Source organism: Nocardia rhamnosiphila NBRC 108938 (genome assembly GCF_000720425.1).
In the GTDB taxonomy this organism is placed as follows: Bacteria; Actinomycetota; Actinomycetes; order Mycobacteriales; family Mycobacteriaceae; genus Nocardia; species Nocardia rhamnosiphila.
The window spans coordinates 284733-339976 of record NZ_JOAJ01000001.1 but is presented as its reverse complement, the minus strand read 5'-3'; the positions used below and the strand labels follow the sequence as shown (position 1 = coordinate 339976).

The 55244-nt window shown below is 66.4% G+C and carries 59 protein-coding genes and 4 pseudogenes (2 of these 63 cut by a window edge); 27 read left to right on the top strand and 36 right to left on the bottom strand.

What is annotated here, in order from left to right:
* The 10 genes and pseudogenes from IG75_RS0101685 to IG75_RS40050 form a co-directional block, all read right to left on the bottom strand.
* On the bottom strand, positions 1–475 hold the 5' portion of the coding sequence (locus tag IG75_RS0101685) for a bifunctional 4-hydroxy-2-oxoglutarate aldolase/2-dehydro-3-deoxy-phosphogluconate aldolase (RefSeq protein WP_030519328.1). Its footprint begins 152 nt before the window's first position; only the first 475 of its 627 coding nucleotides appear in the window; the start codon lies at positions 473–475; its stop codon lies beyond the left edge, outside the window.
* A gap of 52 nt (positions 476–527) precedes the next feature.
* Positions 528–1676, bottom strand: a complete 1149-nt coding sequence (gene dgoD / locus IG75_RS0101680; RefSeq protein WP_030519327.1) for a galactonate dehydratase — start codon at positions 1674–1676, stop codon at positions 528–530.
* Positions 1673–2392: a FadR/GntR family transcriptional regulator gene (locus IG75_RS0101675; RefSeq protein WP_030519326.1), complete on the bottom strand. Its 720-nt coding sequence runs from the start codon at positions 2390–2392 to the stop codon at positions 1673–1675. The genes dgoD and IG75_RS0101675 overlap by 4 nt, the downstream gene beginning before the upstream one ends.
* A 57-nt stretch (positions 2393–2449) precedes the next feature.
* Complete coding sequence (locus tag IG75_RS0101670; RefSeq protein ID WP_030519325.1) at positions 2450–3205, bottom strand: SDR family NAD(P)-dependent oxidoreductase; 756 nt, start codon at positions 3203–3205, stop codon at positions 2450–2452.
* Complete coding sequence (locus IG75_RS0101665; protein ID WP_063834078.1) at positions 3202–4425, bottom strand: DUF4380 domain-containing protein; 1224 nt, start codon at positions 4423–4425, stop codon at positions 3202–3204. The genes IG75_RS0101670 and IG75_RS0101665 overlap by 4 nt, the downstream gene beginning before the upstream one ends.
* The gene (locus tag IG75_RS0101660) at positions 4422–5516 is read right to left on the bottom strand and encodes a zinc-dependent alcohol dehydrogenase family protein (RefSeq protein WP_030519323.1); all 1095 of its coding nucleotides are present in this window, start codon (positions 5514–5516) and stop codon (positions 4422–4424) included. Before IG75_RS0101660 ends, IG75_RS0101665 begins: the two co-directional genes overlap by 4 nt.
* 76 nt (positions 5517–5592) lie before the next feature.
* A complete protein-coding gene (locus IG75_RS0101655) occupies positions 5593–6609 on the bottom strand; it encodes an ABC transporter permease (RefSeq protein WP_245713125.1) in 1017 nt (338 codons plus the stop codon).
* A 32-nt stretch (positions 6610–6641) separates the two neighbouring features.
* Positions 6642–8201, bottom strand: a complete 1560-nt coding sequence (locus tag IG75_RS0101650; protein WP_245713126.1) for a sugar ABC transporter ATP-binding protein — start codon at positions 8199–8201, stop codon at positions 6642–6644.
* Positions 8198–9181, bottom strand: coding sequence for a substrate-binding domain-containing protein (locus tag IG75_RS0101645; RefSeq protein WP_051714099.1), 984 nt, complete (start codon positions 9179–9181; stop codon positions 8198–8200). Before IG75_RS0101645 ends, IG75_RS0101650 begins: the two co-directional genes overlap by 4 nt.
* Before the next feature lie 86 nt (positions 9182–9267).
* A pseudogene (locus IG75_RS40050) lies at positions 9268–9565 on the bottom strand (hypothetical protein); the annotation flags it as partial.
* 69 nt (positions 9566–9634) lie between these two features.
* On the opposite strand from IG75_RS40050, the gene IG75_RS37145 reads away from it, so the two are divergent.
* Together IG75_RS37145 and IG75_RS0101635 are read left to right on the top strand one after the other, a co-directional pair.
* A complete protein-coding gene (locus IG75_RS37145) occupies positions 9635–11620 on the top strand; it encodes an adenylate/guanylate cyclase domain-containing protein (RefSeq protein ID WP_162183766.1) in 1986 nt (661 codons plus the stop codon).
* 26 nt (positions 11621–11646) lie between these two features.
* A complete protein-coding gene (locus tag IG75_RS0101635) occupies positions 11647–12276 on the top strand; it encodes a Crp/Fnr family transcriptional regulator (protein WP_245713127.1) in 630 nt (209 codons plus the stop codon).
* A 2-nt stretch (positions 12277–12278) separates the two neighbouring features.
* Here IG75_RS0101635 and IG75_RS0101630 read toward each other — a convergent pair whose 3' ends face one another.
* Both IG75_RS0101630 and IG75_RS0101625 read right to left on the bottom strand, forming a co-directional pair.
* A complete protein-coding gene (locus tag IG75_RS0101630) occupies positions 12279–12836 on the bottom strand; it encodes a hypothetical protein (protein ID WP_030519317.1) in 558 nt (185 codons plus the stop codon).
* A gap of 663 nt (positions 12837–13499) precedes the next feature.
* The gene (locus IG75_RS0101625; protein WP_051714096.1) at positions 13500–14141 is read right to left on the bottom strand and encodes a PAS and ANTAR domain-containing protein; all 642 of its coding nucleotides are present in this window, start codon (positions 14139–14141) and stop codon (positions 13500–13502) included.
* Between the two features lie 1587 nt (positions 14142–15728).
* Between IG75_RS0101625 and IG75_RS38870 the strand changes: the two genes are divergently transcribed.
* The 4 genes from IG75_RS38870 (at position 15729) to IG75_RS0101600 (ending at position 18557) form a co-directional block, all read left to right on the top strand.
* Entirely contained in the window at positions 15729–15866 is a 138-nt protein-coding gene (locus tag IG75_RS38870; RefSeq protein ID WP_156058578.1) for a hypothetical protein, read from the top strand.
* A gap of 137 nt (positions 15867–16003) precedes the next feature.
* Positions 16004–16609, top strand: a complete 606-nt coding sequence (locus IG75_RS0101610; RefSeq protein WP_162183765.1) for a TetR/AcrR family transcriptional regulator — start codon at positions 16004–16006, stop codon at positions 16607–16609.
* Between the two features lie 76 nt (positions 16610–16685).
* Positions 16686–17579: an alpha/beta hydrolase gene (locus IG75_RS0101605; RefSeq protein ID WP_030519314.1), complete on the top strand. Its 894-nt coding sequence runs from the start codon at positions 16686–16688 to the stop codon at positions 17577–17579.
* 441 nt (positions 17580–18020) lie between these two features.
* Positions 18021–18557 carry a hypothetical protein gene (locus IG75_RS0101600; protein WP_030519313.1) on the top strand — a complete coding sequence of 179 codons (537 nt, stop codon included), beginning with the start codon at positions 18021–18023 and terminating at the stop codon, positions 18555–18557.
* 450 nt (positions 18558–19007) lie between these two features.
* Here the strand turns inward: IG75_RS0101600 and IG75_RS0101590 are convergent, their stop codons facing one another.
* Positions 19008–19526 carry a glucose-6-phosphate dehydrogenase gene (locus IG75_RS0101590; protein WP_156058576.1) on the bottom strand — a complete coding sequence of 173 codons (519 nt, stop codon included), beginning with the start codon at positions 19524–19526 and terminating at the stop codon, positions 19008–19010.
* A gap of 571 nt (positions 19527–20097) precedes the next feature.
* On the opposite strand from IG75_RS0101590, the gene IG75_RS40835 reads away from it, so the two are divergent.
* From IG75_RS40835 to IG75_RS37140, 3 genes are all read left to right on the top strand, one after another.
* Positions 20098–20376: a hypothetical protein gene (locus IG75_RS40835; RefSeq protein WP_030519311.1), complete on the top strand. Its 279-nt coding sequence runs from the start codon at positions 20098–20100 to the stop codon at positions 20374–20376.
* Positions 20377–20779: 403 nt separating this feature from the next.
* Positions 20780–21358: a hypothetical protein gene (locus IG75_RS0101580; RefSeq protein ID WP_156058574.1), complete on the top strand. Its 579-nt coding sequence runs from the start codon at positions 20780–20782 to the stop codon at positions 21356–21358.
* A 27-nt stretch (positions 21359–21385) separates the two neighbouring features.
* Positions 21386–21769 carry a hypothetical protein gene (locus IG75_RS37140; protein WP_156058572.1) on the top strand — a complete coding sequence of 128 codons (384 nt, stop codon included), beginning with the start codon at positions 21386–21388 and terminating at the stop codon, positions 21767–21769.
* A gap of 582 nt (positions 21770–22351) precedes the next feature.
* Here the strand turns inward: IG75_RS37140 and IG75_RS38010 are convergent.
* The 3 genes and pseudogenes from IG75_RS38010 to IG75_RS40830 all read right to left on the bottom strand — a co-directional run.
* Positions 22352–22718 (bottom strand): annotated as a pseudogene (locus IG75_RS38010) (helix-turn-helix domain-containing protein); the annotation flags it as partial.
* Between the two features lie 115 nt (positions 22719–22833).
* A complete protein-coding gene (locus IG75_RS0101570; RefSeq protein WP_030519308.1) occupies positions 22834–23169 on the bottom strand; it encodes a hypothetical protein in 336 nt (111 codons plus the stop codon).
* Between the two features lie 44 nt (positions 23170–23213).
* The gene (locus tag IG75_RS40830) at positions 23214–23732 is read right to left on the bottom strand and encodes a Na+/H+ antiporter NhaA (RefSeq protein ID WP_425594442.1); all 519 of its coding nucleotides are present in this window, start codon (positions 23730–23732) and stop codon (positions 23214–23216) included.
* 283 nt (positions 23733–24015) lie between these two features.
* Here IG75_RS40830 and IG75_RS0101565 point away from each other — a divergent pair, with 283 nt between their 5' ends.
* Positions 24016–24942 carry an ABC transporter ATP-binding protein gene (locus IG75_RS0101565; RefSeq protein WP_030519307.1) on the top strand — a complete coding sequence of 309 codons (927 nt, stop codon included), beginning with the start codon at positions 24016–24018 and terminating at the stop codon, positions 24940–24942.
* A complete protein-coding gene (locus IG75_RS0101560) occupies positions 24939–26561 on the top strand; it encodes a polyketide antibiotic transporter (RefSeq protein WP_030519306.1) in 1623 nt (540 codons plus the stop codon). Before IG75_RS0101565 ends, IG75_RS0101560 begins: the two co-directional genes overlap by 4 nt.
* A 373-nt stretch (positions 26562–26934) precedes the next feature.
* Here the strand turns inward: IG75_RS0101560 and IG75_RS0101555 are convergent, their stop codons facing one another.
* The 3 genes from IG75_RS0101555 to IG75_RS39525 form a co-directional block, all read right to left on the bottom strand.
* Positions 26935–27165 carry a hypothetical protein gene (locus IG75_RS0101555; RefSeq protein ID WP_051714089.1) on the bottom strand — a complete coding sequence of 77 codons (231 nt, stop codon included), beginning with the start codon at positions 27163–27165 and terminating at the stop codon, positions 26935–26937.
* 41 nt (positions 27166–27206) lie between these two features.
* Positions 27207–27884: a DUF6461 domain-containing protein gene (locus IG75_RS0101550; RefSeq protein ID WP_030519304.1), complete on the bottom strand. Its 678-nt coding sequence runs from the start codon at positions 27882–27884 to the stop codon at positions 27207–27209.
* A 373-nt stretch (positions 27885–28257) separates the two neighbouring features.
* Positions 28258–28875, bottom strand: coding sequence for an SMI1/KNR4 family protein (locus IG75_RS39525; protein ID WP_162183764.1), 618 nt, complete (start codon positions 28873–28875; stop codon positions 28258–28260).
* A gap of 3 nt (positions 28876–28878) precedes the next feature.
* On the opposite strand from IG75_RS39525, the gene IG75_RS39520 reads away from it, so the two are divergent.
* The 4 genes from IG75_RS39520 (at position 28879) to IG75_RS0101530 (ending at position 30607) form a co-directional block, all read left to right on the top strand.
* Positions 28879–29067, top strand: coding sequence for a hypothetical protein (locus IG75_RS39520; RefSeq protein ID WP_162183763.1), 189 nt, complete (start codon positions 28879–28881; stop codon positions 29065–29067).
* Positions 29068–29139: 72 nt separating this feature from the next.
* A complete protein-coding gene (locus tag IG75_RS39515) occupies positions 29140–29520 on the top strand; it encodes a hypothetical protein (protein WP_162183762.1) in 381 nt (126 codons plus the stop codon).
* A 280-nt stretch (positions 29521–29800) separates the two neighbouring features.
* Positions 29801–30130 (top strand): ArsR/SmtB family transcription factor, encoded by a 330-nt coding sequence (locus tag IG75_RS0101535; RefSeq protein WP_030519301.1) that lies wholly within the window; start codon positions 29801–29803, stop codon positions 30128–30130.
* 75 nt (positions 30131–30205) lie between these two features.
* Positions 30206–30607 (top strand): hypothetical protein, encoded by a 402-nt coding sequence (locus IG75_RS0101530; protein WP_030519300.1) that lies wholly within the window; start codon positions 30206–30208, stop codon positions 30605–30607.
* A 16-nt stretch (positions 30608–30623) separates the two neighbouring features.
* Here IG75_RS0101530 and IG75_RS0101525 read toward each other — a convergent pair whose 3' ends face one another.
* Together IG75_RS0101525 and IG75_RS0101520 are read right to left on the bottom strand one after the other, a co-directional pair.
* Positions 30624–31061: a hypothetical protein gene (locus tag IG75_RS0101525; RefSeq protein WP_063045255.1), complete on the bottom strand. Its 438-nt coding sequence runs from the start codon at positions 31059–31061 to the stop codon at positions 30624–30626.
* A gap of 228 nt (positions 31062–31289) precedes the next feature.
* Positions 31290–32105, bottom strand: coding sequence for a nuclear transport factor 2 family protein (locus IG75_RS0101520; RefSeq protein ID WP_245713128.1), 816 nt, complete (start codon positions 32103–32105; stop codon positions 31290–31292).
* Positions 32106–32169: 64 nt separating this feature from the next.
* Here IG75_RS0101520 and IG75_RS0101515 point away from each other — a divergent pair, with 64 nt between their 5' ends.
* From IG75_RS0101515 to IG75_RS39510, 3 genes are all read left to right on the top strand, one after another.
* Positions 32170–33180: a helix-turn-helix transcriptional regulator gene (locus tag IG75_RS0101515; protein ID WP_030519297.1), complete on the top strand. Its 1011-nt coding sequence runs from the start codon at positions 32170–32172 to the stop codon at positions 33178–33180.
* 297 nt (positions 33181–33477) lie between these two features.
* Complete coding sequence (locus IG75_RS0101510; protein ID WP_373863728.1) at positions 33478–33744, top strand: substrate-binding domain-containing protein; 267 nt, start codon at positions 33478–33480, stop codon at positions 33742–33744.
* A 987-nt stretch (positions 33745–34731) separates the two neighbouring features.
* Positions 34732–35004, top strand: a complete 273-nt coding sequence (locus IG75_RS39510) for a P-loop NTPase family protein (protein WP_030519295.1) — start codon at positions 34732–34734, stop codon at positions 35002–35004.
* A gap of 193 nt (positions 35005–35197) precedes the next feature.
* Here IG75_RS39510 and IG75_RS37995 read toward each other — a convergent pair.
* The 5 genes and pseudogenes from IG75_RS37995 to IG75_RS0101480 form a co-directional block, all read right to left on the bottom strand.
* Positions 35198–35460: pseudogene (locus IG75_RS37995) on the bottom strand (hypothetical protein); the annotation flags it as partial.
* A gap of 80 nt (positions 35461–35540) precedes the next feature.
* Positions 35541–36275, bottom strand: a complete 735-nt coding sequence (locus IG75_RS0101495; RefSeq protein ID WP_030519294.1) for an SDR family NAD(P)-dependent oxidoreductase — start codon at positions 36273–36275, stop codon at positions 35541–35543.
* A 110-nt stretch (positions 36276–36385) separates the two neighbouring features.
* Positions 36386–36976 (bottom strand): TetR/AcrR family transcriptional regulator, encoded by a 591-nt coding sequence (locus IG75_RS0101490; RefSeq protein WP_030519293.1) that lies wholly within the window; start codon positions 36974–36976, stop codon positions 36386–36388.
* A 60-nt stretch (positions 36977–37036) separates the two neighbouring features.
* Positions 37037–37369 carry an integrase core domain-containing protein gene (locus tag IG75_RS37990; protein WP_051714086.1) on the bottom strand — a complete coding sequence of 111 codons (333 nt, stop codon included), beginning with the start codon at positions 37367–37369 and terminating at the stop codon, positions 37037–37039.
* 281 nt (positions 37370–37650) lie between these two features.
* Complete coding sequence (locus IG75_RS0101480) at positions 37651–38283, bottom strand: winged helix-turn-helix transcriptional regulator (RefSeq protein WP_247904479.1); 633 nt, start codon at positions 38281–38283, stop codon at positions 37651–37653.
* Here IG75_RS0101480 and IG75_RS0101475 point away from each other — a divergent pair.
* Both IG75_RS0101475 and IG75_RS0101470 read left to right on the top strand, forming a co-directional pair.
* A complete protein-coding gene (locus IG75_RS0101475; RefSeq protein WP_030519290.1) occupies positions 38258–39067 on the top strand; it encodes an oxidoreductase in 810 nt (269 codons plus the stop codon). The two genes, IG75_RS0101480 and IG75_RS0101475, sit on opposite strands and share 26 nt — an antisense overlap.
* A gap of 41 nt (positions 39068–39108) precedes the next feature.
* Positions 39109–39465, top strand: a complete 357-nt coding sequence (locus IG75_RS0101470) for a nuclear transport factor 2 family protein (protein WP_030519289.1) — start codon at positions 39109–39111, stop codon at positions 39463–39465.
* Between the two features lie 347 nt (positions 39466–39812).
* On the opposite strand, the gene IG75_RS38860 is transcribed toward IG75_RS0101470, so the two are convergent.
* Positions 39813–40127 (bottom strand): hypothetical protein, encoded by a 315-nt coding sequence (locus IG75_RS38860; RefSeq protein ID WP_156058570.1) that lies wholly within the window; start codon positions 40125–40127, stop codon positions 39813–39815.
* A gap of 100 nt (positions 40128–40227) precedes the next feature.
* Between IG75_RS38860 and IG75_RS37985 the strand changes: the two genes are divergently transcribed.
* On the top strand, positions 40228–40665 hold the full coding sequence (locus IG75_RS37985; protein WP_081876566.1) for a hypothetical protein: 438 nt from the start codon (positions 40228–40230) through the stop codon (positions 40663–40665).
* Between the two features lie 158 nt (positions 40666–40823).
* Entirely contained in the window at positions 40824–41054 is a 231-nt protein-coding gene (locus IG75_RS38855; protein ID WP_156058568.1) for a hypothetical protein, read from the top strand.
* A gap of 108 nt (positions 41055–41162) precedes the next feature.
* On the opposite strand, the gene IG75_RS0101450 is transcribed toward IG75_RS38855, so the two are convergent.
* Positions 41163–41606, bottom strand: a complete 444-nt coding sequence (locus tag IG75_RS0101450; RefSeq protein ID WP_030519288.1) for a hypothetical protein — start codon at positions 41604–41606, stop codon at positions 41163–41165.
* Positions 41607–41739: 133 nt separating this feature from the next.
* Here IG75_RS0101450 and IG75_RS40045 point away from each other — a divergent pair, with 133 nt between their 5' ends.
* The gene (locus IG75_RS40045; protein ID WP_247904478.1) at positions 41740–42264 is read left to right on the top strand and encodes a helix-turn-helix domain-containing protein; all 525 of its coding nucleotides are present in this window, start codon (positions 41740–41742) and stop codon (positions 42262–42264) included.
* Positions 42212–42598, top strand: a complete 387-nt coding sequence (locus tag IG75_RS40040) for an MmyB family transcriptional regulator (protein ID WP_247904477.1) — start codon at positions 42212–42214, stop codon at positions 42596–42598. Before IG75_RS40045 ends, IG75_RS40040 begins: the two co-directional genes overlap by 53 nt.
* Positions 42599–42841: 243 nt before the next feature.
* Here the strand turns inward: IG75_RS40040 and IG75_RS0101440 are convergent, their stop codons facing one another.
* The 3 genes from IG75_RS0101440 to IG75_RS0101430 are packed head-to-tail and all read right to left on the bottom strand — an operon-like array spanning position 42842 to position 46522.
* The gene (locus IG75_RS0101440) at positions 42842–44536 is read right to left on the bottom strand and encodes a nitric oxide reductase activation protein NorD (protein WP_030519287.1); all 1695 of its coding nucleotides are present in this window, start codon (positions 44534–44536) and stop codon (positions 42842–42844) included.
* Positions 44533–45351 (bottom strand): CbbQ/NirQ/NorQ/GpvN family protein, encoded by an 819-nt coding sequence (locus tag IG75_RS0101435; protein ID WP_030519286.1) that lies wholly within the window; start codon positions 45349–45351, stop codon positions 44533–44535. Before IG75_RS0101435 ends, IG75_RS0101440 begins: the two co-directional genes overlap by 4 nt.
* Before the next feature lies 1 nt (position 45352).
* Entirely contained in the window at positions 45353–46522 is a 1170-nt protein-coding gene (locus IG75_RS0101430) for a spirocyclase AveC family protein (protein WP_030519285.1), read from the bottom strand.
* Positions 46523–46736: 214 nt separating this feature from the next.
* Here IG75_RS0101430 and IG75_RS0101425 point away from each other — a divergent pair, with 214 nt between their 5' ends.
* Entirely contained in the window at positions 46737–47339 is a 603-nt protein-coding gene (locus IG75_RS0101425; RefSeq protein WP_030519284.1) for a TetR/AcrR family transcriptional regulator, read from the top strand.
* Positions 47340–47421: 82 nt separating this feature from the next.
* Positions 47422–48537 carry an NAD-dependent epimerase/dehydratase family protein gene (locus IG75_RS0101420; protein WP_036512424.1) on the top strand — a complete coding sequence of 372 codons (1116 nt, stop codon included), beginning with the start codon at positions 47422–47424 and terminating at the stop codon, positions 48535–48537.
* Positions 48538–48704: 167 nt separating this feature from the next.
* On the opposite strand, the gene IG75_RS0101415 is transcribed toward IG75_RS0101420, so the two are convergent.
* Positions 48705–50051 carry a cytochrome P450 gene (locus tag IG75_RS0101415; protein WP_030519282.1) on the bottom strand — a complete coding sequence of 449 codons (1347 nt, stop codon included), beginning with the start codon at positions 50049–50051 and terminating at the stop codon, positions 48705–48707.
* A gap of 198 nt (positions 50052–50249) precedes the next feature.
* On the opposite strand from IG75_RS0101415, the pseudogene IG75_RS0101410 reads away from it, so the two are divergent.
* A pseudogene (locus IG75_RS0101410) lies at positions 50250–50459 on the top strand (cytochrome P450); the annotation flags it as partial.
* A gap of 582 nt (positions 50460–51041) precedes the next feature.
* Here the strand turns inward: IG75_RS0101410 and IG75_RS0101405 are convergent.
* The 4 genes in view from IG75_RS0101405 to IG75_RS0101390 are tightly spaced (at most 56 nt apart) and all read right to left on the bottom strand, a layout consistent with a single transcriptional unit that may run on beyond the window.
* Positions 51042–52298 carry an aspartate aminotransferase family protein gene (locus IG75_RS0101405; protein ID WP_030519280.1) on the bottom strand — a complete coding sequence of 419 codons (1257 nt, stop codon included), beginning with the start codon at positions 52296–52298 and terminating at the stop codon, positions 51042–51044.
* A 56-nt stretch (positions 52299–52354) separates the two neighbouring features.
* Complete coding sequence (locus IG75_RS0101400) at positions 52355–53062, bottom strand: hypothetical protein (protein WP_030519279.1); 708 nt, start codon at positions 53060–53062, stop codon at positions 52355–52357.
* A complete protein-coding gene (locus IG75_RS0101395) occupies positions 53059–54135 on the bottom strand; it encodes an alpha/beta hydrolase (protein ID WP_156058566.1) in 1077 nt (358 codons plus the stop codon). The genes IG75_RS0101400 and IG75_RS0101395 overlap by 4 nt, the downstream gene beginning before the upstream one ends.
* Positions 54132–55244, bottom strand: partial view of a flavin-containing monooxygenase gene (locus IG75_RS0101390; protein ID WP_030519277.1) — the 3' portion only. Its footprint extends 420 nt past the window's final position; the window shows 1113 of its 1533 coding nt (coding positions 421–1533); its start codon lies beyond the right edge, outside the window; the stop codon is at positions 54132–54134. The genes IG75_RS0101395 and IG75_RS0101390 overlap by 4 nt, the downstream gene beginning before the upstream one ends.

The window sequence follows — 55244 nt, the reverse complement described above, 5'->3', positions numbered from 1 at the left end:
CGACCCCGCCGACCGGGACGAGCGGGACATCGGGAAACGGTGCGCGCAGATCCTTGAAGTATCCGGGGCCCATCGTGGAGGCCGGGAAGATCTTCACCGCGTCCACACCGAGACCGACCGCGGTGACGATCTCGGTGGGAGTGAGGGCACCGCAGAGCACCGGGATGCCGCCCTCGATCGCCGCGGGCACCGAAGGCGCCACGGCCGGGGTGACGACGTAGGTGGCGCCGGCGTCCCGGACCCGGATCACCTGGTCGGGCGTGAGGACGGTGCCTGCGCCGAGCTGGATCTGTCCGTCCAGTCTCGTCGCGACCTGCTCGATCACCCGGAGCGCGTCGGCCGAGGTGAGGGAGATCTCGAACAGCCGGACGCCCTCGTCGGCGAGTGCCAGTGCGGTGTCGATCGACGCGGCGGCGTCGGTGCCCCGGATGATACCGAGGAGCCGGTGTTCACGCAGGTCGTCGAGCAGTGTCATGAGATGCCTCGATTTCGTCGGTTCTCGTGTCCCCGGTGGTCGCCGAATGGGATCACCATTCGGCGAACGACCCGTCGGGGTGGTGCCAGATCGGCCCGTGCCAGCTGGTGGCGACCGCGTCGGCCGCGCGGACCGCGTCCTCGTCGATCTCGACCCCGAGCCCCGGTGCCTCCCATCGCTCGATGTGCCCGTCGACGAACTGCAGTGGGGAGCAGTCGAGAACGTAGTCGAGTAGCTCGGCACTGCCCTCGTTGTAGTGGATGCCGATAGACTGTTCCTGCAGCAGGAAGTTCGGGGTCGCGAGCGCGACCTGCAGGCTGGCCGCCAACGCCAGCGGGCCGAGCGGGCAGTGCGGGGCGAGCAGCGCACCGAAGGTTTCCGCCAGGGACGCGATGCGCCGGACTTCTGAGATGCCGCCGGCGTGCGAGAGGTCCGGTTGCACGATCGCGACGCCCGACTCGAGCACGGGCAGGAATTCGGTTCGGGAGAACAGGCGTTCGCCCGTCGCGATCGGCACGGTCGTCGACTCCACCACGTCCCGCAACCGGTGGCCCAGTTCCGGCAGGACCGGCTCCTCGACGAACAGCGGACGCATCGGCTCGAGCATCGACACGAGCCGGCGCGCGTCCGCGACCCCGATACGACCGTGGAAGTCGATCGCGATATCGAACCGGTCGCCGATCGCATCCCGGACCTTGCCGACGCGCTCGACGACGCCGTCCAGTTCTGCAGACGTCGCCATCCGGCCGAACCGTCCGCACGCATTCATCTTCAGCGCTGTGAGACCGGCCTCGATCTGGGCGCGGGCGGCGTCGGCGACCTCGTCCGGTTCGTCGCCGCCGACCCACCCGTACACGCGGACCCGGTCGCGTACCGCTCCGCCGAGTAGGTGGTGCACCGGGGCGCCCAGCGACTTACCGAGGATGTCCCACAGCGCCTGGTCGATTCCGGCGACGGCGCTGGAAAGCACCGGGCCGCCGCGGTAGAAGCCGCCCTTGGTCAGGACCTGCCAGTGCGCTTCGACGGTGCGCGGATCCTTCCCGATGAGCAGTTCGGCGAGTTCGTGGACCGCGGCGCGAACCGTATCGGACCGGCCCTCGACCACCGGCTCGCCCCAGCCCACAATTCCGGCATCGGTGTCGATACGGCAGAACAGCCATCGTGGCGCGACTGCGAATGTATCGATCGCGGTGATCTTCACCCTGATTCCTTACTGTCGAGGAGCTGGAGTACATGCGACAGGTCGGCTACGGACTTGTCGAGCAGTGCGCGGGTCGACGCCACCGCGGCCGTGGGATCGCCCGCCCGGATGGCGTCGACGACTGCACGGTGAATCGGCACCGGGTCGTCGGTGGTGTGGTTGTGCACGAGGGAATCCCGGACCATCAGCGCCGGTTTGATGAGCACGTTCATACTGGCCAGCATTTCGTTGTGCGCGGCCCGCAACAGCAGTCCGTGCCAAGCCAGGTCCGCGGCGGCGGCCTGCTCCGCGGTTCCCGTCGCGGCGGCGGCCATATCGGTAAGGCACTTCTCGAAGTCGGCGAGGTCCTCGTCGGTACGGCGCAGCGCGGCCAGTCCCGCGGCGGACGGTTCGATGATCGCCCGCACCTCGGCGAGTTCGTCCAGCATCGCGGATGCGTCACCGGCGGAGTGCCGCCAGCGGATCACGTCCGGGTCGAGCACGTTCCACTCGGCCCGTTGCCGGACGAACGTCCCGCGGCGCTGACGGGAATCGACCAGTCCCTTGGCCGCGAGCACCTTGATCGCCTCACGCAGCGCGGTCAGCGACAGATCCATCCGCGAGCCGATCTCCCGCAGATCGAGAACCTCGCCGGGCGCTATCGTGCCGTCCACGATTTGGGAACCGAGCAGTTCCACCGTCGAACCGTGTACCCCGCGTCCCGCATAGCCTGTCATCTTTTTTCGTCGACCCCACTCTCCGTGCATCAGCTGTCACACCCCTCGTGGATGCGGTCAGGACGAATTCTTGGTGATGCTCCATCCGCCGTCGACGGTGAGGGTGGCGCCGGTGACGAAGGACGCGGACGCACCGAGCAGGAACTCGATGGGACCCGCCACCTCATCGGGGTCACCGAGCCGTCCGATCACCGTCTCTGCAGCGCTCGCGGCGCGATCCTCCTCGTCGATCCCGTCCCACTGCGATGTCAGGATGGGCCCGGGCAGCACACAATTCACCCGGACCTCACCGCCGTATTCGGTGGCCAGCTGCCGGGTCAGACCGGTCAGCCCGGCCTTCGTCGCCGCGTAGGCGGGCACCCCGGGTAGCCCGAAGCCGGCATGGACGGACGAGACGATGACGATCGCGCCGTGCCGGTCGCGACGCAAGTCGGGCAGGCACGCCCGGACCCCGTGGAAGGTACCGGTGAGGTTGACGTCCAGCTGCCGCTGCCACGACGCGAGCGCCATCTCGTGCAGCGGGGTGTGATCGGTGGCCAGCGCGTTGCAGACGAGCGAGTCGATGGGACCGAACGTCGCGTGCGTGCGTTCGATCGCTGTCGCCCAGTCGGATTCCGAGGTCACATCGCCGTGGCAGGCCAGTGCCCGGCCGCCCGCGGATTCGATCGACGCGGCCGTCTCGCCGACCGTCTCGTCACGGTCGAACAGCACAACCGACCATCCGGAGGTCGCCATGCGCCGCGCGGTCGCGGCACCGATCCCCCGGGCGGCGCCGGTGATCAGCACCGTGCCGGTATCGGGTCCTGCGGTCACAGCTCCTCCTTCCGGTCGTGTGGCCGGCCGGTGCCGGGCGCGGCACCGAGGTCGTGTTCGGCTCCGGTCCCGTTCTCGCGCAGCATGATCGGGCGCCCGAGCAGAGTGCTGTCCAGGGTGATCGCCGCACCGGCACGCACGGCGCCGACGACGCCGCCGCCGGCCAGGAGGTCGCCGCTGACGTACGCGGCGAACCGGGCGTCGCTCTCCCAGTGCCCGGCCGGGGTGACGGCGCGGACCTCACCCTCCCCGGCGGCAATCGCGCATCGGTACCCGAGTGCGGTGTGTTCGCCCGGCGCCAGCGTCGTCGACGGGCCGAGGAGTTCGATCTCTACGATCCGCGCCCGCGGGTGCAGACCGCCGAGATGCTCGATCGGTTCGCTCAGCGGGTGTTCCATCCACACCTCCACGCGGGATCCCCCGTCCGGGTAATCGCCGTGCGGATCGACCGTGAAGGTCTGGGTGGTGGTGACGCCGTGCGCTCCGTGTGCCAGCCATCCACTTGCCCCGGGGAATCCGACCTTGCCGACGACATCCTGGTGCGGTACCAGAACCCGTTCGGTGCCGAGGACCTCGTGCCGGGGCGCTCCGGTGCCGACCGCGAGCGGCACCGCCCGGTGGTCGCCGTCGGTGACACCGACGTACACACCACCGCTGCCGGGGGCGCCGGCGGCGCGCTGGGTGACGTTCCACAGCGCCCACCGCACCGGCTTCGCGGATGTGTTGCGGGCTTCGAGACGCACGTCGTATCCACTCTGCCCGTCCCGCAGCGTGACTGCCCGGGTCAGGGTCAGGCCGGTGCGCGGATCGTGTCCGCTGGTCATCGTCACGGTCACCGCCCCGGAGGTGCGCTCCACCCGCCGGTCGTACCGGCCGGAGTCCAGTACCGGATCCGGCGGGCCCGCCCACTCGGCCGGGCCGGACCATCCCTGCGGCGCGGGCCAGGTCTTGTCACCGCCGTAGTTGTTCCACACGCTCATCGGCCCCGACACCGGCGCGGGCACGTGCGGCGGCACCGGGTGCAGGTTCTGGTCCAGCAGTTCGGTGTTACGCCACAGGGTTTCCCGGCCGCGCAATTGCACCGAGAGCAGCCGTCCGCCCAGCTCGGCGACGAACCCGAGCCGCAACACCGCGTTGTCGAGCCATACGATATCGGGACGACGCCCGGATCCCTCATCGATCTCGACGAGGGTTCCGGTGGAGGGCTGCCGCGACGTCACTGCAATGAATCCGAGACGAAGACGACCTTGCCGCGGCTACCACCCGCGGCGAGCGCGAAGGCCTGGTCCGCCTCGTCGAGGGTGAACCGGTCGCTGACCACGGCCTCGGGCCGCAGGTCCCACGCGACCAGGTTGGTGGCCAGCTCCGACATTGCCTGCAGGGATGTCACCCACGACGCGTGCAGCGTCAACTGCTTGTGCAGCAGCGTGTCCGAGACCTCGCTGTCGAAGCGGCCGCCCTCGCCGATGAACGAGACATGACCCCACTCGGCCGCGTGCTCTACCGCGGTGGACCGGCCGGGCGCCGATCCGGACGCGTCGATGGTGAAGGCGAAACCCGCCCCGCCGGTGAGTCGGTCGAGTTCGGCGTCCGCCTCGTCCGGTGCGACGGTGGCATCGAAGATACCGAGCGAGCCGGCCCACTCCCGGCGCACGTCGGACGGTTCGACGCCGATGACGCGGCGGGCACCCATACCGCGGCCGATCATGCCGGCCGCGAGGCCGACGGGTCCGAGGCCGACGACCAGCAGGTCACCTTCCCCGCTGACGCGGATGCGGCGCAGTCCCTCGTAGGCCGTGCCGAACCCGCAGGCGATGAGCGCACCGTCGACATAGGACAGTTCCTCGGGCAGCGGCACACAGGTGCGTTCCTCGGCCAGAACGTACCGGGCGTTGCCGCCGTCGCGCTGCCAGCCGTAGGACTCCCGGGACGGTGAGGTGCAGCTGATGTAGAAGCCGCGGCGGCAGTTGTCGCAGAGGCCGCACCCGGCGATGTGGTAGACGATGACCCGGTCACCGGCGCCGAAACGAGCGCAGCCGGGTCCGGCGGCGACGACACGACCGGACGGCTCGTGGCCGGAGACGACGCCGCGGTAGGCGGGGCCGTCGATACCACGGTGCGTCTTGTACTCACGGTAGATGTAGCTGATATCGGTACCGCAGATGCCGGCGGCGCCGACCTCGACGAGCAGTTGTCCCGGACCGGGCGTGGGCACGGGGACCTGCCGCATCTCGGTGGTGGAGTTGCCGGGAAGGTAGATGCCCGGCATCGTCTCGGGAACGGTCCGGGTGCCCGGCTCGGTGGTGGTCACGATTCCTCCTGTGCGCGGCCGGGTCAGGACCGAGCGGTGAACGACGGTACGGAACAGGTACAGATGCGGGAGCCGGTCATGCGGTGCGGGTGGCCGCGCCGCCCCGGCGGACGACGAGCGAGTTGATCAGGACGGCGCCGACGATGATCACGCCACGAATGACGTCCTGCAGGAACGAGTTCACCCCGAGCAGGACCAGCCCGTTGCCGATCACGGTGATGAAGACGACGCCGAGCAGGGTGCCGAGCATCGTGCCCCGACCGCCGGCGAGTGCGGCCCCACCGATGACGACGGCCGCGATGATGTCGAACTCGAGTCCGGCACCCGCGCTGCCCGATCCCGCGCCGAGGCGGGAGGCGAGGAGCACTCCGGTGATCGCGGAGAGCAGGCCGGTTGTGGCGAACAGCAGGATGCGCACCTTGGTGAGGTTGATACCGGCCAATTGGGCGGCCGCCGCGTTGCCACCGATCGCGTACACCGAGCGACCGTACGCGGTGAACTTGGCGATGTAGACGAACACGGCGAACAGGATCAGCATCACCACTGCGGATGTGGGGATACCGAGCACGGAACCACCCAGTAGGTCGAACAGGCCGCTCTCGGGGAGTACTACGGGCAGGGCGTCGGTGAGATAGAGGCCGAGACCGCCGAGGACGCTCCACAAGCCGAGGGTGGCGATGAAGGAGGGCACATTGAAGGTGGCGCGCAGCCAGCCGGCCAGCGCGCCCCACGCCGCACCGAGCACGAGGGTCAGGAGCACGGCACCGAACACCCCGAATCCCCATTGGGCGCTGCCCATCGCGACCAGCACCGAAGCGAACGCGACGGCCGGGCCGATGCTGATGTCGATATCGCCTGCGATGATCACCAGCGTCACGCCCCAGGCGGCGATGCCGATCGTCGCGGCGTCGCGCAGGATACCCAGCTGGTTCGAGCCGTCCATGAAGCCCGACGCGGTCAGACCGAGCACCACGTAGAGTGCCGCGATCGCCACCACGAGGCCGATTTCGTTGAGCTGATGGCTACGCGAGCCCAGCCAGCCGCGCGCGGTGCGGGAATCACCCGGCTGGAGACTGTTCTTGGTGATGACCACGGGGTCCTCTTCTCGTCTTGGCTTCGTGGTGGTCAGGCCGCCATCGCGGCGGCGAGGACGGCGGCGATGGTGATATCGGAGCCGGTCAGCTCCTCGGCGATCTCGCCGCCGCGCAGAGCGATCACCCGGTCACAGACCAGGGGCAGCTCCTCGAGTTCGCCCGAGACGAACACGACGGCGGTACCACCGTCGGCGAGTTCCCTGACGAGACGGTAGATCTGGGACTTCGCGGCGACGTCTACGCCGCGGGTGGGTTCGTCGAGCAGGAGAATCCGGCTGCCCGCGTGCAACCAGCGACCGATGACCGCCTTCTGCTGGTTGCCACCACTGAGGTTGACGATCGGTGTCTCCGCGCGGGCGGTCGCGATCGACAGCCGCGAGATCAGGCCTGCGGCGACGTCGCGGAAGCGGCGATACATGATGGTCGGTCCGGAGCTGACCGCCCGATAGTCCGATATGACCATGTTTTCGTCGACACCGAGCATCGGCACGATGCCCGCGCCTTTGCGGTCCTCGGGTGTCATACCGACTCCCAACGCCTTCATCCGGGCCGCGCTGACGCCGCGGACCTCGGTCCCGGCCACCGCGACGGACCCGGATGAGATCGGATGGAATCCCGCGACGGCGCGGAGCAGTTCGCTGCGACCGGAGCCCATCAGGCCGGCGATCCCGAGCACTTCACCCGGGTGCACGTCGAACGACACCTCGCGAATCACCGGCGCCAGCACCAGGTTCCGCACGGAGAGCAGCGGCGTCCCGGAGCGGTCCACGACGCGCTCGGCGCGTTCCTCCACAGCCGACTCGACCGAGCCGACCATCAGCCCCACGACATGGGCGGTGCCGACGTCCTCGAGTGAAACGGTTTCGACGACCCGGCCGTCGCGCATGACGGTCGCGGTCGAGGCAACCTGCCGGATCTCGTCGAGGCGGTGACTGACGTACACAACGGCGACCCCGGCCGCCGCGATCTGGTTCACGGTCGTCAGGACAGCCTGGACCTCGGCGGCGGCCAGCGCGCTGGTCGGCTCGTCGAGGATGAGCAGCCGGGGTTGCCGCCGGACGGCACGGCAGATCTCGACGAGCTGCTGTTCGGCGAGTGGGAGCGACTCGACCCGGCTGAGCGGGTCGATATCGAGCGCGAGTTTCTCGAGCACGGCGGCGGTTTCGCGGCGCATGGCGTCGTAATCGACACGACCGGCGGTGCGGGGCCAGACGCCGAGGAACATGTTCTCCGCGACGGTCAGTTCCGGGACCAGGCTCAATTCCTGGTGAACGGTCTCGATGCCCAGCGCGGTCGACCGCCGGACGCCGCCGTCGCCGAGCAGTTCGCCGCCGACACGAATGGTCCCCCGGTCGGGGGTTTCGACACCCGCGAGCAGTCGAATCATCGTCGACTTACCCGCACCGTTGCGGCCGAGCAGTGCCCGCACCTCGCCGGCGCGTATGGTCACGGAGGCATCGGTCAGCGCTTGTACGCCGGCGTAATGCTTGGTCAATCCCTCGATCTCGACGACAACGGCGGGATCGTCCGCGCGGTGATCCATGGTGTCCTTCCGGGGGTGGTGCGGGTTCGCGGCGGGTGCGGTGGTCACGGGATTCCGTCCGGATGCGTCGCGATCCAGTCCGCGGCGGCCTGTGCTCCGACGTACTCGTCGACCGGGGCCGGGATCACGAACTCGGCGGGCGGGTTGCCGTCGATGACATCGACGGCCGCGCGGCCCGCCAGTTCGCCGACCTTGATGCCGGAGATGTCGGTGACGCCCTTGAGGATGGTGCCGTCCCGCAACATCCCGGCCGCCTGTGTCGACATATCGCCGCCGAACACCACCACGGCACCGGCCTTGCCGCGGGCCTGAACAGCGCGTGCCGCGCCGATCATCTGCGAGCCGGCCTCCCCGTAGAAGGCGTCGACATCGGGCCGGGCCGTGAGGATCTGTTCGGCGCGCTGGACCGCGTCATCGAGGGTCAGTCCCTGCTGATTGGCCACGATGGTGGCACCCGGAGCCGCTGCGGTGAGCGCTTCCTCGAACCCGATCCGGCGCTGGATGCACACCTCGAACTGTTCGCAGTTGATCACCGCGACCTTCGGTGCGGTAATGCCCTGTTGCTGGAAGTATGCCGCCATCTGGCGTCCCGAAGCCGCACCGAACTCCTTGGGGTCGCCGAGCACGTAGGCGGACACCAGGTCCCGGGCGGCATCGTCCTCGACGCAGGTGTTGTAGCAGATGATCGGGACGCCGCCGTCGTGCGCGAGCCGCAGCGCGGGGACGGAGGCGGTAGCGGAGGCGGGCGAGATGATCAGCGCGTCGGCCTTCACCGAGACGACCGTGTCGACGAACGTGCTCTCCTTGGACGCGTCCGACTGGATGTTGGACGCCAGCAGCTGCGGCGCGTCCGACATCTCGGAGAACGTCCCGTTCAGGCCTCTCGCGACACCTGCGTAGTACCCCTCGGCGTTCAGGTAGACGACCCCGACACGGCCATTCTCGCCAACCTTGCCCGCGCAGCCCGCGACGGTCGCGGCGATCAGCACCGCACCGAGGATGGCTCCCCATTTCCTCTTAACCTGCATGTGACCTCGATGTCTCGCCTGGGCAACTTCGCTTCGATCAGAGTCGCCCACCACACCCCGAGGTGTCAATACTAAATTATTATTTATTAGCGGCAGGGTAGCCCAGAGCTGCGTTGGCCACCGCCTAGACGGTGATCCCGGCCGCAGCGAAGCAGCCGCAGTCGCTCTACCACGCCGACGGGCGGGGAGGCTCCCCCTGACGCGACCGGCACAGGACAGCAGATGTCGCACTCCAGCCCTCCCCGAGTGCGATCGCGTCGGCCCACGACACCACTCGAACAGGCTGTTGAGCAGCAGCCCGACCAGCAGCACTGCGGAAAGGTAGGTGCACAGCAGAGTCTGCTTCGCGCAGGTCGCATACGCGGATGCGGATTTCACCGGGCGCTGCAGCGGCGTAGACGTGATCAGCTGTACTTGTTTCTCTCGGGCGAGTCGCGCGGTAGCGTTCGCGTGGTGTCGAAGGTCAAGGTTCTGCTGTGGCTGGGACATGTCGCATTGCCGGCACTCGGATTGTGGCTGCTGGTAGCCCGCCCCGAACTCGACATGGACTACGAACACCACGGGACACACTTCTGGCTGGTGCTCACCACCGCCGCCATCGCGATGGCCCTGGGCGTGATATTGTTCCGCGCCGCCCGGATGCGCCGGGACGCCAGATTGATCCTGGTGTCGCTGGTATTTCAGTTCAGCGCGGGTTTCCTGGGACTGCACGCATTGGCGACGCCGGGCGTGATCCTGCATACGCCCAACGCCGGCTTCGTCTATTCGGTGCCTGTCGGGCTGGGACTCGGCGGTGTCGCCGCCCTGGTATCGGCGGTGGAATTCGGGCCCGCCGCGGCCGCCCGGCTGCATCGGTTCGCGTGGATATTGTCCGCGCTCCCGACGCTGCTGCTCGTAGCGTGGGCAGTGGTATCGATGGCACAGCTACCGCCACTGCATCACGCACCCGATCCGGCGGAGGCCAAGGGGCCGCTGGTCGGTGTGGCCTTCGTCGGATCAGCGTGCTACCTCGCCGCGGCGTTTCGCTATGGTCACCGGTACGTACGACGACGCGGAGTGGTGCTGCTCAGCGTGCTCACCGCTTTCGTACTGCTGGCCGAGGCGCTTTTCGCTGTGGGTTTCAGTCGCAGCTGGCACACCTCGTGGTGGGAATGGCATGTGCTGATGCTGGCAGCCTTCGTCCTCATCTCCGGGAGCGCGCACCTGCAATTCCGGCGGGAGGGTTCGGCTCTCGGGCTCTTCGACAGCGTCACCTTGTATCAGACCATGGCCGGGCTGGAGCGCGACTACACGCATGCCCTGAACGAGATGGTCGATGCGCTGCGTGCGCGCGCCGACGGCGGCGTCGCCCCGGCCGAGCCGCTGGGAGCGGTGGGTGTCCGGCTGTCCAGGCGATTCGGGCTCACCGAACGCCAGGTCGCGGTGCTGCAGCAGGGCGCCTACGCGCTGGGTAGTGAGCGGGAGCAGGTCCGTCGGCTGGGTCTGCTGGCGGCGATCGGTGAGCGGTCGAATGTGATCCGCGACGAACAGGAACTGCTCGATGATGCACTGCGGCTGGTGTCGGAGGCATTCGAGCGGGATCGATTCCGGCTGGGTTTGGTGCGAGGCCGCGAACTGGCCTTTTTCGATGGTGGATCCGCCGATCCACGGTCGTTGGCGTTCCCGCTGGTCGTCAAGGGAAGTCGTGCCGGAATACTGGAGGCGCAGCGCGCGGGGGGACTCTTCAGCGATACCGAGTTCGCGATGCTGCGATCGTTCGCCGACCGGACGTCGGTCATGCTGGAGAATGCCCGCCTGTATCGGCAGATCGACGGGCTGTTCCGGTCCTATATGTCGCCCACGGTAGCGACCGCACTGATCGCCGACCCCGCCCAGGCCGGACTCGGCGGCCGGATCGCCGAGGTCAGTGTGCTGATGGCCGACTTGTCAGGATTCACGCCGTTCTCCGAGTCCTCGCCCCCGGAAGCGGTGGTGCATATGCTGAACACGTATTACGGCGTGATCGTGCCGGCGATCCTGGACCACGGTGGGACCGTCGTCCAGTTCGTCGGCGACGCGGTGATGGCCCTGTTCAACGCGCCGACCCACCAGCCGGATCATGCACTGCGGGCGGCCGGCGCAGGGCTCGCCCTCCAGCGAGCGGTCGCCGAAACGGCGATTCGGCATCCCGGCTGGCCGCGATTCCGGGTCGGGGTCAATACCGGTCCAGCGCTGGTCGGCAATATCGGCGCGCCGCAGATGCGTAACTACACCGCGATCGGTGATACGACGAATCTCGCCGCCCGGCTGGAGAGCCTGGCGGAGCCCGGGACCGTAGTCATCGGCTCGCTGACCTACGCACACCTCGGCTCGCGCGCGCAGGTACGCAATCGTGGCACAGTCACTGTCCGAGGCCGGAGCGAACCGGTGACCTGCTATGTGCTGGATGGATTACGGTGACGACCGATTTCGAGATACTCCGTGGCTTGAGCGAGCCGGAACAGCGCGAAATTCTCGCCTCGTGCACACCGCGCCGGTACAAACGGCGGGAAATCATCTGCCACGAAGGCGATCCCGGTGACTGTCTGCATTTGATCAAATCCGGCCGGCTCATCGTCCGGGTAGCTACCCCGCTCGGGGATACCGCGACGCTGACCATGCTCGGCCCCGGCCACTCGTTCGGTGAACTGGCGGTGCTCGACAGCCACTCGCGCCGGACCGCGACCGTCGAAGCAGTGGAAAGTGCCGAGACGTTGGCGTTCGGTCGCGCACAGCTGACGGCACTACGTCAGAGATACCCGGAGATCGACCGGGTCATGATCGACACATTGGCCGCCCAGGTACGGCGGCTCTCCGCGCAGGTGCTGGAAGCGTTGTATCTACCGGTCGAAACCCGGGTCGTGCGACGTCTGATCGACCTCGCTGCCCTCTACGGCGGATCGAGTCCCACTGCCGAGATCCGGCTCAATCAGGAAGATCTCGCGTCCATGGCAGGTACCACCCGGGCCACGACGAACAAGGTGCTGCGCGACCTGCAACAACGCAACATCCTGGCGCTGACTCGTGGCCGGATCACCGTGGTCGACCGGGTGGCGCTGGTTCGCTTCGCCCGCTGAAGCTATTTCGCGAGTGCCTTACCACCGGAGGGTGCGACTGCGAACCAGGTGCCGCCGACACCCTGACCCCGCAGATCTCCGGGCCGGCGGTCCTTCGAGAAGTGGTAAACCGGCCAGCCGCCGATGGTGATCTGGCACGAACCGTCCGCGCGCTCGACGAATCCGACCCGCCCTGGGTCGATACCCACGATATAGAGCCCTTGCCCCCGGCTCACCAGCAGCGGCGGCCAGGTGACGGCACAGTCACCATTGCAGTTCGACTGTGACGGTGTGGCGGTGTCCTTGTCGAACCGGTAGAGCGAGCGACCGTCACCATCGGTTACGCGCAGCCCGACCGCCGGGTCGGCGACCGCGGTGAGCTCGACGGCATTCGCACCGTGCGGCGCCCGCCCGTCGTAGATGTTCAGCCATCCCTGCGTTCGCACCGGCGCCTGCGCCGACGTCGCCGGCCCGGCCGGCACCGGATCCGCCGTCGCAGCCGGCGGCGCGGACAAACCCACAATCGCAGCAGCGGCGAACGCGATAGCGGTCGTATTGATCAGGGTGCCGAATCTCGACATGGGATCCTCCGAATGGCTCTCGTTGTTCAGTGACCACAATTCTTCGGCCCCGGACCCGCACCGTCTGTTTCCGCACCGACATCCACTGTGTGTCCGAGCCGACACAAGGCCTTCGCCGCACGTGTTGCAGGCGAGATCGACGCGACGATCGAAGACGGCCCGGCAGAGCCAGCGGTGCAGCATTCCCGCAGAGCTGATGCACGGGCCGGGCGGGTGGCGCCGCCTCCGGGTGCGGCGCTCAGCAGCAGGATGGCCGCAGGATGACCAGCGTCACGGCTATACCCGCGGTGATCAGGGCGACGGACCTGATCACGGATACCGCAGAGTGCGATATACCAGCGACCGCACCGGCCAGCAACATTGTGGTGATGAAGGCCAGGGCCAGGGTGCCCCGGTCGGTGGTCGCCGGCCAGGAATCTCTGCTGCGCGAGCGGGATACCGCGACCCGTGACGGCCCGGATCGGGCCGATATCGGTGTCGATAGCGCTGTGTATCGAGCCATGGCCAAGCCTTCCGCGCGTCGCCCCTCATCGGGTAGACCTACCGGCTCACTCCGACCAAGCGCGGAGTTGCATGTCCAACCACCATTCGGGCAACCTCACCTGAACCGATCCCAGCCCCCGCTTGGAGCGGTGAATACCGGTTCTTACGCGGCCCGGTGTATCAGCGTGTCCGGTGTTCGTGCGCGGTGAGCAGCAGGTGGTCGAAGCGGGTGCGGGTCTGCACCGCCACGCCACCGAACTCGGTGAGGCCGGTAACGAGATTCTCGGCCAGTACCCGCAGCTTGGTGTTGGTTTCCTGCGACCGCCACACCAGCACATCGAATGCTTTCTCGGCCGGGATCGCATACATCACCATCACCGCACCCTTGGCCTGTTCGATCACCGACCGTGCTTCCACGATCTCGGGCATCGCCTCGTCGATCACCTGGGCGCGGATACTGGCCGCGGTGTCGGAGACATCGATGTAGAAGCCCATGGTGCCGATCGAGGCGCCGGACCCGTCCCGCATCTGATCGCTCACCACCAGAATATGGTGCTCGGCGCCGTCGGCATCGATGATGCGGTGCCGGGAACAGTAGGGCCGGCCGGCCTCCACGACCGCCGACAGCAGGTCGGCGACCTGGTCCCGGTCATCGGGGTGTTTATGTTTCAGCAGTAGCTCGACGGTCATTTCGACCTCGCCGGGGCTGTAGCCGTGCAGGGCAGCGACTTCGTCGGACCACTCCCAGCGCTGTCCGTCGGCATAGAACCAGAAACCCCCCACACGCTGCAGTGCAGGGCTGGGGTTCGGCTGGTCGGTCATAGAGCCTCCTCGATCACCACCCCAGTATTGCCACTGCCCCGAGCAGCCGATCGCGCGACCTGCGCAAAGCCGAACAAAGCAGGGGGCCAGGCCGGTGGCCGCAGATACCCTGTTCAGGCCTGTAGCGCCTCCTCGACGCTGTGGTAGAGCGCAAGGAACTCCCCTCGCCCGGTGACCCCGAGCGGGCGAATCACGCCTCGACAACCAGGCCGGGCGGACTCGCCGGACGGGGCCGAAACTCTCGCCGCAGACCTGGCCACCTTCCTCGATTACGCCCCGGGCAGTGATCTACCGCCGCGTACTCGCGGACCTGGTCGACCGGGGCTCACCACCGACCCCATGGCGAAAAAGACCTTCCCGGCGACACCGCCCGCGAAGAAAACCACCATCAGCAGCAGATCCAACCAGGACAGCGCCGCAAGCCCGCCGCGGCGCCGGCTTCTTGCTTCCCGGGCCCCACCCGCGATGGCGGCTATCGAGTGTTTATCCGATTCATGAAGGGCTAGTTCGCTGGGGCCGGAGGGGGTTAACCAGTCAGCCCCCTCCGGCCTATCGTCGGCCGGAAACAGGCGACTATCCTCGGCCTACAGCCCGGGCCCTCACCCTCGAATCCATTCCCCACCAGCGCATCGACATAGACCGGTGCTGGCGCACGCACCGCGGGACATTTTCGTCAGGTGACATTTCGCCTCAGAAGGCAACCGGGCAAGGATATGAGACGGATAGCTGCGCTCCGACCCGGGGTTCGCCGAAACGTTGATGTTCAAGCAACTGGACGCGCGCTGAGAAACCCGGCTACGCCAACTTCGCGATTACCGAACCGCCACTGAAGGACAGGTGGGCAGCGTAGAACAGATGATCGCCCGCATCGGGATCACCGCAGTGACGTCACAGGGCGCCGGCAGATGTCGTGATCATGATGCGGACCCTTGCCTCTGCCTGGACAGCCAGCCCTCGATCGCCGATGGCAACGGCTCAGGTCGAGTCGGCGGAATGGATGCGCTGGCCTTCGATGGCCGATTACCGGACGTGCCGAGCCACAGCTCACTGCCGACCAGATCCTCGACACTTCGGAACCCGAGCACGCGACTGACAATCTGCAGGTCGTGCAGTGTCAGCCCGGTCGCCGCGCCGACGGAACGTGTGCGTCCGCCACCTCGCCGTCCCGGATTGGGTCGTCTGCTCATCGCGCACTCGCCCCTCCCCGAAGCGCAACTCTGCCGCTGAAGAATTCCACCTCGTCACACATGGACCCACCTTCAATTACATTTCGACTTGTAATGAAAGTAACTCACCGGCAATGTGACGTCAACCACAGCGGAATCGGTGGTACGTGTACGTCCGGCCCACCGCACCGACCGCGGATCCCACTGCACGAAGCGCGTCCTCGTTACCACCTTCGCAGCCATTACCTGGACGAACCGAGTGACGAGGTCATCGAATCGATTCTCGACCGAGGAGGACGCATGACCGCGCCCTCACCGGAATCTTCCTCGAACATCTCGCCAGCGCGATCGCCGCGGTGAGCCCGGATGCCACCTCTTTCCACGGCCGCAATACCCGGCACTCCTTCCTGACGATTGCCGGATGGTCCGCCCCCGAGCACGAGTTCTGCGATCACCGGCGATGGACTCCTGCTACGCCAACTACCTCGACGACGAGCAGATCTACGACCCCACCGACCTCTCGCGCGGAAACCGCAACACCCCGCCGACGACCAGGTGAACACGTATGGCCGGGCCGCCACCGTGCCCTCTTCGTGCAGGGCAGGCCCGATGTTCGGCCGGAGAAGCATCCGACGACTCGGGACGAGGTGCCGAGGAGGAGGTCTCCGAAGATGCATTCTCGGTACGGTGAACACCATGCCGGACATCTCCGCCGTGTCTCGTACCGGCCGTCCCCGCGACAGTCGAGTGGACAGTGCGCTTCTCGAAGCCGCGGCGCACCTGATAGCCGAACGCGGCTACGGCGCGCTCACCTTCCAAGCTGTCGCCGATGCGGCGGGGACCAGCAGACCCGCGCTGTATCGCCGGTACAGCTGCCGCGCCGATCTCGTCGTCTCCATGCTGATCGACCGCTACGGCCTACAGCCCGGCGCCGAGGATCTGGGCGACATCGAAGCCGAACTCCTCGCGATCCAGCAGCACCAACGCGAGCTGTTCAACGACCCGGTACTGCGCCGAGCCGTGCCCGGCCTACTGGAGGAACTCGGTCGCACACCGGAGGTCGCACACCGGTTCCAAGAACAGTTTCTCCGGCCGCGCCGACAGTCCACAGCAACAATCCTCGAACGCGCGGCCGCCCGAGGCGAGATCACTGTCGAAGTCGACCCCGAATGGCTGTGCGACCTCATCACCGGGCCGATGCTCATGCGCGCACTGGTACCCGGACTCGGGCCCATCGACGAGACGTTCGTGCAGTACACAGTGCGCTCCGCCCTCGACGCGGTGGGCCTGACCGAGCACTGACAACTCCATGGTTGACGTCACAATATCCGCGCGGGTACATTTCATTACGGATCGGTACGTAATGAAAGGCTGGTCGATGCGCGAAGACGTGGAATTCCTCAGTGACGGAGTCACCCTGCGCGGATGGCTGTACCGGCCGGAAGACCGCACCGATCCCGTGCCGCTGGTGGTGATGACCCACGGCTTCGCCGGCGTCAAGGAATGGGTCGCCCCGTTCGCCGAAGTATTCAGCGCCGCCGGCCTCGCCTGCCTGGTCTACGACCACCCCGGATTCGGCACCTCCGACGGTACCCCGCGTTTCGAGGTCGATCCGGCCGCGCAGATCGAGGGCTACCGCGACGCGGTCACCTACGCACAGACCCTCGACGGAATAGACGGCGACCGGATCGGTATCTGGGGCACCAGTTACGCCGGCGCCCATGTCCTGGTCGTCGCGGCCACCGACCGCCGGGTGCGTGCCGTCGTCTCCCAGGTCCCACTGACCAACGGCTGGGCTACCTTCGGCCGCCTCGTACCCTCGATCATGCTCCCGACCGTCCACCAGGCGATCGCCGCGGACCGGTTCGCCCGCGCCGCGGGCGAACCACACCAGACGATCAAAGCCGCCTCTGACGACCCCACCGAACTGGTCGCGATGCCCGGCGCCGAAGTCTACGAATGGCTGATGGCAAACGGCCCGCAGATACCCACGTGGCGCAACGAAGTCACACTCTCCAGCGTGGACAAATTCCAGGGCTACGCACCGGAAGCGTTCCTGCGCCGTGTTTCCCCGACTCCCCTAATGATGGTGATCGCCGAGGGCGACACCCTCACCCCCAGCGATATCGCGCTACAGAGTTACGCCGACGCCCTGGAACCCAAACAACTCACACTGATCCCCGGTGGCCACTTCGCGGTGTACGGCGAGCGATTCGACCAGGCATCGTCGGCCGCTCGCGACTTCTTGCTGACGAAACTCGCCGATCGGTGACGTACCGGATTGCCCGGCAATCGGCCGAGACGTGAGCCGCCGACCGGTCGAGATGATGTCATCGAACAGATCACAGCGCCGATCGAAACGGCGGGCAGGTCGCAGCCGGTCGACATCGGTCACCGAGTAGGAACCGGGTCGCTCACCAGCGCGAGCGCGATATCGCTGTCCTCCCCGAGGACACTCGGAGCGCACCGAAGCCGGTAGCCGCCAATGCAGCGGAAGCCCGATCGTCGCACCATTTGGTTGACGACCGGGAGATGACACTCCTACGATACGTTACAACATGTAATTATTCTGGAGGCGTAATGCAATCCGCAGCGGAAGCAATCTCCGAGTACGGTCACGAATCGCCTGGGATTCTGTGCCGCTGCGACGTCGCACGACCGAGCACATCGGCACCCGGCGGCGAAGACTCCTCGGAGCCCCTTCGGTGAACGAATGAACTCGCTCGCATTGGAAGTCGGCGATAACGGAATTGCGGTTGCCCGCATCACCGATAACGACCTCCCCGGACTTGTGGTGCGCGTGCCCACACCGCCCCTCGACGGGTGGATCGTCTGCCGCAACCTGCTACTCGATGTCGCGGGCGACGACGAAATAACAACCATCGGTATCGCCTGCTCAGTTCCGGGCAGCAGCACGCTCGACACCCCCACATCGGGCTCGACCGAGCAGTGGCCGGCGGGTAGCGACTTGAAGAACGCGGTGCAGCGCACTTTTCCGGCCGCAGCCATCTATCTAGCGCCATATCGCACGTGTGTTTCGCTCGCCGAGTCCCAGAACGATGGACTGCCTTCAGAGGAGTTGGCGCTGGCGGGGGCCGGAATTCTCGCGCTCCTCGCATACAAGCGCCGACTCGTCGATATCCTCCGGCGTTTGGAAGCCGGCGCTCTGGAGGGATCACACACCTCACCCCGAGCCTGCCTCCATCAAACCATTCGATGGCGTTATCAGGACCCGGGATACAGGTGGTGATGAGGAAAGCCGCCGCGAGCCGAACCGGCCGGGAGCGTGAGCAGTCCATGGGTGGAATCACCGGCGGTGAGCCGACGGATCTGTGAGCACTCGGCGACATCGCAGCTGCGGCGTGCCGGGGCCGGCCTCACTTGGACCGAACACCCAGAGCCTGCGGTCCTTTCGCCGCCACCGTTATCGAACTCGATCAACTGACCTGGTTCGAGCGTCTCGCCTCCGCAGTAGAGGATGTCCGCACCCTCGACCGGCAGATCCGAATCGCCGGCTTCCTCCGCACCGTGCCCTCTCGACGTCGGCGATCCGTCGGGTATCGTCGAGATTCGGGCCCCAGGCACCGGGTCGTCGATGCCCGGTCCTGCGCCGATCGGACGCACTATCGGAGACGGCGCCGCTCCTCTTCGCAACGTTCCTCCTCCTTCTCGATCTCTTCCCCACGAGCTGTCTTGTCACTCATGGTTGCCGCCTCGTTCCAGTGGGGTCCAGACGCATCACCGGGTCGGTATCGAGCATCCGGCGCAGTGCAGTATCGAGCGGCGGCGGAAATACGAGATCGTGGCCCAGCCGACTGTCCACCGCCGCGATCGCCGCGGTCAGCGGTGACGCGGAGACGCGGCCGACGATCGTGTCGAACAACCGGGGCGGCGTCGCCAGGTAGTACAGTGCCCGCCGCCGAATCCCCGCCGGTACCCGGCGGGTGGATCGCTTCCGGGCCGGCTCGCCCAGTTCGGCGGCGTAGAGCAGTCCATCGGGTGTGACCAGTACATGTTCGGCGATGACCGCGACGTGGCCCGGGGATTCGCTGCTGCCCCACTCGGTTGCCGCGAGCCGGATGTGTCGCAGACGCCAACCGCCGTCATCGGCGAGCAACTCCTCGACGGCGTCCCGGTGCATCCACGAAAAGGGTCCGGCGCCGGATCCGAAGCATTGCCACAGCGCTTCGTCGACGGCCGGGAACATTCGCTGATTCATCGTGTACTCCTAGGCTGTGCCCTATTCCCGACGAGTTGTCCGTCATCGGGCTCGGCCACGGACCCGCGAGCATGCCGAACTGCGAGGGACCACTGTCACCACTGTGGGATGGACCGAATGCGGCGCACGCTCTGTCGTCCGGGCGGCGACCCGCGGCCACCAGCCGCACTCGCGGCCTACGAACCCGGATCAACGGCACAAGCATCTGTGATCTTCCTCGGAGGAATGCTGCATGCGCCGATTTCGGAGCTTTCCTCTCTAGAGTTCTACCCTCCACGTCCCGGCGCCACATCCACCCGCGAGGAAACTTGTCCGTTCCGATGCCCATCTTCTAACGGTGCACGATGTCGTTGTCCCCCGGTGACCCGATCGGTGACCATTCACCCCTACGATCGTTATCAGCGCTCCGGTTGCCGGCACGGACTCGTGGGTCTCCCCGCCGGCCCGTCCGCGACAGCGCGGATCGGCCCGTCAGGAGACGAGATTTTCCGCGGCGCCGATCATATGGTGCCGCACCGCGGGCCGCGGCCGCGTCGGCGTTGCCGGTCTCGATGGCCTCGACGATGGCACTGTGCCGCCCGACGTCCATATTGCCGACTGCTTTGTCCAGCCCGGCCACATGATCGACATCCGGATCGAGCTCTCCGGCGACGGCCAAGAGTCAGGAGAGAAGACGGCGAAGGACGGCGCGCGACGGGTCGCCTTGTCCGGCGGCGAGCACGACACGCTCGCGAATGCGGACCCCGGTGGCGTGCCGAACGGCGGCCGGCCCGCGATCGGTCCGATAGTGCTCCCAGGAAGTTCAGCGGCAATGCCGCACTCGACTCGTGCGACGCGGAGGAAGAAGTGATCGGAATTCGATCGTCTGCCGATCGCCGCGTGGCGCGGGCGCAGCCGACAGCGCGGCGGTCGGTCCTTCATGAACGACCGACCGCCGCCTCTACATCACTCACCGGCCTGAAGCCCGATACAGCGTGGCGAGCATTCGCCCCGGACTCGCCCGTTACCGCGACACCGAGCAAGCACACACCGTCTTGGCCACGCTCGCGAACCACCCCGCCTTCAATGAAAACTGCGACAGTTTCGCTTGCTCCGCAGATCCGACCAACCGGATTCAGTAGCAGATTCGTTCGAGGGGTGACCTACGCAATCGGTTCCCAACGCATAGCATTCGGGGCATGCACCGTGGCAATTGGTTCCGTGTCCTGCTGTGCCTGGCCGTGCTCAGCAGTACCAGCGGATGTATCGGTGCCGTGGACCGCGCAGATTTCGAGGACCGGATCCGGACACGCGGCGGCGGGTTGGTGAGCGCCCTGCCGCAGGCCGCGATCGCCGCGCTGGCCCAGCGCATCGACGCAAGCGACCCGGAGCTGAACGTCATCCTCCTCAGCGCACCGAACTCGACCCAGTTCCGGCTGGTCGTGAACAACCAGCCCGCCCAGGTGACCGACTTCCTCGCCGAAAGCGACTTCACCGCCCGCGAACCCACTGTCCGCCTGCGTGTCCGGCCGCCCGGTCCGTCCCGCGTGATGGACGACTACTCCTTCACCCTCGGCGACCTGAGTGCCCCACGTCCTGTGCGGATTTCCTCCTTCGCCGACCTGGACAGCCAAAACTTCAGGGCCAGCGAGGTACCCGGCCTCTCGCGCATCGAAGACATAGTCGACACCGCTCGCACGCGCAGCGAAATTATCGATGGACAGGTCACCGCCATCGTGGTGAGCCGCTTCGGCCGCGACATCCGCATAGTCGCCAACGTGGCCTCCGCCCGCTCGGAGGCACTCGCCGAATTCGACCGCGCCGGCGTCTTCCTTCGAGCCCAGCAGGTATAGCCGATGCCCCGTCCAGCGACAGCCCTCTTGACCGGACTCCTCACCGGCGCTCTCAGCATCGTTGTGCCCGTAGCTATCTGGCCAGGCGAAGCGAAACTCACCGCGCCTCTGTTTTGTTCCGCCCCGGCTACCGAACCCATGGTCGTCTCCGACACCTTCCACGACTCCGAAGGCACCTCCACCAACTACACCCTCTACTGTGTAGGAGACCACGGAATCCTCACCAACGAGGGCTTCGCCCTACCCATGCTGGTGATCCTCACCGCGCACGTCGTGATCGTGACGAGCCTGGTATTACTCGCCGGACTGTTCAACACCAGCACAAAGCCTGTACGTGATCGGCCTGTTCAAGGTCTGTCTCGATCAGAGTCGAATCTGCCCGTAAGCAGTGAAGACTACTTCGAACACTGACTCTCCGACCGCCCGCACGAGCTGTCGTGCGCCCGGAGTACGGCTGAACCGGACGAACATGATCATGGTTGTCGAGCACCACAAGCGCAACTACCGCCAGGGGGTTTCGCGCCTGATCAGGCCCGCGCCGCACTCCCGCCACCCCGGCACCTACACCCGCTCCCCGCGACGCCGCCCGACCTTGGTAACAGTGTCCGCAGTGAACTACTACCGAGACAGGCTGCAGCGGTGCCCAGCGAGCACTATCGCGCCGAAGTCGATGCCGCCATCGCGCAACTGGCTGCGAGTTCCTACCGGGATATGAGTGGCTGATTCCCTCTTCGATGTCAGTGGCGCAGGCGGGCCGGATATGTTGACGCCCTCTGTTCTACCGACCTTTCGTCAGGCGGTTCCCTGCGTCGCCATCTCGAGTGCCAGCCGGGGGAGCGCGTGACGGCGCGGGCTGGCGGACCCGCTATCACTCTTCGGCCCGGGCCCGCCCGGTCACACAGATGTCCATAAATAGGGCATTTGTGGACAACAGTGCGTCCTCAAAAATCGCTGACCAGCGATGAGTCCGAGGACAACGTTCAGGAATGCGTCAATTTTTGAACAGCCAGGAAGTGACGGCCGGCGGATGCCAACGCCGGTGGCCCGATCGAGGTGGGCGAGCCGGGTCATCCGGTAGCGACGCAGGACGCGATGCACCGTTGCCGGATTCAAACCCAGCAGATAAGCAATCCGCGCCGGTCCCCACCGGCGCAGGATCCAGACTTTGATGATGCGGTGTTCGGTGCGTTTCGGTAGCCGGTTCGGGCTGTGGTGCGGGCGGCTGGAGCGATCGGCCATGGCGGCGGCGCCGTAATCACAGTAGCGGTCGGCCCGGCGTAGTGGCCAGCCGTCCTCGACGACACAACGAGCAAGCCGCAACCCGACCCAACTCCGACAACGGCGCGTTACGGTGGAGCACGAAGACCTCCGGTAGGTGAATGCGTTCCCAGACAGCTCGCACTTCACTCGGAGGTCTTCGTTTTGTCAGCTCACCACGCCGTCACCAACGTCCGTGGTCGGTACACCCAGTCAGTTCAGGGAAGAACCTGCGGGACCACGTCGGGATTCACCGCACCGACCAAGGCGCCGATCAGCCCACCGAGGATCGGCCCACCGGAACCCGTGGCCGAACCGACCGCCGAGCCGATACCGGCGCCCAGAGCAGCGCCGTTCAACACGGGATCGGGGTACTGGGCGCCTGGGTTGGTTTTGACGTCCTGAGGCTCCTCCAGCGGAATACCGGCGATCGGCGTGGCCTGCGCATCGGCCATCGGCCCGGCGTCGGCGGAAGCGCCTCCGGCGACGACCGTGGCGGCGATCAGCGGCAGCGTCGAGGCGACGACGGTTTTGACGACATTGTTCGAGATCATTGCTCGCCTTTCGAACGAGTTGTGAAGTTGCCGAAGGGTATCCGTCAACACGGCAGCTCCCCACCGCTGGAAAGGCTCTGACAGCGGATTCCCGCCGCGCCCGGAGTCATCGGGTCTACCGGCACGCCTGCCGATGAGCGATCGTTCGAGTCTTTCCGGACTGGTGCACCAGCCACCAGGTGAGCACCGACCACAAAGAAGAACACCGCGAGCAGCCCATCGGCCGCCCAGGTCTCCAACGACAGGTTCGACTGCAGGCCGGTTGGTCCCAGCTGGAAATCGCGCAAGGCCGCGTAAGCGTGTGACCAAGGCGTATTGGCCAGATGAGCCCGATCGCCGCGGCGATGATCAGCAGGATCCCACCGGCGGCCTCGGTGCGAAGGATCGATGCGATACGCCGGGCTTCCGGCCAGGAACCTCGGGACAGGAGAGCAGGGCGGGGCCCGGAGGTGCTCATCAGCGTGGCTCCTCCTGCACCGCAGGTACCCGGTGGCAGGGACACAGAACCCGCCCGGACCGCGTAAGGACGGCCACTGCAGCGGCTCGACCGAGGAAACCGGCACCACATCCGACGGTCGAGCCTGCTGGCACGGTCATCGAAGACCCGAGGGTGGGGCTCGACGAGTCAGGGCAAACTCCGGCGCCCACAGATCACCCGCACGGATGCAGTGGGCCTACCCCACGATCCTTCTGACAGCCATGATCGCCGTGGTCGCCGCCGGTGTACCCAGTGATGCTTGTCGGTGAAAGTCCCCATCTGCGCGCTCTCGCCAGCGTAATCTCATCACCAGGTGCGCCGGGAAGTCTGGTCGGCAAGTCATATCCGCCGACCCGGAAGGACTCCCGATGCCCACCACCACGGCGCCGCCCGCGCGCGCCCTCGACACCAACGCGGCAATTTCCATCGATCACCTGTCCAAACGATTCGGCCGCACCGTCGCCGTCGACGGCCTCACCGTGACCGTGACCTCGGGCGAGGTGTTCGGATTCCTCGGGCCCAACGGCGCCGGGAAATCGACCATCATCCGGATGCTGCTCGGTCTCATCCGGCCCACCGCCGGCACCGCGCGCATCTTTGGTGAGGACGCGGCCCGGGTCCGCGCCGCGCACCGGCACCTCGCCTACGTACCTGCCGATGTCGCGCTGTGGCCGTCGCTGACCGGTGCCGAGATCTTGGAGCTGCTCGCCCGTACAGGCCCCGGCATCGATACCGGCTACCGCGCCGAGCTGGTCGACCGGTTCGCGCTCGATCTGGACAAGCGCGGCAAAACCTACTCCACCGGCAACAGGCAGAAGGTCGCGTTGGTCGCCGCGTTCGCCACCCGCGCCCCGCTGCTGGTCCTCGACGAGCCGACCAGCGGCCTGGATCCGCTGATGGAGCACCAATTCCGGCGCTGTGTCACCGAAGCCCGCGACCGCGGACAGACCGTGTTCCTGAGTTCACACCAACTCGGCGAGGTCGAAGCCCTGTGCGACCGGGTCGCGATCCTGCGTGCGGGCCGACTCGTCGACATCGCCACCCTGGAGGAGTTGCGGCGGCTCCAGCGCACCGAAGTCGAGGTCTCCTATGACGGCGACCCGCCGGCACTCACCGAAGTGGACGGTGTGGGCGCGGTCGAGCAACTCGATGACACCCGGATCCGGTTCACCCTGTCCGGCCCGCCGGCCCCCGCACTGCGAGCGCTCGCCGAAATCCAGGTCACGGCACTGTCACTGTGTGAACCCACCCTCGAAGAGATCTTCCTCGACTACTACGGTAAGGGCGCCCAATGACCGCCACCACACTCCGGCCACCGGCCGACATCGCGCCGGCCGGGCGTGCCGTGTCGCGGCTCACCGTGCGTCAACTACGGCGCGGCGCAACACTGGTCGTTCTCACCGCCACCGGGCTCACCGCCGTGGTCGCCGCGCAATACCAGGCGACATTCGCTGATGCCCTCGATACCGAATCCCTGCGGGCGCTCACCGAGAACCCCGCGGTCCGGGTCTTGTTCGGCGCCGCGCGAGCCCTCGACGACCCCGGCGGGTTCACCGTCTGGCGCACCGGCACCCCCGTCTTCGTGCTCTGCGGCCTGTGGGCACTGCTGGCCGCAACCCGTATCACCCGGGGTGAAGAGGACAGCGGACGCTGGAATCTGCTGCTGGCCGGCCGGGCGCGGCTGCTGGACCTGGTCACACGCAGCGCCGTGACACTGACCCTGGCCGCCGCCGCGATCGCGGCGGGCGTGGGTATCGCCCTGGCCGCCACCGGCACCGACAGCACCGGCGCGCTCGTCCACGCCCTCTGCGTGTTCGGAGCCACCACAGCCTTCGCCGGAGCGGGCCTGCTCGCCGGGCAACTGCTGCCCTCTCGTAGCGCGGCCACCGGAACGGCCTCCGCACTGCTCGGGGTGTGCCTGCTGCTGCGGATGCTCGCCGACGGAGTCGCCGCGCTCTCCTGGCTGTCCTGGTTCACCCCCTTCGGGCTCGCCGCACGCGCCGCCCCCTACGCCGGCAACCACTTCCTGCCGGTACTGGTCCTCCTCGGCGCAGCGGCCGCAGTCGTTGGCGCCGCGATCGCCGCTGCCCCCCGCCGTGACCTCGGCGGCGCGGTGATCGGTATGTCGGACAGACGCGCTGCCCGTACCTGGTTACTGGGATCGGTGACCGGGTTCGCCGCCCGCCGCGCCGCTGCCCCCACCGCGGGATGGGCGGTGGGTATCGCCGCCTACTTCCTGGTCATCGGCGCGGTGCTCTCCTCGATCCTGGACTTCCTCACCGACAATCCGCGATTCGCCGAACTCGCCGCCACCGCAGGATTCGGCGGTCTCGGCTCGGCCAGCGGGTTCGCCGCCGCGATGTTCTCCCTCCTGGCCATCCCCGCCGGCCTCTACGCCGCCACCCGCATCGCGGCCACGGCCGCCGACGAGAAAGCCCGCCGGTCAAGCCTGCTGCACAGCCTGCCCCTGTCTCGATACCAACTCGCCGGCGCCGAAACCCTCGTCGCCGCAGCAGGGGCCGCGGTCCTGCTGACCACCGCGGCGGTCGCGCTGTGGGCCGGCGCGGTACTCACCGGCACACCACTCGGGCTGGGACAAGCCCTGGCCAGCGCGTTCAATACCGCCCCGGTCGCCCTGCTCGCACTCGGCGCCGCGGTGCTGGCGTTGGGCTGGTATCCGAGCGCGGTCAGCCCCCTCGGCGCCCTCCCGGTGGTCGGAGGTTTCCTCCTCGATGTCATCACCCGAAGCGCGGGAGCGCCCGCCTGGTTGATCCAAGTTTCCCCCTTCGCTCATCTCGCTCCCGTACCCGAAACCACCCCGGATCCCGTCGCGACCCTCATCCTCATAGCGATTTCCCTCGCCATGACGATGACCGGACTCTACGGATACACACACCGCGACCTCGACGACTGACCTCCCCTCCACAGCAGAGCCGCTCAGGAGGGACACCGGCGAACAGGCCACGAAGGAGGACGGCCTCCTCTTCCGACGGCGCCGTCAACCCGGCCACAGCCGATACCTGCGGATCACTCATGCCGAGCTCGGCGTCGGTGAACGCGGCGAGATCTTCGGCCGGGTAGGGGCCACTGCCGTGACGGTCGATGGGGTTGCGGATCCGCGCGATGACCGCGAGGTCGTAGGCTTCGTCGACGAGCGGTTCGAGCTCGGCGATACACACCCTCGATATCCACCCCGGAATCCGAATCCCCGCACCAACTGCATAACCGAAACCCCTGGCACCGCCTGTGACGTCAGCGCCCCGGTCGTCGCAGGCGGTGCCCTTGTTTCAGGAGGCGGCGCCGGGATCCCCGACGTGCGCGGCGGCCTCGAGGACCAGAGGGGTCCGGGCGGTCTGCAACGCCGCATTACCTACCGCCACCAACCCGGCCACCACCGCCAGCAGCCATGTCCACACCTGCGCCCAGCCCAGATCCTCCACGAACTCCCTCGTCTCCTTCACCGCGATACACAACGTGCCGGCCGCGACCAGCAGCCAGCCCAGCGCGGTATCCGCCACGGTTCTGAGATTCCGTACTCGTCGCTGTGGCTACTGGACGGTCACCTGTACGCGACGGGTCCAACGAGCATCGCGCGATCGAGGATTTCCGGGATGAACCGCACTTGGGTGAGCTTCGCGGCCAGGGCGAAAGCACCCGGCAGGGCAGAGACGTAGTCGCTCTCGGCCCTCTCGTCCTCGTCCTCCCAGTCGTACTCGTCGTCGCGGTCGTTCTCGTCGTCCCGCGAGTCCACCGCCATGCCGAGCTCCCGCATGAACCCGTTGAGCCGGTCGGGCTCGGAGCCGTGTCGAAGGTAGGGGCACTGCAAGGGGTTGTAGCCCGTGACGATCGTGCCGTCGATCGCGTACCTGAGGCTGTCCTCGGCGTAGCCGTGCCGAGTGATGGCCAATACCTCACAATCACGCGACAATTCGGCCAGGACATCGTGGAGCGTGGCCATCCACCCCATCGGCTCGATGGCCACGCTCCACTCACCGACCTGCAAGACGCCCACGGTGCCTCCCCCGTACCCTCCGTCGGTTTTGATGGAGAACTCGGTGGCCTGGTCCATGAGCCCGGCGAAGTCCGATTCCTGGCCATGATCCTCGCCGCGGCTGAAGCGGCGCACCACCTCCGACGGCTCGAGCCCGCGGAAAAAGGCCACGGTGAAGATATCTTCCAGCAGGGAGTCACCGTCGTGGAGCCACCGGAATGGGGCCAAGGGGTCGGAAGATGTCATAGCGTGCATGATTGCAGGTGTTACCGACAATCGGCGGCTTCGTTTCTTCCTTCGCCAGAGGACATTCGAGACCCCGCGCTCTGACCAACTCACACACCAACCCGAGGAAATGCCGTCGAACTGAGACAAACCCTCACGCGACGATCCGAGACAAACCGGAAACACCGAGGTCAGTCAACCGGCGCATGTCACGAATTTTGAGACCTTACACTCCCGCCATCGCCACCACCAGGCCAGAACACGCCGGTAGCCTACGATCCCCGCACCTGGAAACACCCCAACCCGGCCCACGCCCGCCGAGCATGTTCACCAAAAGGGCATTCACGGACAGATATCATGGCGGACCTCGTTCGATGGGTACTCGGGGCAGGGCTCACTCGTCCCAGTCGAATTCCCAGTGCAAATAGACCTTCCCGGTGCGGTTCGACTCCCGGACCTCGGGGGTCTGGTCGCGAAAGGGGGTGCGGGTGGCGAGGGAGCCAGTGAGGGCATCGAAGAATTCGCGCAGCGTGTTGCCCCACAGGGAGCCCTCGAAAGCGCCCGAGCCGATACCCAATTCGATGACGTGACCGTAGGTCGGTCCGGGGCGGTGCTCGATGAACAAGATACCGGCGTCGATGGAGTGAGCGATCGGAAGCCATTGGTGGGCATGGCCGTAGAGGGTCTCCTCGTCCAAGCCCCGTTCTCGGTTCTCGGCGCTGAAGGTGGTTCGCCACTCGTGGCCGGAGAGGATCCGGTCGATCGGGTCGAGCATGTACCCCATCGGTAGGAATCCGGCGCCTTCGGCGGCGTACACGGTGCCGTTGTGATGTTCGAGCAGTGCCCGGACGTCGGGGTGTAGCGCGAAACCGTGGACAGCTTCCAGGTGCGCGATCTGTTCGGCGGTAGCGCCGGGTTGCAGGGTCGCGGCGGAGGCTGGCGAGTACATGCGGAGGTGATCGAGGAAACGAGCCCATACCTGGTCGAAAGTGTCCGGAGCGGGGTGAGACATGCGGTGACCGTAGCGACCGGTGCCGACACCACCTGGGTGGGCAATGCTCGCAAGGCGCCGAACTGGCCGACATCGTCCGCCGAGCGCGATTTCGAGACGATCAGAGCACCGTCTCGAAACCTTGGTTACGAGACGGTCGCCGAGGCCCGAAGTCGCGAGGAAGTGGCCGCGACCAGTTGCCGGGTGGAGTGATCGTTGCGATGATCGGCAGGCATCGATGGACGGAATCCAGGGGGGACTGTGGCTGCGGATCGGGAACCGCTGATGGCAAGGTTGCGCGGGCTGGCCGGCCAGTTCCTCGCCTATGCGATGGTCTTGGCGTTGCTGGCATGCGTGGCCGGCCTCGTCCTGAGCTGGACCGACGACTCCACCGGCCCTGTCGTCGCCAAATGCGATGACAAAGTCATGCAACCCGGCGATATCTGCATGTACTGGAACAGCGACCGGCCGGACGAGACCTACGCGCAGGTGCTGGCCGGGGAGAAAGAACGACGGGAGAGCGCTCCGAAACTGCACGCGCGGCTCATATACGGCGGTGGCGCCGTTCTGGCTATCTCCGTCGCACTCCTCATCGCACTGTTCGTTCTCGAAGTGCGCGCCGCCCAGCGAGAACAACGGCGGCAGCCCCCAAGCTCTCAGCCATAGGACCGGTTCGGTCTGCCATCGAGGTGAGCGCTCCGGACGGTTTCCCAAACGCCGCCTCGGCCAGGGTCCTCGGCTCTCAGCCGATGCCATCGAGACCGGGTCGAGCGACCCGTCCAACCGAGCTTCTCCGCCCGCGCTGAAAGGTTCGCGATAACGATCTTGGTCCAAGGCGTCCCGGTGGCTCGAAAGGCTGTCCCTCTCATAGGGCTCGGGTCGCCGCTGGGTCCCACGTTGAAGGTTCATTGTTTTCTGAATACAGATTCTGATGTACCGTCTGGGTATGGAGACCGCTGTCCACACCGACGCGCTGGCCCGCTTCGGGCACGCCTTGTCCGACTCGACCCGCACCCGGATCCTGTTGAGCTTGCGCACCGGGCCCGGATATCCGGCGGAGTTGGCCGAGCAGATCGGGGTGACACGGCAGATTCTGTCCAACCACCTGGCGTGCCTGCGCGGGTGCGGACTGGTGGTCGCGGTCCCCGAAGGCCGCCGCAGCCGTTACGAACTCGCCGACCCGCGGATCGCCGCGGCGCTGGCCGATCTGCTCGGGCTGGTGCTGGCGGTGGATCCGGCATGCTGCCCGGACGCAGGGACCGAAGGCTGCTGCTGATGCCGGCCCCGCTGGGCACACCCGCACCGGTCTCGGCCGGGCCGCCGGCGCAGCGTCGGGCAGTACTGGGATAAATTGATCGACCTGGACACCGGGCCGGTGAAGGACCGGGCCCTTCTCCAAGACATGTCGGTCTTTCTGGGCCTGCAAGCCACTCGGACCGTCAGTCAGCGCGAAAGGCATCTCGCGATCATCAACGGTCCATCGGCAGCGAAGCGTGAGTTTCTGAAAAGAACCACTCCAGGGGCGGAGCCGGTCGAGATCTACCGTCGGATGCAGCCACGTTTCAGCGATCCCAAACACGAGGCAATCCATCTGATGATCGAGGATGTCCGCACCAGTGTCGCGCCTCTGCTCTATCAGCGAAGCTGGGCGGTCTACCGGACTGCCACTCCGATCGTCACCTGCGACGACCCGGTGCTTTTCCTGGCTGGGCACCGTTCGAACGCTCGTACTAGCCGCGGCCCTGCCCCATAGTCCCAAACGGCAGCGATCAGCCGTGCATGACGACCTCGAGACGGGAAGCGTCGGGGAAATGGGCACTGAGCGTGGTCAGCTCGATCGCGATCCGTCCGGGGCCGGGGGCGAAGGATATCGAGTTGGTCTCGTTGTGGAACATGTGCCGGGACACGCTACCGACCCCGCCGCTGTTCAGATTGCGCCAGTTGACGACCGCGACCAGCGACGACCCGCATCCGGCGCTGCCGGTGCCAGCGATGTCGTCGGTCTGGTAGCCGATGGAGACCTGGTTGCTGTCATCGAAGACGTTGGCCTTGGCGTTGATGGTCGTCGCGCACGGGCCGCCATCGAACTGTGCAGACAGCGTCGGCATACCGGTGTGCGACTCGGCTGAGGCCGGCGCGGCCTGGAACAGCAGCGCGCTACCGACGACGCCGGTAGCGAGGACAGAAACAAAGGCAGGAGCGTGCATGATGTCCTCTCGTAGTTCAGGCCTACACGCTATCGACACACGGGGTCAGGTTCCATTCCCAACTCGCTCAACATCGCCGGCCCGGTCATCCGTTGCCATCCTTTACCCGCGTCCTGCCCAATGCCGTTGTATTAGTTTCTGCCACTTGCGATGTCGAGCAATGGCATCGCCGCGGGGCCGGCTGGTCCGATCTTCGATGTTGCCGGCGCCTTCGAGTCAGCCGGTGGTTCAGCGGTGTATCGATTGGCCGGCGAGGGCTTCGGTGACGGTGAGGCTGTCTTCGTACACGGCGTATCGGGTGATCAGTCCGTCTGTGACTGTGAGGTGGAGCGCGCACAGAGCCGTGTACGGCCGGCCGGTGGTTTCGACCGTCTGGCGGATATCGCCGAGCACGACCGCGTTCCGGCCGTCGAACAGGACTTGTGCTGTTTTTCCGGCCGCTTTCTCAGGGATGTGAAAGGCGGCCAGTGCCCGGAAGTGGTCGGCGACGTCGGCGCGGGTGGAGCGAGGCCGGATCCATGGCACCGCCGGGTGGCCCTCGACCGGCCAGTTCAATTGCCATTCGACGTGTTCGGCGAACAGGGCGGCGATTCGGTCCGGGTCGCCCTCGCCCAGTCGGCGGAGGAACTCCTGCACAGTGGCGCGAGTGCCCGCATTTGTCCCGGCCGAGGTGGGCACAGTGAACTGGTGCTCGGAGCGGATGAGCCCGTTCTTACCGAGAGCGGTGAAGATTCGGCCGGTCCAGGCGATGTCCCTTTCTGCTTGGGGGCCCATATGGGTGGTGAAGGTGACCGTGTCATGGTGGCCGGTCGCGTCGCCCGCGGACCAGAAGATGTTGCCGGCCTCGCGCACCAGCGTGTTGTGTGCCTCGGTGATCCGCGCTTCGAGGGCATCGTGACCCTGGTACCGCGCGGATTCGTTGGTTTCGACGCCGTCCGCATCCCACAGGCCGGTGATGAGATGTCGGCGCGTCACCGGGTCCGGTTCGTTCCATACGGCCACGTAGCGGTCGACGAACTGGTCGATATCGATGTCGATGTCCATGCCTCGGACGTTATTGCGGCTCCACTGACATCCTGTGTCAGTCGATTACGGCAGACTCGACGGCATGCGTGCGAGCCGACTCGTGTCCATCCTGCTCCTGCTGCAAAACCGGGAACGGATGACGGCACAGGAGCTGGCCGACGCACTGGAGGTGTCCGTGCGCACTGTCTACCGCGACATGGAGGCCCTCGGTGCGGCGGGCGTCCCGCTGTACGGCGAATCCGGGCATGACGGCGGATACCGGATCCTCGGCGGTTTCCGAACCCGGCTGACGGGACTGACCGTCGATGAGGCCGATTCGCTGTTCCTGACCGGCATACCGACGGCCGCTGCGGAGCTGGGCATGGGCGCGGTCGCCCCCGTCGTACAGCTCAAGCTGATGGCTTCGCTGCCGACCGAGTTGCGCGACCGCGCCGGCCGGATCGCGCAGCGCTTCCACCTCGACGCCCCGGGGTGGTACCACGAAGCCGACCGCACACCGCATCTCGGCGCGGTCGCAGACGCGGTGTGGAACAGCCGCATTGTGTGGATGCGTTACCTGCGCTGGACCGAACCCCACGAGATCACCCGGACCGTGCAACCGTACGGGCTGGTCCTCAAGGCCGGTCACTGGTATCTCGTGGCCTCCGCCGCCGAAAACATTCGTACCTATCGTATTTCGCGGATCGTCGACCTCGACGTTCTCGACGAGCGATTCGATCTCCCCGACGGGTTCGACCTGGCCGGCTACTGGGGGGATTATTTGAAGGACTTCGACGCGCGCCGACACCGAGACACGGCGACTCTTCGCCTGTCCCCGGAGGTCTTCCGCCGATTGCCCTATCTGTGGGAACCGGCAGCGGTCGAGGCCGCGCATCGCAGTGCGACCGCCGATGCAGACGGCTGGACCCGGGTGACGATACCGATCGAGTCCGCCGAACAGACGCTGCCAGAGCTGCTCGAGCTAGGCGCCGATGCCGAGATCCTCGGCCCACCAGCACTCCGCGCCCACCTCATCCGAACACTCGACGCCATGACCGGCATCTACCAACGATCGGAGCGACGGCTCGCGGCAGTTTCAGATCCTGAACGATGACGCTGCTGCGGAACCGCTGCGCGCGATACCGCCCCGGTGCTCCGAAACAGCTGATGTCCATGAACGGGTGATCCTTGAACACTCGAGCGAACAGAAACATCGTTGAACAGCGATGATGTTGAGATCAGTGTCCAAGAATGCATGGATTGATGAATGTCCTTTCCGCTCACGTCGACGCCGTCGCCGACGAGGCCATGCTTGTCCATGGCGTCGCATCTGCGTGAGCACGACCAGGGCCGTTCGCCTGGTTCGTCTTTCGAGCCCGCCTGGCAGGCGACTGCGCATACGATCTGGCCCGTGACGGTGATCTTGGTGACCGGCATGTCGGCATCGGAGTACTGGGGACAGCACATGACCTCGGTTTGCATGTGCCCATCGACGTCGCTCTCGTCGGATACACGATATCCCGGAAGCCGCTCGGCTTCCGATCCCCTGACGACGGTCTACTCCCCTGCCCGTCAGATCGGCGTCACTGCGGTCGACCGGCTCCTCGATCTCATCAACGGCGGAGAAGCCGGGTCCACCCGATTGCCGGTGGAACTTGTCGTGCGCGAAACAACCTGAGCGGATGCTTACCCCAAGCCGGAAACCGAGTTGGGTAAAACTTCGACGCGGAGATGCCGAACGAACCGCCGCAGGTGCAGCCCAGCCGAGCCCGCACCCGCAATGGAGGGGCGAGCCCGCCAGCCGACTACCGACCCGTCTCAGGAGCTCCAGAGCGTCCATGGCCGGCTGCCGAGGACCGCTGTGCACGCACATCCAGTACGCCGCCGGACAGTGGGACGCCGACGATACCCCCTGCACAGAGCAGTCCCCGGTAGTCTTGCCGAACCCTCGAGCCACAGTCGTCGCTGATGGCTCTAATGTTCGACCGGCTTGCCGGGGGCCTGGCCGGATCTCTGAAATATGTCACCCACGCTCTCCGGACGTCTCCGTCCAACGTGTCGCATACTCCGGTTTTCCGGTGTTCTCCCAGTCTCCTCCGGATCACACGCCAGTCAAGACCTCATCCCGAATAATCGGGCTAATAGATTGCCGGGCGAAGGGCGGTCCGGCGATGTCATCCACCGGACGCTCACGCGCTCAGTTGCAATTGGACGCGGGCGGGTGCCGCGCGGATGACGTTGCGATGGGCGGTACGCCGGGATCGAGGATAGCGGTAATCTCAATAGATGCGCATATCCAAATAGTTACACACTAGAAAGTTCTTAGGGTTGCAGGCTTACATCAGTTAGGACGGGCGCGGAGCTACGGTGCACTGCATGACTCGGGAGCCGACCGATCCATTCGACAGTCCAGGCCACTCGGCCGGAACCACCGAGCGTGCAGCCGCTTGCCAAGACAGGCCGACCCACTCCCCCACCTCCGTGGGCCGGCGCGCTCGTCGTGCTGCGCGGCAATTCCGGATCCGGCAAATCAACCGTCGCACGAGCCCTGCAACTCCGCTACGACCGCGCCCAGACCGCGCCCAGACCGCGCTCATCGCCCAGGACAACATCCTCCGCGAGCCCGATACAGCCCACGCGTTTCCACATCGAGTTACTCGAGCTCATGGCCACCACGTGCTTAACCGACAGGCGGCTGGTCATCGTGGAAGGAATCCTCGACGCCGACCGCTACGGCGCGGCGTTGCAGCGGATCGCCGGCCACGCGCAGCGAGCGTTGTTCTACGCCTGGGACCTCGACACCACCATCGACCGCATACTCGGCGACTCGACCACCCATCCAGATCCACTCGCCGATGCGCCCCTCCCTCCAGCGGGCCCGCGTGGTAGCGGCGAGAACGCGCTTGGCGCAGCCGTCCGCGGTAGCACTCGGCTGTAAGGAAGCCGATACTGGGGCCAGCTCGCAGCCTGTAAGGCCGCCAGTACCGTCCGCGCTCAGGGCCTTCCTCCGAGCAGCATCTTCGATGCGTTTCCGGCCCCATGTCCGGCGACACAGCTTCGCTCCGGACGCCGAAGCACGGTCCCCTACTCGCGCCGGGCGACGCCGACTCCGGTATCCCGGCGCGGGGTACACCGACTGCTGCGAGACACGCCACGGCCAATATCTGCAGAGTGCAGTCGCCCAACACGATCTCTTCCGGTTCACCGGCCTCGCCGCCATCGACGTCGACCGCGTAACGCAGGACGCAGATCGTGAAGGGAATCATCGAGATCGCGAACCCCACACGAAGCCCGACGACACGATGCAGCCGTCGAGAACCGCGTGATGCTCGAGCCCGAAACAGTAGGCGAGCTGGATCCCGATGTAGACCGCCATCACCGACCTCCATGTCCAGGGCATCGCCCTCGCGCAGTAACAGTGCCATTCGCACAGGCTTTGCACAGCTCCTGCCGGGCGGGGTGCGTCTGCGCGGCTCAGATCTGAGCGGAGCCGCCATCCACGGCGAGCTCGGAGCCGTTGACATAGCTGGACGCGTCCGAGGCGAGGAAGACGGCCGCCGCGGCGATCTCTTCGGGCTCGGCCAACCGGCCGAGTGGAACCGACGCCCCGGCGGAGGCGACCGTCTCGGCTGAGATCAGGTCGACCAAACCCTGCGTGCGGGTACCGCCGGGGGAGAGCATGTTGATCCGGTACCGACGTTCCCCGGCGACGTGGGCGAATCCGCGAACCAGGTTACGAAGCGCAGCCTTGGTCGCCCCATACACGGGCAGGTACGGCTCGGGCCGCGAGGCCGCCGTCGATCCGGTGAGGATGATCGACGCCCCCGACGAGAGCAGCGGCAGCGCCTTCTGCACGGTGAACAGCGAGCCCTTGACGTTGGTGGTGAACATGGCGTCGAACTGCTCCTCGGTGATCTCGCCCAACGGCGCCACGATCCCGATCCCGGCGTTGGCGACCAGGACATCGATCCGACCCGCCTGCTCAGCGACCGTTGTATAGAGCGCGTCGAGGTCCTCGAGCCTGCCCACGTCACAGCGGATCCCGGTCACCCCGGGACCGAGTTCGGCCTCGACCTCGTCGAGCTGCGCCTGGCGACGGCCGGCGACGAACACCCGGGCACCCTCGTCGAGGTACGCCCGCGCGATCGCCAGTCCGATACCCGCGTTACCCCCGGTCACGACAGCGACCTTGTCCTCCAGAACCTTCATGGCAGCTTCCCACTTCCTGTTATTGACCGACCCGTCCATAACACTCGATATGGACGGTTTGGTCAAGAACTTGGGCGGCATTGTTCTCTCTCACGCCACTGCGGGAACGCTCAGGGCTTGGGCAACAGACCGTTGAGCAGGGTCTCGGCCGTGATCGACAGGGCGGCCGGATCCTGGCCGACCCGGCCGAGGACGATCAGCCCGAGCTGACCCGCCAGCACCGCATGGGCGGCGCCATCAGGGTCGACATGGGGCGCGATGTCGCCGTCGCGCTGCGCTCGCCGTATCGCGTCGACCAGCACGGAAGTGGTCGCGGCGTAGCTGCGCCGAGCCTCGGCGGCCACCTCGGCGGTGCTCACGGAGAGCTCCATCGCGGCATTGGCGAGCAGGCAACCGCGACGGGCCTGTTCGCCGCCGGGATCGCGTACGGGTCCGGTCACGAAACCGCGAATCACATCGATAGCGCGGTCGGCCCGCTCCAGCCACGAACGCAGCATCCGATCGTTGGCCTCGTCGTACTCGCGCAGCACACGCAGGAACAAGCTCCGTTTGTCCCCGAATGCCCCGTACAGACTCCCTTTGCCCAGCCCGCTGGCTGCCAGGAGATCTTCGAGTGACGTGCCTGCGTAGCCGTTGTCCCAGAACGCCGCCTGCACGGCCGCCAGGACAACCTCTTCCTCGAACTGGCGTGGACGCGGCATGCAACCAGGTTACCCATATTGGACCTTCCGGTCCATCATCGCGCCAAGCGGAAACGCCGCCTACCGAGCGATTTTTCGCTGGCCGCAGTCGTTGAAGGCCGCACTGGGTACTCGGTCGTCGAGCGCCTGGTGCGGCCTGATCGTGTTGTAGATGATCCGGAATCGGTGCACCTCCATGTCCAGAGTGTCGCCGTCGGTGATGACACCTCGGAGCAGGTGCTCGTATTTCAAGTCGCCGAAGAACCGCTCGATCACCCCATTGGTCTGCGGGGACCGAACCCGGGTGCGGACGTGCCGCAGCAGCGGGTCCGGCCCGTCGAACGCGATCTTGAACACCTCGCCACGAAAGCAGGGACCGTTGTCCGACACCACCGCGATCGGTGCCGGTGTCATGCCGAGCGATTCACCGGACCGAGGACCTCGGCCTGCCCGCGACACGCAGATCGTCGAGTCCGAGAACGCACTCGCCTCGGCGACCGCGAGCCGCAGACAAGCCAGCGCATCGGCACCACGAGCGGTCGGAGTCACTGTGATGGCCGGGCAGCACTTCGTCGCAATAGCAGGCACCTCGGCCAGGAAAGACCGTTCAACAAATGATCGTGGACTCGATCGGCCACTGCATCACCGCGTGGATGATCATGCCGAGGCATAGTCCCCCTTGTCCGAGAAGCCGCTCAGCCGATGTCCCGGCGCGTTTGAGGCCGGTCTCCCGAGACACCGACAGCCGCCGGCTCTGCGGTTCTGCCGCGGTATCTTTCGCTCATTTCCGGTCCGGCTGCGGGGCCTGCCACGAAGAGGAACCGCGGATCCGCTACCGAAGCACCCGACACCGGATCGATGACCACCGGTTCGACCTCGCGTCCTGTCTCGGAATCCACAAGAATCATCGCCCGCTCCTCGGGAGCGAGTTGCGCATTGCGCCAGGCCGCCAGCGCGACCAGGACCGGGCGCAGCGACCGGCCGAAATCGGTCAGCACGTATTCGTAGCGCACCGGGCGCTCCTGATATGCACGCTTGGTGAGTATGCCCCGGTCGACGAGAGTTTTCAGACGCGTTGTGAGCATGCTGGAAGACAGGCCGATGTTCTCCAGGTACTGGTCGAATCGGGTGTAGCCGTCGAAGCAGTCGTGCAGGATCAAGATCGTCCACCACTCGCCGACGTAGGACACTGCCGTCGACAGAGGGCATTCCCGGTCCTCGACCCGGATACGTGCGGGCATCGGCACCTCCTCACAAGTCCGGAGCGCACAGTCGTCACCGGTCACTGCTAATCTAGCATCCATGGTTACTTTCAAAATAGAATCCACTACCGAATCCGGGTCGGACACGACGACCAGAAAACGAGCCGTAGTCACCGGCGGCACCCGCGGCGCCGGGGCCGCGATCGCGGAGCGACTCCGCGCGGCGGGCGCCGACGTCACAGTGATTGCCCGCCACCCCGGCGAACCGGCAGACCCGGACCTGAACCTCGTCACAGCCGACCTGACCGATGCCCGCGCGGCCGGCGAAATCGCTGAAGCAATGCTCGCCGACCGAACCCCGGACATCCTCGTGCACGTCGCCGGCGGCTCCGGCGCGCCGGCGGGCGGGTTCGCTGCACTCGACGACGCGGAATGGGCACGCGAGCTGAATCTCAACCTGCTGGCCGCCGTGCGCCTGGACCGCGCGCTCGTGCCCGCGATGATCGAGGCCGGCCGGGGCGCGACCGTGCATATCTCGTCGATCCAGGCGCGCATGCCCCTGTGGGACAGCACGCTCGCCTATGCCGCCGCGAAAGCCGCACTGCGCGCGTACAGCAAGGGGTTGGCGAACCAGCTCGCACCGCACGGGATCCGCGTGAACACCGTCTCGCCGGGCGGTATCCAGACCGAGGCCGCAGACGCGCTCGTCCGGCGTCTCGCCGACCGATTCGACGGGGATATCGAGGCCGCGCAGGATTCCCTGCTCGACGGGCTCGGAGGCGTTCCGCTCGGCCGATTCGCCACCCCGAACGAGATCGCCGATACGGTCGCCTTTCTCGTCTCCGATCAGGGATCCGGAATTCTCGGCGCCGACATCGTTGTCGACGGCGGCACTATTCGCACGATCTGACCCGACCACATGAACGACACCCCGTCACGACAGGAGAAACGATGAGCGAGAAATTCGACGCCTACAACGGCGGCCTACTGGCGAAGGTGGTCGTCACCTACCTCGACGCCCACGACGAGCATCGCGCAGCCGACGCTGCCGCACTTTTCACTCCCGACGCCACCGTGCTCGACGACGGCAACACCTACGAGGGCATTGCCGCGATCACCGCATGGCTCCGGAATTCTTCCACCGAGTGGAGCTACACCGCTACACGGATCGGGCAGCGCAGCACCGACAGCCGGCACCCGACCGTACTCATCCGCCTGGACGGCAATTTCCCCGGCGGCACCGCCACGGTGCACCACCGGTTCGAGCTCGACGGTGACAGGATTCGACGCCTCGCCATCGAGGCGTGATACCAGAGTTCTCGGGGTGATGCCATCCGGTAGACGAACTGGCCGAGCCCGGACTGCACGATCGCGAACATCGTTCCGGCCAGGCCTTCCTCAGCGGCGGCCATGCCCAGATCGCCCAGATGAATCGCGTCGAATCCGGCGTCGAGACCGAGCCGGTCTACAACGCTTCGGGCTTCGTCGTCACCGGACCACAGGTTACCCGGCCGAACCCGGGCCTCGGCAACTTGCCCGAAGAGAGAAGCGAAGTCGATGTTGAACGCCTTCGCCGTCGGCCCGCCCGTCACCGATGCGACGTATCTGGTCTCCATGGGGGTCGCGGGTCATTCGGCTGCGTCGGCGCGTGAGCTCTACACCGCGTCCAAAGAGCCAGACCCGGAAGGATATGGTGAAGGCGCGCCGATCACGAACGCGTAGCCGGCCAAAGGGGTTTCGGTTACCAAAACCGCCACCGACAATCCGATGCCGATGATCGCCGGCTTCGCCACACTGATGCAGTGGGACATGCGGACGATCCGGAGGGATACAAGCGGGCAGTCGAAGCAAATCTGCGGCCAGAGAACATTCGGTACGCCTTGATGTTCGCCAGCCTGCTCCAGATGACCCATGAGAGACTGAAACCGGTTGTGCTCGAGTAGGTTAGCGACTTCCACGACGGCACCCATGCCTCGAGCGTGCCCCCTCCCCGACAGATCACCGCGGTCGAGAACCTGCGATAATTCAATGCGCGACCGCACCAGTCCGAAACCCCGATACAGTCCGGTCATGAAATTCGTTCGTAGGCTTGTCATATGTGCAGTGGTGTTCGCCCTGCCAGGGTTATCGGCAGCTGGGGTAGCCGCCGCAGCCACCACGGTTCCGTTCCAGATCAACTCTGCCCCGTTCGGTAATCCGGCCGGGAGCTTCGATACCTTTGCAGCCAACTGCGTTGCTATTGTCGGCGAACAGTCCGGCGTCGTCGTTGTTGCAGGAGGACGAGGCTCTGATTCCTCTGAATCCGGCCGAGGTTGGGGCTGTTCGGTCAATGCGTCGGTACAATGGATCAACCTCTCCACAGGCGCGACCGGGGCCGCGCAAACGTCCGATGGGCTCCACGGATTCCCTCCTGAGGCAACACTGCACACCGGCGTCGGGCAGGTTGCACTCATCCTCAATGCAGGCGGCATCCACACCCCAGGATTCGCTACGCTCTACGTGCCGTAGGACCGAACTCCCCCTCACAGCCGTCGGCGTCGCGGCCCGGACCTCCGCCATGCACCAGGCACATCCAGCAGACACCGGCCCCTGTCGTCGCCGACGAGAAGAATTCGTGGTCGGTACGAACAGCCCTCGAAGGGCCCGTCCCCGACACCGACGGTGACGTGCCCGAGCCCGTCGGTGTCGGGCACGTGGACCAGGTCGCCGGAGACGAAGCGTCGCTTGCGACCATCATTCGTCGTCACCTCGAGCACGCCGCGCAACATCACAATCCACTGTTCGGCCGGGCCGGACGCGGTTCGCTGTCGAATTGTGCACTACGCAAGTACGTCACGGCCGCCGACGGCGACATTCCCGTGACCGCCATCGCCGGGACGCCTACAGCCACAGTGTGATATCGGCCAGATCGAGTTCCGCGTCGACGAATCGCGAGCCGCCGTCGGCGGTGTGCACGATCCGTGTGTACCGCAACGCTTTCGTCGACTTTCGCATGCTCGACACACTCACCGCACACCCTCGATGAACTGGTGGTCGAAGCTGATGCGGCCGTCGGCGTCGAGGCCGATGACCTCGTAGCCGCCGCCGGCGACAGCGCCATCGGCGCGCGCGACCATCGACCACGGCAGGCCGATCAGGCCGGCGGGCAGTTCGGCGGCCTCGCCCACCTCGAAGACGTACTCGCCGGGTGCGACGAACATCTCGTAGTCGCGGGTCACCCGCGCCTGCATCGCGTCGTGGCCGCGCACTTCCAGTGCGGGCACGGCGAAGCTCAGTTGCGCGGCCGCCTGCCGGATCTCCACCGGCGGATCGACCAGGGTCTGCGCACCGGACGGCGCCCAGATCTCGTGGATCAGCTTGCGGCGCAGCTCCGGGTCTGCCTCGTTCCACTGGGCCATGTAGCGCTCGGCGAAGGCGGTCAGGTCGTTGTCATCGAATCGCTTGCTCATGGCTCAGAGTTTTGCGAGCACAACGCCGCGGCGCGACTCCCTCCAGGGAATGACCCCGCTGCCGTGCCGATGCGGTTCGGTCATTCCCCGCGGGGAATGGCGCGGATGCGTCGGGTCGGATATCACTGGAGTCATGACCGCGGTGGTAGAGCCAAGTCCGTTCGCGCGGCAGTTGCGGCACTGGCGAACCCAACGGCACGTGAGCCAGCTCGAGCTGGCCATTCGCGCCGCCACCAGTCAGCGCTATCTGAGCTTCCTGGAGCAGGGACGCTCCCGACCGGGTCGCACCATGGTGGTGCGGCTGGCCGAATCGCTCGAACTGTCGCTACGCGAGCGAAACGCGCTGTTGCTCGCTGCGGGCTATGCCCCGATCTTCCCCGAATCCGACCTGGATACGATGGAATTGGGTCCGGTCCGCACAGCGCTGGAGCGCATTCTCGACGGTCATCTGCCCTACCCCGCGGTCGTCACCCGGCCCTACGGCCGACTGGTCGCCGCCAATGCCGCGATCGACCTCCTCACCGAAGGGAGCGCGGCAGAGCTGATCACCCCCCCCGATCAATGTGCTCCGCTTGGCCCTGCATCCCGATGGGCTGGCCCGGCGCGTGCAGAACTTGCCCGAATGGGGCCGCCACGTCACCGAAAGCCTGCGCGGTAAGGCGCTGCGCAGCCCCGACACCCGCCTCGACGAGTTCATTGCCGAACTCGAGAGCTACCTCCCCGAGGCAGACCTGGGTCCCGACCACCTCGGCTTCGCCGTCCCCCTACGCCTGAGCAGCCCCGATGGCGAACTCCGACTGATCACCACGATCACCAGCTTCGCCACCGCCGTCGACATCACCCTCTCCGAACTCAGCCTCGAGGCCTTTCTCCCGGCCGACGACCAAACCGCCGAAATCCTACGCAGCCGCGCCGAGCAGCACCGGACACCGTCCAACCAGCGATTCGCCCCCGCCGCGCGACCGAAGAATCCCGCGACCACCGGGGGATAGAGGGTCGGCCGGAATAGGGCCGAGGCCCACGGACAACCCCCGTCGACGACGGGTCTCCCTTCGGCCCAACGAGTGCCGGCCGACAAGAGCTACCCGATGTGCGGAAGCTGCAATTTGCCGGCACGGTGATGCTCTCTGAAGAGGACGTGGGCGACGCCGTGCTGGCCGCGAGACATCGGCTGCCGTCGAGCGCCGCGCAACGACCACTCGTTCTATACCAACACTGAAAGCCTGGGGCCCGTCCTACCGTCGAGCTCTCGGTGCCGCGAGTTCTCGAAGCGAAGCCACGAACAGTTCGTCCATGTGTGGGCTCAACTCCGCCAGCGTTGCGGCATGGGCGTGGCCGGCGGGGCCGAAGACGCGTTCGAGTGCGTCGGGTGCTGTGGCCGAACCGATCGACAGGCAGAGGCAGGCGATACCGTCGGCGCGGAGTTCTTCGATCGCTTTCGCGGTATCGGCTTCGGCGTAGCAGCCTTCGTAGCCGTGGTCGTAGGGATGGCCATCGGAGAGGACGAGGAGCAGTCGATAGGGTGTTCCCGCTTCGGCATCCAGAATCCGTGCCGCGCCCCGGATTCCGGCGCCGAGTCTGGTGTAGCCCGCGGGCCGGAGCTGGTGGAGCCGGGCCCGTTCGACGGCACCGAACCGCTGCTCGAACGTCTTGATCACGGGGAGGTGTACGGCGTGGCGGCTGTCGGAGCGGAATGCGTAGACAGCGACGCGGTCGCCCAGTTCTTCGAGGGTGGCAGCCAGGGTGGCGGCGCCCCGTCGGTGGTGCTCGTGGACCGCCGTGCCCTCGAGGTCGGTTTCGGTGGCGGACCCAGAGGTGTCGAGCAGGATGAGGACGCCCAGGTTCCGGGCGACCTTGCGGGTGTCGGTGTACACGTTCTCGGTTGGTGAGTAACCCGAGCGTACGTCGGCCATGAGATCGATCAGCGCGTCGGTGTCCAGTTCGTCTCCGTCGGGACGGCCGCGTAGAGTTCTGGGGCCCAGACCGACTCGGGCGAGGCGCTTGCGGAGCATGCCGTCGGGCGCGACCGTGGCAGCGGAGAGGTCGGCGTCGACGGTCGGCGGGAAGTCGATCACCCGGCACCATTCGGGTCGGTACCGACCCGAATGGACGTCCCATTCCGGGTGCAGCGCGCCACCTATCCCGATGGCAGCGCCGGGTTTCCGGTCGTCGACGAAATTGATCGTGGTCGGTACCGGGCGGGCATCACCACTGCGCATCCGGGCGCGGCGTACGGCGCGCGCTCGCATCTCGGCACCGGCGTCGCTGTCCCCGGATCCGGGTGAACTACCGAGCAACTTGCGGAGCTGGTCGGCAAGGAACTGCGAGTTGAACACGGGATTTTCGAAGAGTTTCAGGATGCGGCTGCCACCGGATCCCTCGTGGACGTCGGCGTCGTCATCGGTCTCGAGCGGGTCGGCGAGATCCAATTCCAGGCGTAGGTCGTTGTCCGTGGCCCGAGTACCCGGTCCGGCATCGGCGCTCAGCAGCCGGGCGGGTTCGATCGTCCCGAACCATCGGGGCGGGTCCGCGATCCTGGTTCTGCCGCGGGCGGCGGCGAGTGACTCGGCCGGGTTGCCGGTGCCGGCTTCACCTACCGCGTCGAACGTGGCGACCAGGGGAACTCGGCCGGGCAGTTCGGCGAGTACCCGCCGGCCTTCCAGGGCCAGGTAGCTGCGTGCGACGGCCGAGCGCCCCCGAAGGGCCTTGACCATATGCTTGTCCAGACTTCCCGCACCGAGCAGAGCGCTCTGCACCACTACTTCCCTACGCTGCTGTGCCAGGGGCGCGCCCGCGGAGACGAAAACTACCTTGCCGTTGGTATATGCGGGCCGGCCGGCCGGTGCAGTCGCGACACCGACGGCCCGGCCGGCCAGGAAGGTGGCCAGTAGACCGAGCTGTTCCGGGCTTTCCGGTTTCGCGGCGGTCATGACGGCGGCAGTACCGCATCCGCGAGTTCGCCCAGGGCACGGACGATATCCGGATCGTCGGACAGCGCCTGCACGACAGCGGCCCGGACCGCGGTACGCAGGCCCAGCCCCTCGGCCACCAAACTCCCCGCGAGCACCAGCATCCGCGTCGAGGACGCCTCGCGCAGCGGTGAACCTTCCAGGCCACGGATGGCGTTACCCAATAGGACCAGCGCATGCGCGGTTTCGGCGTCGACACCGGATTCACGCGCAACGACCTCGCGTTCTATCTCGGCGGGCGGGAACCCGAGCTCGATCGCGACAAAACGCTGACGAGTGGACTCTTTGATGTTCTTCAGAACGCTCTGATATCCCGGGTTGTAGGAGATCACCAGCTGAAACCCCGGAGCGGCACGCACCGACGTGCCCAGGCGGTCGATGGGAAGCTCCCGGCGGTGGTCGGCGAGTGGATGAATTACGACCGTGGTGTCCTGGCGGGCCTCCACGATCTCGTCCAGGTAGCAGATGCCGCCCGCACGCACCGCTCTGGTCAGCGGACCGTCTACCCAAACCGTTTCCCCGCCTTTGAGCAGGAATCGGCCCACCAGATCCGCCGAGGTCATATCCTCGTGGCCGGCAACGGTGATCAGGGGCCGGCCCAGTTCATGCGCCATGGCCTCGACGAAACGGGTCTTCCCGCACCCCGTGGGGCCCTTCAACAGAATCGGCAGCCCACGCCGGGAGGCCGCGTGGAACACTTCCGCCTCGTCACCCGCCGGGCGATAGAAGGGTGCGTTCGTCGTGGTGCGGGGCGGAGCGGTTGCTGTGGTCGGCATATCAGTCCTCCGGCTGGAACGGCACGATCTTCGGTACCTCGACACCGTCCGGCAAGACGAGATCACCGTTCTTGTCGATGTAGCCGGAATCGTGGCGCGGCATCGGCAGATCGGGGTGCGGGCAGGGCTTATCCGTGCCGTCACCACAGATGCCACCGGTGAAATACGAACGCTCCTGGATATCGGCGGGCCAGGGGTCGGCCTGCTGCCCGAACCACTGCGCGGGAACGTTGTAGAAAACGAAGAAGATCGCGCTCACGGCCGCGAATACGGCCAGGAAGCGGGCGAGCTGCTGCCGGACCACGCCCCCGCGTATCTGATCGATACCCCGTTCCACCACGGTGCGGCCGCGGTCGTCGGTGAAGAAACGCAAGCAGGCCAGGCCCGCCTGGACCGCGCCCCACATCACGCCCTCGTAGATCGGCCACTGGTAGTAGTGACCGGCGTTGAACGATACGGACTGGATCGCGCCCGGGTAGGTGTAGAGCCCGAGCGGCAGCAGCATGCAGGCTTCCATCACGAAGTCCAGGACGAATGTGAACGCGAAGGTGATACCGATCAACCGCAGGTTGCTGATCCCGGGCCAGCGCGATTTGACCTTGCGCATGAACCAGCACACGCCGATCGTGATGAGCAGTACACCCCATGCGTAGCCCGGGATGTTCATCAGCAACGGTTCGGCGACTTGTGCGCCGGGTTCTTCCTGGGATACCCAGCCCGGAATATGGGGAGCCCAGGAACCCCTGTTGAACATCCACGTGTTGTAGGTGCACCAGGTGTTGATGTAGTTCAGGAACGGGTCCTGGAAGAACATCAGGCCCATGGACACCAGGAGTATGCCGTCCAGGGTGATCCGGCGCTCCCGCCACCACGGCCTGATGATCCACCAATAGATGGCGAAGGGGAATCCGATCAGGACACCGGCGGTCCAGATGCTCAGGATCGTCTTCATCAGCATCGGCGGATCGTTGGGCCCCTGGGGCACCCGTTCGAAATAGGGCCCGGTGACCCATCTGATCCAGACGTAGATCTGGAGAGCGAGAACCAGGCCGCCGATCACCGCCCAGATCCGGACGGCATTGCTCGCTGGCTTGCGCTCCGCACCGAGTGTGGCTGCACCACCGAGGGATTCGGTGACAGTGGGTGCGTTCTTCTTCGACAGTTCGCTCATGAAACTGTCTCCTTCTGCATTTGTGTCGTGCGGCGCTCGCCGAATGCCCGGCGATGGGGCACGGACCGACGAGGAGCTCGAGGTCACCGGGGCTCCGGCGCGTGGCTCGACTACCGAGTAGTCGAGCCACGCCGTGGACCATCGGCCCGCTCAAGATACCAATGAGTATCTGTGGATACAATCGGTTTCCAGGATTCATGCTAGGATCGCCGGCATGGTTGAGCGTTGGACCAAGGAGCGACGGCTCGAGCGCACGCGTTCTCTCCTCCTCGATGCCGCAGAGGAGGTTTTCGCCGAAAATGGCTTCGCGGCAGCAACTCTCGATGACATCGCCCACGCGGCCGGTTACACGAAGGGCGCCATCTACAAGCATTTCGCGGTGAAGGAAGAGCTCTTCCTGGCGGTGAGCGACCGCTACTGGCACCGCTACTTCGACAACTTCGCCGAAGTCCTCTCCTCCGTCACCGCGGTCGGGCCACGCGAACTCGACCGAGTGGCCGAACGGTGGCAGCAGCTCAGCCACGACCGCGGGGCCGAACACGCCGCTCTGGGTCACGAATTCACGCTCTACCTCCTGCGCAATCCCGAAGCCCAGGCCCGGGTAGCGGCCAAGAGACTGGAAGTCGCCGAAAAGCTTGCCGGATTCGTCGCCGAGAACCTCGAACGCGTCGGCGGCAGCCTGACGATCACTCCCCTGGCCTTCGCCCACGTTCTCATCGCTACCAGCGACTCCGTGATACTCGGAAGCCAACTCGACGATATCGACCTCTACCGGCCGATCCTCGAAATGTATCTGTCCGTGGTCAAACTCCCCTGACGATCCATGCCGCCGGATCACATTCCCTGCGATCCCCGAGAGCGCACGCGTGCAGCGCGGATTCGGCGCGGAAGAAGGCATCATGAGCAGTCCCGTTCTCGTTACCGGCGCGTTCGGCCAGGTAGGCAAACGCGTCACCGAGATCCTGCTGTCACGCGGCCGAACCGTGGTCGCCACCGACTTACGCACCGGCACCGTCCAGGCCACCGCCGAGAAAATCGCCGGCGCGAGCCACCCGGGCACCCTCCGGACAACGTTCGCCGATCTCCTCGACCACGAAGCCGTCGACGCGCTCTTCGCCGAATATCGCCCCGGCGCCATCGTCCATCTGGCCGCGATGTTCTCTCCGGCGTCCTATCGTAATCCGCAACTGGCCCGGCGGATCAATGTCAGCGGAACCGAGAACCTGGTCCGCGGCGCCGCCACCCTGCCGAGCGCCCCGCTGCTGCTGTTCGCCTCCAGCGCCGCGGTCTACGGTTCCCGCAATCCCCACCGCCATCCCGAACTCATCACCCCGGATACCCCGATCGACCCGATCGACCAGTACGGCGAAGACAAAGCACTGGCCGAGGCACTCATCACCCGCAGCGGACTCCCCCATGCCCTGCTGCGACTGGGCGGAATCCTGTCCCCGGACACCACCGCCGGTATCAACGCCGACCATCTCGTGCTCATCCGCGCCACACCCGGTGACAACCGCCTGCACGGCGTCGATGCCCGCGATGTCGCGCTGGCCTTCGCCAACGCCGTCGACCGCCGCGGCGACGTCGATGGAAAAGTACTGCTCATAGCCGGAAACGACAGCTACCGGCACACCCACCGCGAGGTCGAGGACACCATGTTCGACGCCATGGGCATCGGCCGCCTCGGCCCGTCGGCCAGCCTGCCCGGTGACCCCGGCGACGAACGCGGCTGGGCATTCACCGGCTGGTTCGACACCACGCAATCACAGGCACTGCTGGACTTCCAGCAGCACGACTGGACCGAAACGGTCACCTGGATCGCCGAGGCGCAACCCCGCATCCTCCGCACCGCCCTCCGCCTCACCGGCCCCGTCATGCGGCCGATACTTCGCACCGGCCTGGCCCTGCAGCGGCGCATCGAACACCGCGGCCCCTACGCCGACCCATGGACTCTGATCGCGTCCAGGTACGGCGATCAAGCCCTCGCCCGAGGAAACGAGCAAGCGCACCACTGAGCACCAAAATTATCGGGTCCCGAATCCGGTGACTGCGCACGGCGGACGCGGCGCGACGATCGCCCGATCGAGTCGGAAACAGCCGCACAGCACAATTTCCGAGTCGGTCGCCGCCCGATTCTGCGTCCGGGCGGCGACCGATTCGGTCCACTAATCCGCGGCAGCGGTCATGGTGCCGCGGCGACGGGTGCGGATAGCCCCTGCTCGGTGATCATTCGTTCCAGCCCGACGAGGGTTTGTTCGAGTCCTGGCCCTTGACGCGGACCAGATGTGAATATCGCAGGCAGCTTCCGCATCCCCTGGATCACACCGATGGTGTCGTAGTGCATCGCCCCGTCGGAATCGCAGCGGTAGTCCGGCATCCGGTCGAGAACAGCGACGAGCATTCGCTTGAACACCAGCCGAGCGAGGTTGGATCCGATACAGCGATGTATTCCCAGCCCGAAACTCACGTGCCGGTTGCCTTTTCGATCCAGAACCACGGTATCGGGATCGGGGAATACCGAGGGATCACGGTTGGCCATCGCCCAGGACAGCCACAGCCGCTCCCCTTCGCGGAACTCCTGGCCGGCGATTTCGCAGTCCTTGGAGATGGTGCGGCCGTCGCCGGGTGCGGGTGTAAAGAACCGCAGGAATTCCTCGGTCGCGGAATTCAGCAGGACGTCACGTTCGCGGCTGAGGGTTTCGCGTTCCTCCGGATGCTCGGACAGCCATTCCAGTGAGTGCGCGGTCAGTGCGGTGGTCGTATCGAACCCACCGCCGATGAGTAGCCCCAGGATCCCGAGCAGATCGATATCTTCGGGTTTCTCCCCGTCGATATCCATCCGCACCAGGGCATCGACCAGCCCCGGCCGCGGATTCTCCCGTATCTCGTGCAGGCTCGCCAGCAGATCCAGACCCATGGCCATGTTCAGGCCCTGCACCCGCTCCATATCGGGTGAATCCGGCGGGGTGTACACCACGGCATGGGAGGGCTCGTTGTAGACGACCCACTTCTCCAGCGGAATGCCCAGCATGCCCAGGGTCACCACGGCGGGAACGATATTGGCGAGATCGTCGACGAAGTCGATATGTCCGGTCTCGATCTTGTCGTCGAGACAGGCGCGTACCACCTCGTCGATGAACGGCAGCCATCTGTTCACCGCGCTCGGCGACAGATACGGGTTCAGCACCGCCCGGAACAGGCGGTGCTCGGGGTCGTCCATTTCGAGGATCCCGTTGCGTATCGGCATCGGGGTGGGCGCGAACGGGATGGTGATACCGAGATAGCCCCGGCGCTCGTTCTTGTAGTCCCGGTCGTTGGACACGTACGGGCAGCGAGCGAGTTCGAACACCTCACGATTACCGGCGGCGACCCAGTGACCGTCATAGGTGTCGGTCCAGGCGACCGGGCATTTCTCGTGCATCTCCCGGGTGATGGCCGAGAACCGCTCACGGTATTCCGGGGTGTGCCGGTCGAAGCGATAGCGGGGACGCACACGACCGGAGTCCGTCGATGGATGTTCTGCGTTCACTGACGTTCCTCTCAGATGCCCCGGCTCGGCAGCACCGGCGGGATGACAGGCCGGCGCGGACAGCGCATACCTACCGGCGAGCACAGGTGGTCGCGAGCCCCCGTTCACCCGCTGCACCGTCAGGACAAACCTGTCGAGTTTTCAGATACCAGTGAGTATCTTAGTGACATTCTCGTATCCTTGATGGAGTTTCACGAAGAAAAGCCCCTGTACTACAACGAGCAGCACGACTTCTACGCGTTGAGCCGGTACTCCGATGTGCACAGCTGTCTGGCCGATCCGGCGACCTACAGCTCCGGCCGCGGCAATGTCCTGGAGTTGATCGAGGCGAATATCGAGATCCCGCCGGGCCTGCTCGTGATGGAGGATCCGCCACGCCACGACATCCATCGCCGGCTGGTAGCGCGACCCTGGTGACCGCGCGGGAGGACCAACGGGCACCAGGCCAACTTCACTGGTCGGAACTTGCCTGCCCAGAGTACTGGGGGCCGACGATCGTGCACGTTGCCGCGGGCGGCGATCGACGACAAGACAGCCCGACCCCTTGCCCATCCCGCTCGACCCAGCGCGAAATCCGCTTCGCGCACCCAGTTGACCAGAGGAAACTCCCAGTTCACCCGCGTTCTCAACTTCGATGTGCCCCGCCCAGGGCGGACCTGGGACGGGTAGCGGTTCCCCGATTCCCGTGCGGGCGCCGCGGTCATCCGACCGGCGCGGTTGCTGCCGGACCGTCATCACTTGCCATCGAATCTGCCCTTCAATGGCCGATGTCAACCAATGCCGTTCGCGAACATCAACGCCTACCACCCACCCGGGGGTGGACAGCTCGATCGGCAGCGTGAAGAACACCTCGGATCGGGCAGCAAGCCCGTCCGAAAGACCAGGCAATTGCCTATACCCTCAGATGCTCAGAACTCGGGCGTGATCGGCGCGCCGGGCGCGGCATGAGCCTGCTGACGGGCACTGGGTGAGCGCACGCTCATGCCGAATTCAGTGCATCGAAATGATTTGGGAGAGTGCCGCGGCCGTTGCCTCGATGTCGGCGGTGGTGTGCGATGTGCTGAGGAAGATTTTGCCGGAGGGCATGAACAGGAAACCCTGCCGCAGCATCCCTTCCATGATCGTTGTCCAGAGCCCGCCGGTGCCGTGGAGGCCGGTGGTCCCGCCCGCGGGGACGTATGGAAGGAGCGAGCCGACGCGGTTGAAGCTACCGCTGCCGGGAACCGAACCGAGAACAGCGCCGACGATGGAGTCGAACTCGGCGGAGATCGTCTCGAGTACCTCGTAGACATCGGAGTCGGCCAGTACGCGCATCGTCGCCTCGACGGCGGCGAGCGCGATGGGGTTGGCGTTGAAGGTTCCGGCGTGGGTGACGCCGTCGGTCACCTGGTCGACCAGTTCCGCTCGGCCGACGACGGCGCTCTGGGTGAATCCTCCGGCCATCGCCTTTCCGTAGACGGACAGGTCGGGGAGCACACCGTATTTCTCGGCGGCGCCGCCACGTGCGATCCGGAACCCGGCGATCACCTCGTCGAAAACGAGGACGACGCCGTGGCGGTCACACAGATTTCGCAACGTGGACAGGAACTCCGGCGCGGGCGCCTCGACACCGGCGTTGCTCATCACCGGGTCGACGAGCACCGCCGCGATGTCACGTTCGCCGGCCTCGCTCAGGAGACGCTCGGCCAGAGGTACGTCGTTGAAGCGCGCCACGACCAGATCGTCCAGAACGCTGGGCGAAAGGCCCTTGCTGCCCGGGCGCGCGGGTCGGTCGCTGTCGTCCTCGGACATCCCGGCGTACACGGTGTCGTGCCAGCCGTGATAGCTCTTGGCGAACTTGAGGACGCGGCGCCGCCCGGTCGCGGCTCGGGCGAGCCGCAGCGCGACCTGCACCGCTTCGGTACCGGTGTTGCTCCACAGTAGCCGCTCGCCGTGCGGCACGGCGTCGAGAACCGCTTCCGCGGCGAGGTATTCGAGGGCGTGGCCCGTGCCGACGACCTGCATCTTCGTCGCGGCCTCGGACACAGCGGACAGGATGCGCGGGTCGCTGTGTCCGAGCACGAGCGGGCCCCAGGCCATCACGTAGTCGATGTAGCGGTCGCCATCCAGGTCCCAGATGTGCGCGCCCCGCGCTTCGCGCACGAAGAGCGGATGGGGACGCATCGCGGCGCGCAGGCCGGACCCCACCCCGCCGCCGACGCTGCGGCGGGCTCGTGCGAATGCGGTCCGTGACGATTCCAGGGCCATGGACGACCAGCACCTTTCTTCAGAAGCCTGGCAGGCTTGGGGATTTCAGTACTTGATCACCGAGCGGAGGGCGATGCCGCGTCCGGAGCCGACGTGCGCGCGTCCGCCTGCGCGTTGAGCCGTTCGAGGGCGAGGTAGCCGCGCGAGAAGGTCACGATCATCAGTGCCCAGATCGTCAGCGAGATGATGTAGAACAGCGTGTGATCCGCGTCGTCGCCGGGGATCGGGAAGTAGTCGTAGATGACGGCCACGTAGGCGCCGAGCGCGGCGCCCAGCGCCACCCACGTCGCGTTGCCGCGGTCGCCCGCGCGCCACAGCTTCGGCACCAGGTAGACGAACATGAACAGTGCGGCGGCGAGGTTCATCACGAGGTAGAAGATCGCCCAGCCGGGTTCCACCGGCCGGGGTTCGAGGGCACGGTCGATGCCCACCGCGATGCCGGCCGAGATGGCGAGGGCCTCTACCACCCAGGTCGGGCGGTATCGGTGGGTCACCGCCATCATGCCGAGGACGAGGATCACCGTCATGCCGAACGACCGGGAGAAGGCGTCGAAGAAGACCATGACGTGGTAACTGAGGCTCTCGTGGTCCACGTTGATCGCGGCGAGGTACAGCACGTTCACGCCGGACACCGCCATCACGACCCATTCGAGACCGAGTAGGAAGTTGCGGAAGCCGCGCAGCAGTTTGATGCCGTAGTAGAAGCCTGCCCCGACCATCGCGAGGTCGGCGAGCAGGACGAGGATCATGCGCGTGGTGCTCATCGGGACTCCTCGAGTGCGGTACGGATAGCGCCGGTGACCCGTTCGAGCGCAGCGCGGGCCGTGGGGCTGATGCGCGTCATCGAGACGTAGCCGTGCACGAGGCCGCTCTCACGGAAGACGCGCACCGGGACGCCGGCCTCCTCGATGCGCGCGGCGTACGCGAGCGCCTCGTCGCGGAGTGGGTCGAAACCGGCCACGGTGATCAGCGTCGGAGGCGCGCCGGACAGGTCCTCCGCGAGCATCGGCGAGACCCGCGGGTCGAGTCCGTCCACCCGGTCCGGCAGGTACAGGTCCGTCAGCCAGTCGATCTGCTTGGCCGACAGTGCGGTGCTTCCGGCGAACTCCATCCTCGAGGCGTATCTCCCCACCGCGTCCACGACCGGGTACATGAGCACCTGTAGGAAGGGCCGAATCTCCTCGCCCGCAACGATATTGGCCAGCACGGCGCAGAGGTTGCCGCCGGCGCTGTCGCCGAGCAGCACGATCCGCGCGGGGTCGATCCCCCACTGGGTGCAGTGCTCGACGGCGAACCGCCAAGCGGTGACCGCGTCGTCGACAGGCCCGGGGAACGGGGATTCCGGCGCCAGGCCGTACTCGACCGAGAGCACGTTGACGCCCGCACCGTCCGCGATCAAACGGACGGGCACGTCGTAGTCCTGGCGACTGCTCAGGACGAAACCTCCGCCGTGCAGGAACAGGACCAGGGCATTCGACGGTGCCGCGGGCCGATACAGGGTCGCGCGCAGGCCGGTCGGCATCACGATCTCCGGCTCGACACGCACGCCCGCGGGCGCCTTGTCGGCGAACACCCGCGAGTCGTTCGCGACGATCGCGCGCGCCTCCTCCGGGGTGCCGTCGCTGAAGTCCGCGGCGCCCGCGGAGGCTTGGAGCAGCAGTGCGATCTCGGGCGCCATCACATCGCCGTCGGCGTTGACCACCCGCGGCGCGACCCGGCGCAGCAGACCGCCGGAGATGCTGCCGAGGGCGGTGAACGCGGCGCGCTGGAGCCGCTCGGCCACGCTCAGCGCGGCGGGCGCCTGTGCGGGCGCGAGAGCCCGGGCGGTCATGGTCATGAGCGTGCCTCTTCTGCGACGGTGCGGCCGCAGAGCTCGCGCCCGAGGCGTGAGCTGAACCGGAGGTTCTGATCGATCACGGAGCCGCGGTACATCTTCCGGTCGTCGAGAAAGACGTTCTCCGTCTTCCAGGGCATGGCATCGCCCTGGCGCGGCAGATCGTTCCTCGCGCGCTGCATGTAGCCCGACTCGAGGTCGAGCATGGAGCGGGTGCCGACGCCGGTCGGTGCGTGCGCGACAACGGTGTCGTAGCCGTGGGTGTCCATGTGGCGCAGCAGCTCGATGATGCTCTTGCCGAGCAGTCCGATCTTGAGCGTCCAGGACGACTTGGTGTAGCCGATCGCGTTCATCCAGTTCGGCACGCCGGAGAGCATCATGCCGCGATACACCACGGAGTTGGGCAGGTCGACGGGGCGCCCGTCCACCGTCAGGTCGATACCGCCGAAGAGGCGCAGGTTCAGCCCGGTCGCGGTGACGATGACGTCGGCGTCCAGGTGCTCGCCGGACTCGAGTTCGATCCCGGTGGCGGTGAACCGGCGAATGCGGTCGGTCACGACCGAGGCGCCGCCGTCGCGGATGGACTGGAAGAAGTCGCCGTCGGGTGCGAGGCAGAGGCGCTGTTCCCACGGGTTGTACGGCGGATTGAAATGCTTGTCGACGTCGAAGCCGGCGGGCAGTTCCTTGACGTTGACGCTGCGGATGAAGCGGCGGGAAGCGGTGGGGAACCGGGTCAGCAGTTCGACAATGGTCCAGTCGGTGAGGATGTTCTTCCACCGCGTGGCCAGGTAGCCGCCGCGCTCGCCCAGCAGGCGGGTGAGCTTCAGGCCGAGGGCGTCCACTCGCGGCAGGGTCAGGATGTAGGTGGGTGTGCGCTGCAGCATCGTGACATGCGCGGCCGCGCCGTCGCCCTTCAGCATCGACGGGATCAGCGTGATCGCGGTGGCGCCGCTGCCGATCACGACGACCTTTTTCCCTGAATAGTCGTAGCCTTCGGGCCAGTGCTGGGGATGGATGATGTCGCCGGTGAAGTCCTCGCGGCCCGGGAACTCCGGGGTGAAGCCCTTCTCGTAGTCGTAGTAGCCGGTGGCGCCGAACACCCAGCCTGCCTT

Coding starts and splice junctions, on each gene's coding strand:
- IG75_RS0101675 (WP_030519326.1), bottom strand. CDS start 2,392: ATGACAGGCTATGCGGGACGCGGGGTACACGGTTCGACGGTGGAACTG.
- IG75_RS0101645 (WP_051714099.1), bottom strand. CDS start 9,181: ATGCAGGTTAAGAGGAAATGGGGAGCCATCCTCGGTGCGGTGCTGATC.
- IG75_RS0101630 (WP_030519317.1), bottom strand. CDS start 12,836: ATGTCGAGATTCGGCACCCTGATCAATACGACCGCTATCGCGTTCGCC.
- IG75_RS0101625 (WP_051714096.1), bottom strand. CDS start 14,141: ATGACCGACCAGCCGAACCCCAGCCCTGCACTGCAGCGTGTGGGGGGT.
- IG75_RS38870 (WP_156058578.1), top strand. CDS start 15,729: ATGGTCCGCCCCCGAGCACGAGTTCTGCGATCACCGGCGATGGACTCC.
- IG75_RS0101610 (WP_162183765.1), top strand. CDS start 16,004: ATGCCGGACATCTCCGCCGTGTCTCGTACCGGCCGTCCCCGCGACAGT.
- IG75_RS0101605 (WP_030519314.1), top strand. CDS start 16,686: ATGCGCGAAGACGTGGAATTCCTCAGTGACGGAGTCACCCTGCGCGGA.
- IG75_RS0101600 (WP_030519313.1), top strand. CDS start 18,021: ATGAACTCGCTCGCATTGGAAGTCGGCGATAACGGAATTGCGGTTGCC.
- IG75_RS0101590 (WP_156058576.1), bottom strand. CDS start 19,526: ATGAATCAGCGAATGTTCCCGGCCGTCGACGAAGCGCTGTGGCAATGC.
- IG75_RS0101570 (WP_030519308.1), bottom strand. CDS start 23,169: ATGATCTCGAACAATGTCGTCAAAACCGTCGTCGCCTCGACGCTGCCG.
- IG75_RS0101565 (WP_030519307.1), top strand. CDS start 24,016: ATGCCCACCACCACGGCGCCGCCCGCGCGCGCCCTCGACACCAACGCG.
- IG75_RS0101560 (WP_030519306.1), top strand. CDS start 24,939: ATGACCGCCACCACACTCCGGCCACCGGCCGACATCGCGCCGGCCGGG.
- IG75_RS0101550 (WP_030519304.1), bottom strand. CDS start 27,884: ATGACATCTTCCGACCCCTTGGCCCCATTCCGGTGGCTCCACGACGGT.
- IG75_RS39525 (WP_162183764.1), bottom strand. CDS start 28,875: ATGTCTCACCCCGCTCCGGACACTTTCGACCAGGTATGGGCTCGTTTC.
- IG75_RS39515 (WP_162183762.1), top strand. CDS start 29,140: ATGGCAAGGTTGCGCGGGCTGGCCGGCCAGTTCCTCGCCTATGCGATG.
- IG75_RS0101535 (WP_030519301.1), top strand. CDS start 29,801: ATGGAGACCGCTGTCCACACCGACGCGCTGGCCCGCTTCGGGCACGCC.
- IG75_RS0101525 (WP_063045255.1), bottom strand. CDS start 31,061: ATGCACGCTCCTGCCTTTGTTTCTGTCCTCGCTACCGGCGTCGTCGGT.
- IG75_RS0101520 (WP_245713128.1), bottom strand. CDS start 32,105: ATGGACATCGACATCGATATCGACCAGTTCGTCGACCGCTACGTGGCC.
- IG75_RS0101515 (WP_030519297.1), top strand. CDS start 32,170: ATGCGTGCGAGCCGACTCGTGTCCATCCTGCTCCTGCTGCAAAACCGG.
- IG75_RS39510 (WP_030519295.1), top strand. CDS start 34,732: ATGGCCACCACGTGCTTAACCGACAGGCGGCTGGTCATCGTGGAAGGA.
- IG75_RS0101495 (WP_030519294.1), bottom strand. CDS start 36,275: ATGAAGGTTCTGGAGGACAAGGTCGCTGTCGTGACCGGGGGTAACGCG.
- IG75_RS0101490 (WP_030519293.1), bottom strand. CDS start 36,976: ATGCCGCGTCCACGCCAGTTCGAGGAAGAGGTTGTCCTGGCGGCCGTG.
- IG75_RS37990 (WP_051714086.1), bottom strand. CDS start 37,369: ATGACACCGGCACCGATCGCGGTGGTGTCGGACAACGGTCCCTGCTTT.
- IG75_RS0101475 (WP_030519290.1), top strand. CDS start 38,258: ATGGTTACTTTCAAAATAGAATCCACTACCGAATCCGGGTCGGACACG.
- IG75_RS0101470 (WP_030519289.1), top strand. CDS start 39,109: ATGAGCGAGAAATTCGACGCCTACAACGGCGGCCTACTGGCGAAGGTG.
- IG75_RS38860 (WP_156058570.1), bottom strand. CDS start 40,127: ATGGGTGCCGTCGTGGAAGTCGCTAACCTACTCGAGCACAACCGGTTT.
- IG75_RS37985 (WP_081876566.1), top strand. CDS start 40,228: ATGAAATTCGTTCGTAGGCTTGTCATATGTGCAGTGGTGTTCGCCCTG.
- IG75_RS0101450 (WP_030519288.1), bottom strand. CDS start 41,606: ATGAGCAAGCGATTCGATGACAACGACCTGACCGCCTTCGCCGAGCGC.
- IG75_RS40045 (WP_247904478.1), top strand. CDS start 41,740: ATGACCGCGGTGGTAGAGCCAAGTCCGTTCGCGCGGCAGTTGCGGCAC.
- IG75_RS0101440 (WP_030519287.1), bottom strand. CDS start 44,536: ATGACCGCCGCGAAACCGGAAAGCCCGGAACAGCTCGGTCTACTGGCC.
- IG75_RS0101435 (WP_030519286.1), bottom strand. CDS start 45,351: ATGCCGACCACAGCAACCGCTCCGCCCCGCACCACGACGAACGCACCC.
- IG75_RS0101430 (WP_030519285.1), bottom strand. CDS start 46,522: ATGAGCGAACTGTCGAAGAAGAACGCACCCACTGTCACCGAATCCCTC.
- IG75_RS0101425 (WP_030519284.1), top strand. CDS start 46,737: ATGGTTGAGCGTTGGACCAAGGAGCGACGGCTCGAGCGCACGCGTTCT.
- IG75_RS0101420 (WP_036512424.1), top strand. CDS start 47,422: ATGAGCAGTCCCGTTCTCGTTACCGGCGCGTTCGGCCAGGTAGGCAAA.
- IG75_RS0101405 (WP_030519280.1), bottom strand. CDS start 52,298: ATGGCCCTGGAATCGTCACGGACCGCATTCGCACGAGCCCGCCGCAGC.
- IG75_RS0101400 (WP_030519279.1), bottom strand. CDS start 53,062: ATGAGCACCACGCGCATGATCCTCGTCCTGCTCGCCGACCTCGCGATG.
- IG75_RS0101395 (WP_156058566.1), bottom strand. CDS start 54,135: ATGACCATGACCGCCCGGGCTCTCGCGCCCGCACAGGCGCCCGCCGCG.